Raw genomic sequence first — 57671 nt, 5'->3', positions numbered from 1 at the left:
GACCCCTTTGCGCTCCAGCGCCCCGGTGCCGGTCCGGTCGGTGGTCAGGGCGACGGACGCGGAGTTCAGCCCGTCCATCGGCTCACAGGCGACGGCCCCCGCGACCGCCGCACCGACGAGGCACAGTACGGCCGGAATGCGATGGGTCCGGCCGCGACCCCATGAACTCGATGCGTTTAATGTCCCCATAAATGGCAGCGTCCCACCATTCTCCCTCCGTGCGGTAGACCGCTTGCAGCCACACCGGACATGTTGTACGGGGTTACGCCCAGCGGCCGGTGCGCCCCAGCAGCAGCGCCGCCGCCGCCGTGCCCGCCGTCGAGGTGCGCAGGACGCTCCGGCCGAGCCGGCAGGTCCGGGCGCCCGCCTCGGCGAAGGCGGCCAGTTCCTCGGGTGAGACACCGCCCTCGGGGCCCACGACCAGCACGATCTCGCCCCCTGCGGGCAGTCCGACGGTGGCCAGCGGCTCGCTGTCGTATCCCCGGTCCTCGTGCAGGACGGCTGCGAAGTCGGCTGTGGCCAGAAATGCGGCAACCTGTTTGGTCGTCAGTGCGTCCGTCACCTCAGGGAACCGCACCCGGCGCGACTGCTTGCCCGCCTCGCGGGCCGTGTTCCGCCACTTCGCCAGGGCTTTGAGGCCGCGTTCGCCCTTCCACTGGGTGATGCAGCGCGAGGCCTGCCACGGCACGATCGCGTCGACGCCGGTCTCCGTCATCGTCTCGACGGCGACCTCGCCGCGGTCGCCCTTGGGGAGCGCCTGGACCACGGTGATACGGGGCGTGGGCCGGGGCTCCTCGTGGACCGTGCAGAGGTCCGTCAGGACGAGCCGGTCCTTGCCCTCGGCGGCCCGCACGACCCCTTCCGTCCACCGGCCGTGACCGTCCGTCAGGACGACGTCCTCACCGGCCTGCAGCCGCTTGACCGAAACGGCGTGCCGCCCCTCGGGACCGTCCAGGACGAACTCGGGCCCGGCGGGGACCTGTTCGACGACGAAGACCGGTGCGGTCACTGCGTGCTCCTTGTGCTCAGTGCCGCGCGTGCGGCGTCCAGTTCTTCGGCGAGCAGCTCGACCAGCCGGCCGGCCGGCAGCTCGCGTGCCATGCGGTGGCCCTGGCCCGCCCACAGGGCCATGCCCTGTGCGTCCCCGGCCTTGGCCGCGGCCTTGCGCAGCCCGCTGGTGACATGGTGCACCTGCGGGTACGCGGCGGGGGCGTACGGTCCGTGCTCGCGCACGAAACGGTTGACGAGGCCGCGGGCTGGACGCCCGGAGAACGCCCGGGTCATGGCCGTCCGTACGAACAGCGGGTTGGTCAGCGCCTGCTTGTGCAGCAGATGGGCGCCGGACTCGGGGCAGATCAGGAATGCCGTGCCGAGCTGCGCCGCCTCCGCGCCCGCCGCGATGACCGCCGCGATCTGCGAGCCGCGCATGATGCCGCCGGACGCGATGAGCGGCAGCTGGACGGTCTCACGGACCTGGGCCACCAGGGTGAGCAGCCCGATGCCGATGCCGTCGTTCTGCGGGTCGTCGCGGTGGGTGGACCGATGGCCGCCCGCCTCGACACCCTGGACACAGATCGCGTCGGCGCCCGCCCACTGGGCGGCTTGCGCCTCCTCGGGCGAGGTGACCGTCACGACGGTGTACGTGCCGGCTCGGGCGAGCGCGTCGAGGGCGTCGCGGGTGGGGCAGCCGAATGTGAAGGAGACCACCGGAACGGGGTCCTCCAGGAGGATCGCGAGCTTGGCCTCGTAGCCGTCGTCACCACTGGAGTCCGGGTCACCGAGCGGGGTCTCGTACCAGGCGGCCTCACCGGCGAGCTGGTGCCGGTACACCTCGACCGCGCTCGGGTCGGCAAGGTTCGGCTGCGGCATGAAGAGGTTGACGCCGAACGGCTGACCGGTCATTCCGCGCAGCTGTTTGATCTCGTTGTACATGCCGTCCGCCGTTTTGTACCCGGCGGCCAGGAAGCCGAGCCCCCCGGCTTCGGCGACAGCCGACACGAGCTGCGGACAGGACACACCGCCCGCCATCGGGGCCTGCACGACCGGATACCGACAGAGATCGGTCAACGCGGATGACATGACCGCATCGTGTCACGTCCGGTGCACCCTGCCGAATCAGCCACGGCATGGCCGGAGCGGTATACGCGGTACGCAGCAACGCCCGCCGACCCGAGGACGGGCGGGCGCTGCGACACAAGGGAACAGAGGGGTCGGGCGGCCCTCAGCGGCCGTTGAACGCATCCTTCAGGCGGGAGAAGAGTCCCTGCTGCCCTGGCTGGAACTGACCGGTGGGCCGCTCCTCGCCGCGCAGCTTCGCCAGCTCCCGCAGCAGTCGTTCCTGCTCCGGGTCCAGCTTCGACGGGGTCGTCACCTCGACGTGCACGATCAGGTCACCGCGCCCGCCGCCCCGCAGATGCGTGATGCCGCGGCCGTGCAGCGGAACCGACTGGCCCGACTGGGTGCCCGGCCGGATGTCGACCTCCTCCAGGCCGTCGAGCGTCTCCAGCGGCACCTTGGTGCCGAGCGCGCCCGCCGTCATGGGGATGGTGACCGTGCAGTGCAGATCGTCGCCGCGGCGCTGGAACACCGGGTGCGGCAGCTCATGGATCTCGACGTACAGGTCGCCGGCCGGGCCGCCGCCGGGGCCGACCTCGCCCTCGCCCGCGAGCTGGATGCGGGTGCCGTTGTCGACACCGGCGGGAATCTTCACGGTGAGCGTGCGCCGTGAACGGATGCGGCCGTCGCCGGCGCACTCCGGGCACGGGGTCGGCACGACCGTGCCGAAACCCTGGCACTGCGGGCAGGGCCGCGAGGTCATGACCTGGCCGAGGAACGACCGGGTGACCTGGGAGACCTCACCGCGGCCGCGGCACATGTCACAGGTCTGGGCGGAGGTGCCGGGCGCGGCACCCTCACCGTTGCAGGTCGTACAGACGACGGCCGTGTCGACCTGGATGTCCTTGGTGGTGCCGAACGCCGCCTCGGCGAGATCGATCTCCAGCCGGATCATCGCGTCCTGGCCGCGCCGGGTGCGCGACCGCGGTCCGCGCTGCGACGCCGTGCCGAAGAACGCGTCCATGATGTCGGAGAAGTTGCCGAAGCCACCCTGCCCGAATCCACCCGCGCCACCGCCGCCGGAGGCGGACAGCGGGTCGCCGCCGAGGTCGTAGACCTGCTTCTTCTGCGGGTCCGACAACACCTCGTAGGCGGCGTTGATCTCCTTGAACCGCTCCTGGGTCTTCGGATCGGGGTTGACATCCGGATGCAGCTCGCGTGCGAGCCGCCGGAAGGCCTTCTTGATCTCGTCCTGAGACGCGTCGCGGCGCACGCCGAGAACGGCGTAGTAGTCCGTGGCCACTTACGACTCCGCCAGGATCTGTCCGACGTAACGTGCCACTGCGCGTACCGCTCCCATCGTTCCGGGGTAGTCCATGCGGGTCGGTCCGACCACGCCGAGTTTGGCGACTGCCTCGTCGCCCGAACCGTAGCCGACCGCGACGACGGACGTGGAGTTGAGCCCCTCGTGGGCGTTCTCGTGCCCGATACGTACGGTCATGCCCGAGTCCTTGGCCTCGCCGAGCAGCTTCAGCAGCACGACATGCTCCTCGAGTGCCTCCAGCACCGGCCGGATCATCACAGGGAAGTCGTGCCCGAAGCGGGTGAGGTTGGAGGTGCCGCCGATCATCAGCCGCTCCTCCGTCTCCTCGACAAGGGTTTCGAGCAGGGTGGAGAGCACGGTGGACACGGTTCCCCGGTCCTCGCTCTCAAAGGATTCCGGCAGGTCCTGCACCAGCTGCGGGACGTCCGAGAACCGGCGTCCCACGACCCGGCTGTTGAGCCGGGCCCGCAGATCGGCGAGAGAGGTCTCACCGAACGGCGCGGGACAGTCGATCATGCGCTGTTCGACCCGGCCGGTGTCCGTGATCAGCACGAGCATCAGCCGGGCGGGCGCCAGCGACAGCAGTTCCACATGCCGCACCGTGGACCGGGTCAGCGAGGGGTACTGCACGACGGCGACCTGCCGGGTCAGCTGCGCGAGCAGCCGTACGGTGCGGCCCACGACGTCGTCGAGGTCGACCGCGCCGTCGAGGAAGTTCTGGATGGCCCTGCGCTCCGGCGACGACAGGGGCTTGACCCCTGCGAGCTTGTCGACGAAGAGCCGGTAGCCCTTGTCCGTCGGGATGCGACCCGCGCTGGTGTGGGGCTGGGCGATGAAGCCCTCGTCCTCCAGCACAGCCATGTCGTTGCGGACGGTGGCCGGGGAGACCCCCAGCTTGTGCCGCTCGGTGAGCGCCTTGGAGCCGACGGGCTCCTCGGTGCCGACATAGTCCTGGACGATGGCGCGCAGCACTTCGAGTCTGCGTTCGCTGAGCATGGCGCACACCTCCAGCTGTGTTTCCTCGGTGGTTCTGGTCGATCTCCGGTGATTCCTGGCACTCGATGCGTACGAGTGCCAGCAATCCCCCGCCAGTGTACGGCGGTCGGGTGGGGCCCGAGCAAGGGCGACCGGCCACGCTACCGCGAGACCGCGCAGGTCGTTGCCTATAGCGTGTCCGCATGAACGCGTCTTGGGAAGAGTTCGGCTGGGAGCGACTGGGCAACGGTGTGGGCCGCCGGAGGCTCCCCGGATGGGATGCCACGGTCGCACTGGTGCTCGGAGCCGAGGGCACGTTGCTCTTCGATACGGGATCCACGCTGCGTGAGGGTGTGGAGATACGGACCCAGGCGCAGGCCCTGACCGGCCGGAGGGTGACGCATATCGCACTCAGCCACCCTCATTTCGACCATGTGCTCGGCACCGCGGCATTCGCCGGGGCGGAGGTGTACGGCGCGGCCGGTACGGCCGCTCTCCTGGCCGGCGGCGCGGACGAGCTGCACGCCGACGCGGTACGCCAGGGGGTGCCCGAGGAGGACGCGACACAGGCGGTGGACGTCCTGGTGGCGCCGCACCACCAGGTGTGCGACGAATGGACGCTCGACCTGGGTGGTGGCCGCCAGGTGCTGCTGGCGAACGTGGGCCCCGCCCACAGCGGCCACGACCTCGTCGCCCTCGTGCCCGGCTCCCCGGCCGTGGTCCTCTGCGGCGACCTGGTCGAGGAATCGGGCGAACCTCAGGCGGGCCCGGACGCGATCCCGGCGCGCTGGCCGGCCGCGCTGGACCGGCTGCTGGCGCTGGGCGGCGAGGACGCGGTGTACGTACCGGGGCACGGGGCCGTCGTGGACGCGGCGTTCGTGCGGGCACAACGTGACCGGCTGTCCGCCGCCTTCGGCGTGTCGTGACCGTTCCCGTCCTATCGTCGTCCGATGCGCAGCTACCACCCGGACCTGACCCCGCCCTGGAAGAAGTCCGCTCCCGTCCCTGAGGTCCCCGCCGAGCTCGATCTGGTCGTGGAGGAGGTCTCCACCGGCTTCTGCGGTGCGGTGATCCGCTGCGAGAAGACGGCGCAGGGCCCGACGGTGACCCTGGAGGACCGTTTCGGCAAGCACCGGGTGTTCCCGATGGAACCGCGCGGCTTCCTCCTGGAGGGCCGCGTCATCACCCTCGTTCGCCCGTCGGCGACCGGCCCGGCCCGGCCCGCCCGCACGGCCTCCGGTTCCGTGGCGGTCCCTGGGGCGCGGGCCCGGGTGGCGCGGGCGGGCCGGATCTACGTGGAGGGCCGGCACGACGCGGAGCTGGTCGAACGTGTCTGGGGCGACGACCTGCGCATCGAGGGCGTGGTGGTGGAGTACCTGGAGGGCATCGACGACCTCCCGTCCATCGTCCGCGCGTTCGCCCCCGGCCCGGATGCGCGACTGGGCGTCCTGGTCGACCACCTGGTCCCCGGCTCCAAGGAGTCGAGGATCGCGGCCGAGGTCACCGACGCGAACGTGCTGGTGGTGGGCCACCCGTACATCGACGTCTGGGAGGCGGTGAAGCCGGCTTCGGTGGGCATCGGCTCCTGGCCGGTGGTGCCCCGCGGCCTGGACTGGAAGACGGGCGTGTGCCGGTCATTGGGATGGCCGGAGAACACGGGCGCGGCATGGCAGCGCATCCTGTCGACGGTCCGCTCGTACAAGGACCTGGAGCCCGCCCTGCTGGGCCCGGTGGAACACCTGATCGACTTCGTGACGGCGTCGGCGGCATAGAGCCTGTCGGGTGACCTTCGATCGGACAGCGGACGCGGTCTGGTGCGTGCGATTCCAAGGCGGCGGGATGTCCTCGGATGGGGTCTCCCCTGCTCGAACGAAGCTGAGAGCTTGGGGAAGGAGCTACTGGGATATTTCGGCAACGCGGGAAGCGTGCGTGCCAGGGCGTGGCCGCCCGATCAGAGGTCACCCGACAGGCTCATAGGCCGTCGTCGAGCCCGTGCGGCGACTGAGGACCGGGGGGCCGGGGCCGATCCCCCGGTCACGGGAAGGAGCGGGCCAGGGAGAAGTCCCGCCGCAGGCGCACCCGCTTCCTCAGTCCACCAGGTCCCTGACCACCGCATCCGCGAGCAACCGCCCCCGCAGAGTCAGCACCGCCCGCCCCTGCGCATAAGGCGCCGCCTCCAGCAGTCCGTCCGCCGCCGCGCGCCCCGCCGCAGCCAGCCCGGCGGGCGCCAGCAGCGACAGCGGACACCCGTCGACCAGCCGCAGCTCCAGCAGAATCCGCTCGACCCGCCGGTCCTCCGCCGTCAGGATCTCCCGCCCCGCGCCCGGCGACCGCCCCTCCGCGAGCGCCTGCGCGTACGCGCCGGGATGCTTCACGTTCCACCAGCGCACCCCGCCCACATGACTGTGCGCCCCCGGCCCGGCCCCCCACCAGTCGGCGCCCCGCCAGTACAGCTCGTTGTGCAGGCACCGTCCGTCCACCGTCCGGGCCCAGTTCGACACCTCGTACCAGGAGAAGCCCGCCGCGGCCATGGCCTCGTCGGCGATCAGATACCGGTCGGCGTGGACGTCGTCGTCCGTCATCGGAACCTCGCCGCGCCGGATCCGCCGCGCCAGCTGCGTGCCCTCCTCGACGATCAGCGCGTACGCGGACACATGGTCCGGCCCCGCTCCGATCGCCGCGTCCAGCGAGGCCCGCCAGTCGTCGTCGGACTCCCCTGGGGTGCCGTAGATCAGGTCGAGATTGACGTGGTCGAAGCCCGCCTCCCGGGCCTCGGCGACACACGCCTCGGGCCGCCCCGGCGTATGCGTGCGGTCGAGGATCTTCAGCACGTGCTGCCGGGCGCTCTGCATCCCGAACGAGATCCGGTTGAAGCCGCCTTCCCGCAGTTCCGCCAGATACGCCGGGTCGACCGACTCCGGATTGGCCTCGGTGGTGATCTCCGCGTCGTCGGCGAGCCCGAACTCGTCACGGATCGCCGCCAGCATCCGTACGAGATCCCCGGCGGCCAGCAGCGTGGGCGTACCGCCGCCGACGAACACCGTACGGACCGGCCGCGGGTCGTCGCCGAGCACCCTGCGGGCCTGGCGGACCTCGCCGATCAGATGGGCGGCGTAGTTGTCACGGGAGGCCAGCGCACCGCCCGACCCCCGCAGCTCGGTCGCCGTGTACGTGTTGAAGTCGCAGTACCCGCAGCGCGTGGCGCAGTACGGCACGTGCAGGTAGAAACCGAGCGGCCGGTCGGCGGCGCCTTCCAGGGCATGGCGGGGCAGCGCCCCGTCGTCGGGCACGGGCTCACCATCGGGCAGTACGGAAGGCATACCGTCCATTGTCACTCGCCGCCGGCCGTGCCCCGCCCACGCTCACTGGGCCTGCAGGACCACCAGCGCCAGATCGTCGTCCGGCGGGCGCTCGGCGAACTCGTGCACGGCGCGTTTGATCCGGTCCGCGATCCCTTCCGCGGTCAGCCCGGCGCACCCGGCCAGCGCCCGGGCGAGACCGTCCCCGTCGTCGAACATCGCCGGCCCGGAGCGCCGCTCCGTGACCCCGTCCGTGACGCAGAGCAGACTGTCCCCCGGCGCCAGGTCGAAGCTCTGGCTCTCGTACGCGACGTCCTCCACGATCCCGAGCAGTACCTGCGACTCGGCGGCGGCCCGCACGGTGCCGTCGGGCCGCAGCAGCAGCGGCAGCGGATGGCCCGCGCTGGCGAGGGTGCAGCGCACTCCGCCACCGGGCAGCGGCACCATCTCCCCGTACAGCAGGGAGAGGAACCGGGGCTGCCCGCCGTCCGGCAGCTGCGGACCGTGCTCGCGCAGATGCTGGCCGCCCTGCGCCAAGTGCTGCCCGCCCGCAGCCGCGACCATGAGCGCGGCGGCCTCGGCGGTCTCCATCGCGTCGTCGAGGAGCAGCCGGTTGAGCCGGTCCAGCACCTCGCCGACGCGGAACCCCTCCCGGGCCAGCAGCCGCAGCCAGGGTCGGGCGAGACCGGTCACGACGGCTGCCTCGGGTCCGCTGCCCTGCACATCGCCGAGGATGAAGCACCAGCGGTCGCCGGGGCACGCGAAAATGTCGTAGAAGTCACCTCCGACGACACCGTCGTCGCTGGGCTCGTACACCAGTGAGCTGGTGACGCCGGGTATCTCCGCGACCTTGCTGGGGAGCAGACCGCGCTGCAGGACGCGGCTGATGGTGGCCTGCCGGGTGTACGCGCGAGCGGCGCCGACGGCGAGGCCGACGCGGCGTACGAAATCCTCGACCAGGGCGGTCACCCCGTCGGGAACACGCGCGATGCCCTCCCGCCCGAGGAGAACGGCGCCGAGCGTACGGCCGCCCGCGGCGATCCGGTAGGCCGTCGCCGCCCCCTCGCGGCTGCCCGCACCCCCACCGGGGACCTCGCGGATCCCCTTGTCGGCCTCATCCTCGTCCGCCCCGGGCCATGGCATGGAGACGGGTCCGGTGCCCACGCGCTCCGGCAGCCGGATCGGCTCGCGCTCCAACGCCGCACGCAGCTGTCCCGTCTCGGCTTCGTCGCGGTGCCAGACGCTGGCGAGCCGGGGGACTGCCGCGGGTCCGCCGTTCTCCGGCTCCAGCCAAATGGCGCACCAGTCGGCGAGCCGGGGCACCAGGAGCTGTCCGGCGAGCGCCGCCACGATGTCCTCGTCGAGCTGGCCGGTGAGCAGATCGGAGGCTTCGGCGAGGAAGGAGAGGGCGCCGCGGCCCACCCAGTCCGCGTTGTCGCGCAGGGCGCGCCGGGCGGTGGGGGCGAGCAGTTCGGCGGTGCGGAGCCCGCTGCGGAGATCGGGCTCGGCGGTCGTGCCGGGCGGCGCGGTCCAGTCGTCGACGGGCAGCCGGGCCCAGACGGTCTTGACGCCGGTGCGGTACGTGATGCCCCAGCGCTCGGCGAGAGCGGCGACGACCTGGAGCCCCCGACCGCACTCGGCCGGGCCGTCCTGCTCCGCCGCGGGTAACGAGCCGGGGCGTTCGCTGCGCAGCGGACGGGCGGGGTGGTGGTCGGCGACCTCCAGGACCAGTGCGGCGGACTCCTCGTCGGTTGCCTCCTCCAGCCGGAAGAGCAGTTCGACGGTGGTCCCGGCGTGCACGACGGCGTTGGTGACGAGCTCGCTGACCACGATCACCGCGTCGTCGCCCAGCCGGTCGCTGAAGCCGACGGCCGCGGGCAGCCCGAGTCCGGTCCACTCGGCCAGTGCGGCCCGGACGAACCGGCGGGCGGCGGCCGGCGCGAGCGGGTTGCCTGGCAGGCTCGTCCGGGCGACCGGGTGCGGGTCCACCTGTCCGACGTGTGTACCGGGACGCTGAACGGTGTCCCGCTGCACGGGAATGGGCCCCATGGCGCAGCTCCTGACCTGTTCTCGCACGGCCTGTTCTCGCCGTGTGCCGCTGACGACACCGACAGAGTGACAGACCGACCCGTCCCCTAAGCACGGAGTTACCGAAGTGGGCGGAGAAGACGCAGGAACGGCGACGCGAAACGACGGTGCGGACGGGGCAGCTCACCCCGTCCGCACCGCGCGCGCTTCGCGACGCCTCGCCCTACGCCTCGCGGGCCCCCGCGTACATCTCGTCAATGAGGCTCTTGTACGCGCGCTCGACGACCGGCCGCTTGAGCTTGAGGCTCGGCGTCAGCTCGCCGTGCTCGACGTCGAGGTCGCGCGGCAGCAGCCGGAACTGCTTGATGGTCTGCCAGCGCTGCAGCCGCCCGTTGAGCCGCTTCACATAGCCGTCGATGAGCTCCACGGTCTGCGGGGACGCGACCACGTCGGCGTACGACGTGCCCGCCAGGCCGTTCTCGGCGGCCCAGCCGAGGATGGTCGGCTCGTCGAGGGCGATCAGGGCGGTGCAGAAGTTACGGTCCGCGCCGTGCACCAGGATGTTGGAGACGAACGGGCACACCGCCTTGAACTGTCCCTCGACCTCCGCCGGGGCGACGTATTTGCCGCCCGACGTCTTGATCAGGTCCTTCTTGCGGTCGGTGATCCGCAGGTAGCCGTCCACCGAGAGCTCGCCGATGTCACCGCTGTGCAGCCAGCCGTCGGCCTCCAGCACCTCGGCGGTCTTCTCCGGCTGGCGGTGGTAGCCCTGCATGATGCCGGGGCCGCGCAGCATGATCTCGCCGTCGTCCGCGATCCGTACCTCGGTGCCGGGGAGCGGCTTGCCGACCGTACCCGTGCGGTAGGCCTCGCCCGGGTTGACGAAGGAGGCGGCGCTGGACTCGGTGAGCCCGTAGCCCTCCAGGATGTGAATGCCGGCGCCGGCGAAGAAGTAGCCGATCTCGGGGGCGAGCGCCGCGGAGCCGGAGACACAGGCGCGGAGCCGGCCGCCGAAGGCCTCGCGGATCTTGGCGAAGACGAGCGCGTCGGCGACCTTGTGCTTGGCGCCGAGTGCGAACGGTACGGAGGCCGTGCCGGTGCGCCGGAAATTGTCCTGGGACACCTTCGCGTACTCGCGTGCGACCCCGGCCGCCCACTGGAAGATCTTGTACTTGGCGCCGCCGCCCGCCCGCGCCTTGGACGCGACCCCGTTGTAGACCTTCTCGAAGATCCGGGGCACGGAGGCCATGTACGTCGGCTGGACGACCGGCAGGTTCTCGATGATCTTGTCGATCCGTCCGTCGACGGCGGTCACGTGGCCGACCTCGATCTGGCCGGAGGTGAGGACCTTGCCGAAGACGTGCGCGAGCGGCAGCCAGAGGTACTGGACGTCGTCCTCGGTGATCAGGCCGGTCGCCACGGTGGCCTTGGCCATGTACGACCAGTTGTCGTGCGGCAGGCGCACACCCTTGGGGCGGCCGGTGGTGCCCGAGGTGTAGATCAGGGTGGCCAGCTGGCCGGCGGTGATCGCGCCCGCCCGCTCCTGAACCACGGACGGGTTCTTCGTCAGGAGTTCGGCGCCGCGGGCCTCCAGGTCGGCCAGCGAGAGCACCCAGCCCTCGGGGTCGGCCGCGTCGGGCTCGACGCCCTGCGGGTCGATGACGACGACATGGGCGAGCTCCGGCAGCTCGGCGCGGCGCTCACGGGCCTTGGCCAGCTGGCCGGCGTCCTCCGCGATCAGCACCCGGCTCTCGGAGTCGGCGAGGATGAACGCCGACTCCTCGGCGTTCGTCGACGGGTAGATCGTGGTCGTCGCGGCGCCCGCGCACATCACACCGAGGTCGGCGAAGATCCACTCGACGCGGGTGGACGAGGACAGCGCGATCCGCTGCTCGGGCTCCACACCCAGACCGATGAGCCCGGCGGCGATCGCGTACACGCGTTCCGCGGCCTGTGCCCAGCTCACCGACTTCCACTCATCGGGGCCCTGGCCGGTGGCCGACGGGACCGGGAAGCGGTAGGCCTCCCCGTCCGGAGTGGCCGCAACGCGGTCGATGAAGAGGGTCGCCACGGAGGGCGGTCGGTTATCGATCAGGGTCTGTGTGTCGCTCACGACATCCTCCGGGCCTGCGGCAGTGCTTCACGACCGATTGGTGGTTGCTGCGTGCTGCTGCTTGTTCCTGCTTAGGTACGTCCGTCTGCGTGCTTGTCCTGCGTGCTTGTCCGCGCGGGTGATTCCGCTTGCTTAACTGGCGAGTAACTACGAAGTCGTGATCAGGGTAGAGCGCCCACGTCCGCCGCGTAAGAGGCAGTCGGACGCCGCTTCGTAACGAACGGGCCCCTGTACCGCAGCGTGCTGCGGTACAGGGGCCCGTTGGGCTACCACCCAGTAGCGGGTACGGAAGCCGGACGCCGCCCGGAAGCGGGAATCCGCCGAGAACTACTTCTTGCCCTTGCCCTCGCCGCCCGACTCGTCCGTCGACAGCACGGCGATGAAGGCCTCCTGAGGCACCTCCACATTGCCGACCATCTTCATGCGCTTCTTGCCTTCCTTCTGCTTCTCCAGCAGCTTCCGCTTACGGGAGATGTCGCCGCCGTAGCACTTGGCGAGGACGTCCTTGCGGATGGCGCGGACGGTCTCACGGGCGATGACCCGGGAGCCGATGGCCGCCTGGATCGGCACCTCGAAGTTCTGCCGCGGGATGAGCTCGCGCAGCTTGGCGACGAGCCGCACGCCGTACGCGTACGCCTTGTCCTTGTGCGTGACCGCGGAGAACGCGTCGACCTTGTCGCCGTGCAGCAGGATGTCGACCTTGACGAGCTGGGCGGACTGCTCGCCGGTGGGCTCGTAGTCGAGCGAGGCGTACCCGCGGGTCTTGGACTTCAGCTGGTCGAAGAAGTCGAAGACGATCTCCGCGAGTGGCAGGGTGTAACGGATCTCGACCCGGTCCTCGGAGAGGTAGTCCATGCCGAGCAGGGTGCCGCGCCGGTTCTGGCAGAGCTCCATGATCGCGCCGATGAACTCGCTGGGGGCGAGGACGGTGGCACGCACGACCGGCTCGTGCACCTTGTCGATCTTGCCCTCGGGGAACTCGCTCGGGTTGGTGACGATGTGCTCGCTGCCGTCCTCCATGTCCACGCGGTAGACCACGTTGGGGGCGGTGGCGATGAGCTCCAGACCGAACTCGCGCTCCAGGCGTTCGCGGATCACGTCGAGGTGCAGCAGGCCGAGGAAGCCGACACGGAAGCCGAAGCCGAGGGCCGCGGAGGTCTCCGGCTCGTACACCAGGGCGGCGTCGTTGAGCTGGAGCTTGTCGAGGGCCTCGCGCAGGTCGGGGTAGTCCGAGCCGTCCAGCGGGTACAGACCCGAGAACACCATCGGCTTGGGGTCCTTGTAGCCGCCCAGCGCCTCGGTCGCACCCTTGTTCAGGGAGGTGATCGTGTCACCGACCTTGGACTGCCGGACGTCCTTCACACCGGTGATGATGTAGCCCACTTCGCCCACACCGAGACCGTCGGCCGGGGTCATCTCCGGGGAGGAGACACCGATCTCCAGCAGCTCGTGGGTGGCGCCGGTGGACATCATCCTGATGCGCTCGCGCTTGTTGAGCTGGCCGTCGACGACACGGACGTACGTGACGACGCCGCGATACGAGTCGTAGACCGAGTCGAAGATCATCGCGCGGGCCGGGGCGTCGGCCTTGCCGACAGGCGCCGGAACGTCCCTGACCACCCGGTTCAGCAGGGCGTCCACACCGACACCGGTCTTCGCGGAGACCTTGAGGACGTCCTCGGGCTGGCAGCCGATGAGGTTGGCCAGCTCCTCGGAGAACTTCTCCGGCTGCGCGGCCGGCAGGTCGATCTTGTTGAGCACCGGAACGATGGTGAGGTCGTTCTCCATCGCCAGGTAGAGGTTGGCCAGCGTCTGGGCCTCGATGCCCTGCGCGGCGTCGACCAGCAGGACCGTGCCCTCGCAGGCGGCGAGCGAGCGGGAGACCTCGTACGTGAAGTCCACGTGGCCCGGCGTGTCGATCATGTTGAGGACATGGGTGCTGCCCTGGCCCTCGCCCGTGGTGGGCGCCCAGGGCAGACGTACCGCCTGGGACTTGATGGTGATGCCGCGCTCGCGCTCGATGTCCATCCGGTCGAGGTACTGAGCGCGCATCTGCCGCTGGTCGACCACACCCGTCAGCTGAAGCATCCGGTCGGCAAGGGTCGACTTGCCGTGGTCGATGTGCGCGATGATGCAGAAGTTGCGGATCAGCGCCGGGTCGGTACGGCTCGGCTCGGGCACGTGGATAGGAGTCGCGGGCACGCAGGGTCCTGATTCTTGAGACGCCGAACGCCGTGTCTCGGGTCGATGTCGGGTCGGTCGGATCGATACGTAGCCTCTATCGTCCCACGCCCGCGGGGCATGGACCGGTTTGGGCCGGTCGGAGCACGGCTGGTAACGTTGACAGCTGTGCTTCGTGGCCCTTTCGGGCGGCGGGGCGCACATCGAAGATCCAACGAACCTGAAAAGGCTCTTTCGTGGCGAACATCAAGTCCCAGATCAAGCGGAACAAGACGAACGAGAAGGCGCGCCTGCGTAACAAGGCCGTCAAGTCCTCGCTCAAGACCGCGATCCGCAAGGCCCGTGAGGCTGCCGCTGCGGGCGACGTCGAGAAGGCCACCACGGCCGTTCGCGACGCTTCGCGCGCACTCGACAAGGCTGTCTCGAAGGGCGTCATCCACAAGAACGCCGCCGCCAACAAGAAGTCGGCGCTGGCCTCCAAGGTTGCCGCCCTCCAGGGCTGAGCTTTCTGATGTAACCGCCGGAACGGACCAGCGGGCCCTCTCTCCCGCCCCTGCCCGGCCCCCGCGCCGCACACCGAACCTGCGTTCGCCACGCGGGTGCGGCGCACCACGCATGAATCCGAGGCCCCGGCCATCGCCCTCCCCAGAGCGACAGCCGGGGCCTTCGGTATGCCCACACATGCCGACCCAGCGAGCCGCGCCTTCCAGCGTTCGCAGGAGGCGTACGACGTCGTGGGGTTCAAGCGCACCGTAGAACCCGGAGTCGAGGACATCGGTGTCAGTACGGAGAACACGTTCAGCTCCGGCTTCTGCTACGACGGGGGTCTGCTGGGGCTGGAGGACAAGACCGTCGACGGCGCCTACCGGATGAGCCACAGCTGGGCGCTGGACCACGTGCCCGCGAGCCGGGCCGTCGCCGGCCTCCGCCGACTGCACCAGCACCTCAAGGACAACGGCTGGGAGGTCACGTCCTGCCGTGAGGGTGCGAAGGGCAAGATGTGGGACCTGTTCGTCCAGCGGAACGACGGGGCCGAGGGGATGTCCTTCACCTGGTCCCGGACCGGGAGTACGTCACCGGCGGCGCCACCGTGCCCTGCGCCTACGACCCCGAGTGGGAGAACGGCGACGTCGGCCCCTCCGGGGACCACCAGAGGCCACCCGCCCTCGGGTCCGCACAGCGGGACTGGTGCCGTGACCGGCAATGTTTGCCCGGAAGGAGCGTCGTCCGGTGCGTGCGGTCGCAAGGCGGCCGGAAGTCCTTGGATGGGGTCTCCCCTGCTCGAACGGAGTTGAGAGCTTGGGGAAGGAGCTACCAGGGCTTTTGGCCAACGCGGCGAGCGCGCATGCTGGGCGGCGCGACGGGGCAAAGCTTGCCGGGAGGGGCACTAGCGCCGCCCGGCCCGCGCCGCCCGCGCAACAGCGACCACGGCCTTCTCCAGGGCGTACTCGGGGTCGTCCCCACCGCCCTTGACGCCCGCATCCGCATCCGCGACCGCCCGCAGAGCCGCCGCCACCCCGTCCGGCGTCCACCCCCGCATCTGCTGCCGCACCCGGTCGATCTTCCACGGCGGCATGCCCAGTTCGCGTGCAAGATCCGCGGGCCTGCCCCCGCGCGCCGAGGACAGCTTGCCGATCGCCCGTACGCCCTGCGCCAGGGCACTGGTGATCAGCACCGGCGCCACGCCGGTCGACAGCGACCAGCGCAATGCCTCCAGCGCCTCCGCCGCCCGCCCCTCCACCGCCCGGTCGGCAACCGTGAAGCTGGACGCCTCCGCACGACCGGTGTAGTAGCGGCCGACGACTGCCTCGTCGATCGTGCCCTCGACATCCGCGACCAGCTGGGACACCGCGCTCGCCAGCTCCCGCAGGTCGCTGCCGATGGAGTCGACGAGAGCCTGGCACGCCTCGGGGCTCGCGGAGCGCCCCAGCGCCCGGAACTCCGACCGTACGAACGAGAGCCGCTCGGCAGGCTTCGTCGTCTTCGGACAGGCGACCTCCCGCGCGCCCGCCTTGCGCGCCGCGTCCAGCAGCCCCTTGCCCTTCGCGCCGCCCGCGTGCAGCAGTACGAGCGTGATCTCCTCGGCCGGTGTGTCGAGGTACGCCTTGACGTCCTTGATCGTGTCGGCGGAGAGATCCTGCGCATTGCGCACGATCACCACCTTGCGCTCGGCGAAGAGCGACGGGCTCGTGAGCTCGGCAAGGGTGCCCGGCTGGAGCTGGTCGGAGGTGAGGTCGCGGACATCCGTGTCGGCGTCGGACGCGCGGGCCGCCGCCACCACCTGCTGCACCGCACGGTCGAGGAGGAGGTCCTCCTGGCCCACGGCGAGCGTGAGGGGGGCGAGCGGATCGTCGGTGGAATTCCTTCTGGTGGCCATCGCCGTCCAGCATCCCACGCCCCACTGACAGCCCGGCTTCGACGCCTGTCACCGTCCCGTCGCCGTACCGGAGAATGGGCAGGTGACCGATGTGAGACATGTGCTGGTGCTGCCCGACCGCGATACCGCGGAGGAGGTGGCCGGAGAGCTCGCCGACCGTTTCGGGGTCGCCGAGGAACCTCAACTCGTACGCGACGCACTGGCCGGCGAGGACGACGCGGAGGACGCCCAGTGGCTGGTGGTCGTGGAGGACGCGGACGGCCGGCTCGACGCGTCGGCACTCGACGCGCTGGCAGCCGAGTTCGAGGGCTGGCTGGAGGCACCCTAGGGTTGTCCGACCCGGATCCACCGGACACCACCCAGCCGCCGCGTCCCGGCGACAGCGGCGGCTGGACGCGGCCCTTGGGACTCAGCCCTTGGGGACGATCTGGATGTCCATGTCGATGGCGATGCTGGAGCCGACGGCGGCAATACCGCGGGCCAGCATGGTCTGCCAAGTGAGAGTGAAGTCCTCACGGTGCAGCTCGGTGGTGGCCCGGCACGCAGCCCTGGTCTCCCCCTCAAGACCGTTGCCGAGGCCGAGGTACTGAGTGTCCAGCGTCACCGTACGGCTGACGCCGTGCAGGGTGAGCGCGCCGCTCACGCCCCAGCGGCTACCGCCCCGGTGAACGAAGCGGTCGCTGTAGAACTCCATCGTCGGGTAACGCCCGACGTCGAGGAAGTCGCTGGACCGCAGATGGTCGTCGCGCATCTGCACGTTGGTGTCGATCGACGAGGCGTCGATGATCACGTGCATGGCGGAGGCCTCCATGCGATCGGCGATCCGTATCGCACCTGCGAATGTGTTGAATCGGCCATGGATGCGGGCCAGCCCGATGTGGCGGGCCGTGAAGCCGATCTGCGAGTGGTTCGGCTCGATCTCCCACTCACCGGGGTCGGGCAACTGTGGGGGCGCGGCCACCTGGAGCATGACGTCCCCGAGTCCCGCGTGGCCACTCTGGGAGACCGTGGCCGAACCGTGGAACGGGGTGAAGCCCTCGGCCGTGACAGCGAGCCGGTAGTCACCCGCCGGGACGGTGGCCAGGACGTTCCCGAAGGGGTCCGTCTCACCGCCGACGACCTTGCGGCCCGCACTGTCCGTGACGACGAACTCCGCCTGCTGAACAACCTCGTTGACCGGATCGAGGACACGGCAGCTCAGGACTCCCGCGGTGCGCGGTACCGCGAGTCCCGCGAGCGGGTTGCCCTGCGCCGCACCCGTTGCCTTCTTGCTTCCCAGCCAACGGCCGAACATCTTCACGTACCCCCGGGGGAGATTCACCTTGGGGCCGGACGGCTGTACGTCGTTGTCGGAGCAGCGGCCCGCCGACGAGCATGCATTCGATCACTCTTGGGGTGTTCGTGGCAAACGGAGGGACTGGCAGGGGCTTGGGCTGAGGTGTTACCGAAGGTCCGGATTGAACCTTCCGCTTGTGCGCATCAGCCGTTGCGTCCGGAAATCTCAACCTGGTGGACCGTGGGCAGCCGATGGAGACGCAGCCCGAAGTGTTCGCGGTAGGCCTCGAAGACCTCGGCGTCCGTGGCGAGCGGCACCTCGCGGCGTTCGCCCGCCGCGCCGGCCACCCACCACCTTGCCGAGAAGAGCCTGTTCGTCGAGCACGATGTCTTCGCCCAGATGGATCGACAGGTTCTCGAAGGGCACGGCGGTGAGGTGTCGCAGCTGCAGCTCGCGCAGCGCGGCGGCGTCGGGACGTGCGGGACGGCGGGCGCCGATGCGGTCAAGGTACGCGTCGACGGTCTGCGGCGATTTGCGGGTCCATGGCCGAAGTCTGTCCCGGAGCCCCGCGGTATGCCATGAGCCGGTGGCCCCAGGTCCGCCGACCCAGGTGCGGCGCTGCGCGCTCTCGCCGACGTGCGGAGTATGACGAATCCGGAGCTGGCGCGCAGCCGGGAGCAGCGCGAGCGTGATGTGCTCGACCACTTCGAGAAGGACGAGGACGCCTGGGTGGCCACCGTTTCGGCAGACGGCGTGCCGACGCTGGTACCACTGTGGTTCGTGTGGGACAACGGGACTCTGCTGATGGCCACGCGGCGCACCAACCCGACCGCGCGCACTGTGACGCCGACCGGGCAGGCCAGGATCAGTCTGGAACGTGGTCGGCCGGGACGCCGTCTGCCGGGCGGTGGTCATGAGCGCCCGACCGCCCGCAGCCGCGACCCCGCACCCGTCACCGCGATCGCGCCGTCCAGGTCCGTGCGCAGCACCACCGCTCCCCCGGTCCTCAGCGCCTCGACGGTCCGGGCCGCCGGGTGCCCGTACGGGTTGTCCCTGCCCACACTCACCAGGGCAAGCCGGGGACGCGCGCTGCGCAGCAACGCGGGGTCCTGGTGGGCGGATCCATGATGGGCGACCTTGAGAACGTCCACCCGCGCAAGCGCCGGGTACTGACGCAACAGCCTTTGCTGTGCCGGGGGTTCGAGGTCTCCGAGGAGCAACAGGCTCAGCCCGCCGGTCCGGACGAACAGCGTGACACTGGCATCGTTCGGTTCCTCCGGTACGGGGCCTGCCGACGCGCCTCCCGCCGGCCACAGGACTCGCCAGTCGAGTGTGCCGATGCGACGGCGCTCCCCTACGACCGCCCTCACCAGGGGGACCCGCGCCTGGGCGGCTGTTCTGCGTACGAACGCCGCCTGGTCCGGCGGTTCGTCCAGACTCGTCGTCTGGATCTCGCCGACCGCTCTGCCCCGCAACACGCCGGGCAGACCCCGGACATGATCGGCGTGAAAGTGCGTGAGCAGCAGGAGCGGAATCCGAGTGATGCCCAGGTCACGCAGACAACGGTCGGCCGGTCGCGGATCGGGCCCGGTGTCGATGACCACGCCGTCGCCGTCCCCCGCCGCAAGCACCATGGCGTCGCCCTGCCCCACATCGCACATCACGAACGCCCAGTCCGGCGGCGGCCATCCCGTCAGCACCCGGGTGAGCGGCACCGGGCGCAGCACCGCGAGCACCAGCAGCAGCGCGGCAGCCGAACAGACCCAAGGGCGGCGCGCGATACGGCGGGCGGACAGCGCCACCAGGGCCGTGAGGACGGTCAGCAGGAGCGCTCCGCGCCAGCCGTCGGGCCAGTCGATCTCCGCCCCGGGAAGAGCCGCTCCGGTGCGGGCCACAGAGGCGATCCACCCGGCCGGCCAGCCCGCGACCCGGGCGAGCAGCTCGGCCACGGGCATGGCCACCGGCGCCACGGCGAGGGCGGCGAACCCGAGGACGGTGGCGGGCGCCACCGCGAACTCGGCCAGCAGGTTGCACGGAATCGCCACCAGGCTGACCCGCGAGGCGAGCACCACGACGACGGGCGCGCACACGGCCTGCGCCGCGGCGGCCGCACCCAGCGCCTCCGCGAGCCGGGGCGGCACCCGCCTCCGTTGCAACGCGGCACTCCATCGCGGGGCGACCGTGAGCAGGGCGCCGGTCGCCAGGACGGAGAGGACGAAGCCATAGCTGCGCGCCAGCCACGGGTCGTACAGCACGAGCAGCAGAACGGCGGCGGCCAGAGCGGGAATCAGCGAGCGGCGGCGGCCCGTACCGATCGCGAGCAGTGTGATCAGTCCGCACACCGCGGCGCGCAGCACGCTCGGCTCCGGTCGGCACACGAGGACGAACCCGAGCGTGAGCCCGCCACCGAGCAGCGCGGTCATCCGCAGCGGGATGCCCAACCGGGCCGCCAGACCGCGGCGTTCGACCCGGAGTGCGGCGCCGGGCGGCCCGATGAGCAATACGAGCAGGATCGCCAGGTTGGCACCGGAGACGGCCATCAGGTGCGTGAGGTCGGCTGCTTGGAATGCCTCGTGCAGTTCGGGGGTGACCCGGGAGGTGTCGCCGACGACCAGTCCCGGGAGCAGCGCCCGCGCATCGGGATCCAGCCCGTCCGTCGCGCGTCGCAGACCCGCGCGCAGTTCGCCCGCCGTGCGCTGGAGAAGGGTCGGCGGCCCGGTGACGCGAGGCGGACCCTTGCCCTCGGGACGCAGGACAGCGGCGTTGCGTTGCCCGCTGTGCAGCGGTGGCGCGAGCCGGCCGCTCACGTGCAGCTTCGTGGACGGCAGCAGCCGCTCCCATCGCGCCGTCGAACCGGAGGCGGACACGATCACCAGCACCGGGGTACGAAGACGGGTGGTGGCACCGTCCGGTGCCGTGAGCCCGGTGATCTCGGCGTCCAGGAGGAGAGCGACCGGGGAGCTGTGGTCACCTTGGACCCGGGGGCGGGTCCGGCGTGCGTCGGACGTGACCGTCACTTCCGCCTCGACCCTCGCGAAACGGTCGGCCAGACCGGGAACGGGCCCCTGCCGCGCGTCCGCGCCGCGCAGTCCCGCCGCCGTCGCTCCGGCCGCCGCACAGAGCAGGACCGCGGCCGCCGCAGTGGCATGGAGCCTGCGCCGGTTCCGTACAGCGCTGCCCTCACCGCCCTCGCACTCCCGGTGGTCGGCGGCCCGAGCATGCGCTGCGCGGGTCGCCGAGGCCCTGGAGACGCCGAGGAGCACCAGGGCGGCAACGAGACAGAGCGCCGTCCCCACGACCGTCCAGCGCCACGGCGCAGATACGGCGAGCGCCGCGGCGGCCCAGGCCGCGAGGGCCGGCGGGACCAGCCGCAGATCGACTGGGCCCTCCTGTCGTGGGTCGGAGGCACCGAGCCGTCGGCCCGACGCCGCATGGACGTCCGGTGGGACGTGCGGACGGGTCATGGCCGTACCAATGGTTGGAGATCGGCGAACCGGCGGTCGCCGATTCCGTTGACTTCACGGAGTTCGTCGACGGAACGGAAGCCGCCGTGCTGCGTGCGGTAGTCGAGGATGTGCTGGGCAAGGACCGGACCGACGCCGGGCAGGGTGTCCAGCTGTTCCACGGTCGCGCTGTTGAGGCTGACCGGCCCGGTCGCCGGGCCACCACGGCCGCCTGTGCCGGCGCCGCCCGTGGCACCGGAGACGAGTGGGCCGGGTGGCGCGCCGACCACGACCTGTTCCCCGTCCAGCAGCACCCGGGCCCGGTTGAGCCCGGTGATGTCCACGCCGGGCCGGGCCCCGCCCGCCGCCAGTAGCGCGTCGGCCACCCGCGCTCCGGACGGCAAGGGGTAGATACCCGGCCGCCGCACCTTGCCGCTGACGTCGACGACGATCCGACCGTCAGGTCCTGGGGTGGCCGGTGGTCCGGGTGACGGTTCGGGGGTACGGACGGGATCCGTCATCGGGTCCGATGCCGGGGCGTGCGCACGCTCGTCGACCGGATCGGGCGCGCGTACGGACTGGGGCCGTACGGACCAGAAGTGGACCCCGGCGAAGACCGCGGCAGCGACCAGGACGACGGTGAGCGCGGCAAGGGTTCTCGGCTCCAGACCGCACCTGAGCCGCAGCCACATCGGAAGCCGCTCCCGCACCGCGGGCACCATCCGCTCCCACCGCCCCGGCGCGGCCGAAACCGGCTCCGGAACCGGCTCCACCACCCGCGCCGGCTCGTCGGACGGCGCGGCGCTCCCCGGACGGGGAACTGCCGGAGCCGAGGCGGGGGCCGTGTCCAGGGTCGGGGCCGGCCGCGTCACCGGCCGGGCCGCATGTGCTCCGTTCGCCCCCGCCATGAGTGCGTCCGCACGCCGCCGCGAAGCGGCAGCGACCACGGCCGCGCGTCCACGCGAAAGCCGTCGCCGCCCGGGGCCAGGCCCCGGATCAACACCTCGGCCCGCACCGGGCCTGCGTCGGGCCCGCACGTCCGAGGACGCAGCGCGGCCGGGTCCACTTCCGCTGCTTGCACGATGTGATTGGGGAGCCATGCCTCACGACGCTAGGCACATGTGCCCGAACCCGCTGAGCAGGCCCACATCCGGTGGACAACCCACCAGTTGTGGATATCCCACTCACCCCCAGGAGTGAGATCAGCGCGGCGAAACCACTGCTCCCAGCAGACCCGGACCGGTGTGCGCACCGATCACGGCACCCACCTCGCTGACATGCAGATCGGCCAGTCCCGGGACCCGCACGCGCAGCCTCTCCGCCAGTCGCTCGGCGCGCTCGGGCGCTGCCAAGTGGTGCACGGCGATGTCCACCCGGCCGGTGCCCGCCCGCTCGACGACGATCTCCTCCAGTCGTGCGATCGCCTTCGAGGCCGTCCGCACCTTCTCCAGCAGCTCGATCCGGCCGCCGTCCAGCTGCAGCAGCGGCTTCACCGCGAGTGCGGACCCCAGCAGGGCCTGGGCAGCGCCGATGCGTCCACCGCGGCGGAGATAGTCCAGCGTATCGACGTAGAAGTACGCGGAGGTGCCCGCGGCCCGCTTCTCGGCGGCCGCGACCGCCTCGTCCAGGCTGCCGCCCCCCTCCGCCGTCTCCGCCGCCGCCAGGGCGCAGAACCCCAGGGCCATGGCCACCATCCCGGTGTCCACCACCCGCACGGGCACCGGAGCGTCCTTCGCGGCGAGCAGAGCGGCGTCGTACGTACCCGAGAGCTCGGCCGAGAGGTGCAGCGAGACGATGCCGGCTGCGCCCGCCTCGGCCGCCGCCCGGTACGCCGCGGCGAAGACCTCCGGGCTGGGCCGGGATGTCGTCACGGGTCGTCGCTTCTGGAGCGCCAGCGCGAGGGAGCGGGCCGAGATCTCGGTGCCCTCCTCCAGCGCCTGATCGCCGAGGACGACGGTCAGGGGCACTGCGGTGATGCCATGCCGCTCCATCGTCTGGGGCGGCAGGTGGGCCGTGGAATCGGTGACGATCGCGACATGGCGGGACATGAGCGGGAGGTTACCTGCCGGGGCGGTGGCTCGGCAGTCCGCCCCCGGCCGAGTGATCACATCCGATCGCTTCGGGGCGCATCCTGCCACCACCAGTCACTTCGGTTCGAGCCGGACCCGATGGCCACACGCATGTGCGCGCCCGGACCCGACGACCCACACGCGTGCGTCCCGCGCCCGAACCGCTCGCCCGCAGTCGCCCGTGCGCACGACCGGAGTCCCACAGTCGCGTCCGACCCGCCGCCTCAGTTCGTCGTCTCGGGCCGCGCGTCCTTCTGCCACGGATAGCCCGTCTGCCCCCGAGGGTCCCGAGCCGTGAGCGCCCCCGGCCCCTCCTCGCCGACCGGCGCCCTCCAGGCCGGCCCGTCCCCACCCGGGCCTGCCCCCGCACCGGCGCCACCCCGCCGGTCCGCCCCCGCCGAAGGCTCCGCAGGCTCCTCCACCGTCCAGTGCCGCAGGGCCCCCGCCTCCACGTCGATCTGCGCGTTCAGCGCCGCCAGATCGTCGTCGGCGAACTGCCGTGCCCGGTCGCGTGCGGCCCACCGCAGCGACTCCGCGGAGTGCGTGATCCGCTCCGTGCGCTGCTTCAGCCCGGGCAGCAGCGAGGCGACCGTCACGCGGTCGGGCTCGCGCTCGAGCCTCTTCAGCTCCTCGTCGAGCTCCCGCCCGTGCACGCTCAGCCGCTGGAACAGCCCCAGTGACTCCGACAGCGACGCATCCTCGGCCACCCCTGTCTGCAGCGCCTCCTGCGTGGCCCTCATCGACGTACGCAGCGCGAGCCGGAGCCGCGCCAGCTCCCCTGCCACGCCCGCCTGGCCATAGCTCTTCGCCCGCAGCGTGGTGTCCTCGACGGTGCGGCGCGCCTGCGTGATGCTGCGGTCCACGCCGCGCTTCGCCGCGCCGATGACCTTGACGCTCACGTAGACGCCCAGAGCCATGAACGCGACAAAGAGCAGCCCCAGGATCAGGATCACGGCTTCCATGACGCCCCTTGGATGTCGATTCGGCTGCCGAATACCGGCCCCTCAACCGTAAACGGAACGGGCAGGCCGCGGGTTCCATCGGAACCCCCAACCTGCCCGTAGGGGAAAGCCCTCACACCGCCGTACGACAACCGGCGGTCAGCCGCAGACCGGGACGGTCACGCGGGGACGATGTTGACCAGCTTCGGCGCCCGCACGATCACCTTGCGGATCCCGGCCCCGTCCAGCGCCGCGACCACCGCGGGGTCGGCCAGAGCCAGCGCCTCCAGATCCTCGTCCGAGATCGACGGGGAGATCTCCAGCCGCGCCTTGACCTTGCCCTTGACCTGCACCACGCAGGTCACGGTCTCGTCCACGACGTACGCCGGATCGGCGACCGGGAAATCCTGGTGCACGACCGACTCGGTGTGGCCCAGCCGACGCCACAGCTCCTCGGCGATGTGCGGCGCCAGTGGCGCGATCAGCAGCACCAGCCGCTCGGCGACGGACCGCGGCAGCGGGCCGCCCGCCTTGGTCAGGTGGTTGTTCAGCTCGGTGACCTTGGCAATGGCGGTGTTGAAGCGCATCCCGGCCATGTCCTGGCCGACGCCGTCGATGGCCTTGTGCAGCGCGCGCAGCATGTCCTCGCCGGGCTCGGTGTCCACGACGGTGACCTCACCGGTCTCCTCGTCGACGATGTTGCGCCACAGCCGCTGCAGCAGCCGGTACTGGCCGACGACGGCGCGCGTGTCCCACGGACGCGACACGTCCAGCGGACCCATCGCCATCTCGTACAGGCGCAGCGTGTCCGCCCCGTACTCGGCGCAGATCTCGTCGGGCGTGACGGCGTTCTTCAGGGACTTGCCCATCTTGCCCAGGACGCGGCCGACCTTCTCGCCCTGGTAGTAGAACGCGCCGTCGCGCTCCTCGACCTCGGCCGCCGGGACGGCGATGCCGCGGCTGTCCCGGTAGACGAAGGCCTGGATCATGCCCTGGTTGTACAGCTTGTGGAACGGCTCCGCCGACGAGATGTGCCCCAGGTCGTGCAGGACCTTGGACCAGAAGCGGGCGTACAGCAGGTGCAGTACGGCGTGCTCGGCGCCGCCCACGTACAGGTCGACGCCACCGGTCGGCTGACCCTCGCGCGGCCCCATCCAGTACTGCTCGATCGCCGGGTCGACCAGCTTCCGGTCGTTGCTCGGGTCCAGGTAGCGCAGCTCGTACCAGCAGGAACCGGCCCAGTTGGGCATGGTGTTGGTCTCGCGGCGGTACTTCCTCGGGCCGTTGCCGTCGCCCAGGTCCAGCGTGACGTTGACCCAGTCCGCGTTCCGGGACAGCGGGGTCTCGGGCTGGGTGTCGGCGTCCTCCGGGTCGAAGGTGCGCGGCGAGTAGTCGTCGACCTCCGGCAGCTCCAGCGGCAGCATCGACTCGGGCAGCGGGTGGGCGACGCCGTCCTCGTCGTAGACGATCGGGAAGGGCTCGCCCCAGTAGCGCTGACGGCTGAACAGCCAGTCGCGCAGCCGGAAGTTGACGGTCCCCTCGCCCAGGCCCTTCGCCTTCAGCCACTCGGTGATCTTCGCCTTGGCGTCGACGACACCCAGGCCGTCCAGCGAGATCTCGTCGCCTGCGGAGTTGACCAGCTTCGCCTCGTACGAGGCGAACGCGTCGTCCCACGTGGAGGTGTCCGTACCGCGGCCGTCCGACGGCTCGACGACACAGCGCATCGGCAGCTCGAAGGCGCGCGCGAAAGCGAAGTCGCGCGCGTCGTGCGCCGGTACGGCCATGATCGCGCCGGTGCCGTAGCCCATCAGGACGTAGTCGGCGATGAAGACGGGCACCTTCTCACCGCTGACCGGGTTGGTCGCGTACGCACCGGTGAAGACACCGGTCTTGTCCTTGGCCTCGGCCTGCCGCTCCACGTCGGACTTGGCGGCGGCCTGCTTGCGGTACGCGGTGACGGCTTCTGCCGGGGTCGCGTGTCCGCCGGTCCACACCGGGTGGGTGCCCTCGGGCCAGGCGGCCGGAATGATCCGCTCCACCAGCTCGTGCTCGGGCGCCAGGACCATGTACGTGGCGCCGAACAGGGTGTCCTGGCGGGTGGTGAAGACGGTGATGTCACCGGCGCCGTCGACGGGGAAGTCGACGCGCGCGCCTTCGGAACGCCCGATCCAGTTGCGCTGCTGCAGCTTGATCGCCTCGGGCCAGTCCAGCCCGTCCAGGTCGTTCAGCAGCCGGTCGGCGTAGGCGGTGATGCGCATGTTCCACTGGCGCAGCTTGGCCTTGAAGACGGGGAAGTTTCCGCGCTCGGAACGGCCGTCGGCCGTCACCTCTTCATTGGCCAGTACGGTGCCCAGCCCCGGCGACCAGTTGACGGGAGCGTCCGAGGCGTACGCCAGGCGGTACTCGCCCAGGACATCGGCGCGCTCGGCGGCGCCCAGCGCGCTCCAGTCGCGGCCGTCCGGGGTCGGTCGCTCACCGTTCTCGAACTGCGCGACCAGGTCGGCGATCGGCCGGGCCCGGTCCGTCTCGGTGTCGTACCAGGAGTTGAAGATCTGCAGGAAGATCCACTGGGTCCACTTGTAGTACTCCGCTTCGATCGTCGCGAACGAGCGGCGCTTGTCGTGACCCAGGCCCAGCCGGCGCAGCTGAGACTTCATGTTGACCATGTTGGCCTCGGTGGAGGCGCGCGGATGCGTACCGGTCTGTACGGCGTACTGCTCCGCCGGCAGGCCGAAGGCGTCGAAGCCCAGGGTGTGCAGCACGTTGTGCCCGGTCATGCGCTGGTGGCGGGCGAACACGTCGGTGGCGATGTAGCCCAGCGGGTGACCTACGTGCAGACCCGCACCCGAGGGGTACGGGAACATGTCCATGATGAACTTCTTCGGCTTGGCGGCCAGCTCCGGATCGCCCGCCAGATCGCCCGTCGGGTTCGGCGCCTCGTACGTGCCGTGGGCATCCCAGAAGTCCTGCCAGCGTGCCTCGATGTCGGCGGCCATCGCCGCCGTATAGCGGTGCGGCGCAGTCACGTCGACTGCGGAATTCGTCTCGCTCATGATCCTCAAAGCTCCATCGATCGTCATCTGCCAGCGCTTACGGAAACGAAAAAGCCCCTCGCACAGGAGGGGACGCCGCGCCGATTCCAACCAGGCATTCACACCGGTCGGGACTGATCAGCGCGGCTCGCTAAGCAGAAGGCGTACGGCACGCATGGCGTCAGGGTACCGCACGGGCCCGGAGCGCAGCCGGGCGATTCCGCTCCGTGGACGACGGCGGACTGCCGGAGCACCCGCGAGGCGGCGCCGGAGCACGCACCGGGCCACGGCGGAACGTCCGGGAAGCGTGGGCTACTCCGCGTAACGCCCCCTATCGGGACAGCCGCTCGAACCCCGTACTGGCCGGTATGGAGCGACTTGGCATACGGCAACGGGACCGCTTTGCCGAACCATTCGGAGTCGGAGTCGGGAGTCGCCGGCGCCCCGACGCTGCTGTCGAACGCGGAGACGTACGCCCAGCTCGCCGTCGCAGCCCGGATCGGTGCCCGCCGCTACGGGCACACCGGCCTGCCCGACGAGCCCGGCGCGATGCTGCTCACCCTCTCCGGCTCCCGCCGAGAGAGCGGGCCAGTGCGGTCCTTGCAAGCTGGGTCCGCCGGCCGCTGCGGGCGGACTCTCCGACGTACTGAACGGGGGCGGTCCCGCGGCCCTGGAGGCACTGCGCGAGGTGACCCAGGCGGCCAAGGGCCGAGGTCCCTGCAAGCATCCGGACGGCTCGGCCCGCTTCCCGGCCTCGAACCTGTCCGCGTTCACGGACGATCCGGCCGCCCATGTCCTGGACCTGCCGGCCGTAATTGACCTGCACAGACAGGAAGCGGGCCATCCGATTCGGATGACCCGCTTCCCGTTACTTCCCTGTGGAGCTAAGGAGAATTGAACTCCTGACCTCCTGCATGCCATGCAGGCGCTCTACCAACTGAGCTATAGCCCCGTACTGTGCTCCGCCCGGTCTCCCTGGCGACATCGAGAACATTACACGGTCACCCCGGCCCACCACCAAATCGATTCCCACGGGAACCGATTTGCGCCATTCGGGAAGATTGTGCAACCGGATGTTCAGGCGGTCGCAAAGGAGTAGAAGCGCTTCAGGGTGCAGTGCTCCTCCAACAGCCGTCCGTAGATCGGCTCCCCCTCCAGCTCCCGGTACGTCTCGATCGGGTCGCCTTTTATGATCAGCGCCCGCGCACACTCCTCGCACCAGTACTGGTACTCGGCATTGATCGGATCCATGTCCCGGACAATGGGCGTCCCGCTGTCGCACCAGTCGCACTTCCGCCTGTGTGCACCCATGGGTCAGCTCCGGCCGTGGCCGCGGGCCGTGCACATGCGGGAGGTTCCGCCGTTCTCTTCGGGGACTCCGGGAACGTCAGGAACTCCGGGAACAAGGGGCAGGTCCGCGACCTCGTGGCGGCTCGCAGGCATCGCGCGCTCCCTCCCGTTCGGTCCGTCGCCCCCTCCGGCGGTCCGATTCTGCCATGACCCCGCAAGGGGGTCAGCCCTGCTGAGAATCGCCCCGCTGCCGACGCCCTACGAGACCGACCGACACGCCCACGATCGCGGCCGCCGACAGCACGAGGGCGCACACCCACAGCGCATGGCCGGACCCGTACGCCCCTGGCGTATCAAGGCGGTTGAGGTACAGCGTGCCGAACGTCGCGACACCGATGGGCTGACCCAGCTGGGTGACGGTCACCAGCACACCAAGCGCGTCGGCGGCGTCCTCGGGCCGTACGTTGGCCAGTGCACGGGTGAGGAGAGGTGCGCGGGTGAGGAGAGGACTGAATCCCAGCGACATGCCCGCCCCCATGACGACCAAAGCCGCATACAGCATGAATCCGCCGTCCCCGCCATCGCGCATCACCAGCCCGACCCTTTACTGGGTACGGAACGTGGAGTTGCCTCGGCTGTTCGCCCTGGTCCTGGCCGCCCAGTTCATGGCCCTGCTCGACACCTTCATCGTCAATGTTGCCGTCCCGACGATCCATACCGAACTCGGCGCCTCCGGTGCCGGATTGCAGCTCGTCGTAGTCGGCTGCACCATGACGTACTCCGTTCTGCTGATCACCGGCGTCAGGCTCGGGGGTCTGCTCGGCCACGGCCGTGCCCATCTGGCCGGACTCACGGTCTTCACCACCGCCTCGCTCGCCTGCGGACCGGCCGCGGACAGCGGACAGCGGATCGCCTTCCGGCTGATCCAGGGGTGGGCGCGGTCCTCGGGCAGGAGTTGGACTGGCCGGCCTGGTCCTGGGTCCGGCCCGGTGGCCCGCGGAGCTCCAAAGGGTCCTGGTTCCGGGCGGGTTCGTCCTGGTGGCCGTTGTCTCGGTGGGGGTACGGAACGTGCTGCGGGGGCTGTTCACGGTGGCGACGCTGCGCGGGGCCTACGGGCGCCATACCGGCGAGCCGGCCTGGGAGTCATTGGTGGAGCGACTCTCCGCGGCCAGCCCGTACCTCGCCGAGCTCTGGCGGAGCGGGGATGTCGCCCCGCCGGGTCCGCGGGTGAAGACGTTCCGTCACCGGGCAGCCGAGCGCGAGATACGGATGACGTCGGTGTCACTGTCCATCAACGGGCCTCCGGAGTGCCGGATCGTGGCGTACAAACCCGCCGACGAGGAGCGCGCGGAGCAGGTCGCGGCGCTGCGCCACCGCCGCCAAGGGTGAGTGGCCGCACGCGTGCAGGAACACAGCCGGATCCAGGAACACCTGGGGGAACGCAAAGATCCCGCCCCCTGCCGGGAACGGGATCCTGATTGTGGAGCTAAGGAGAATTGAACTCCTGACCTCCTGCATGCCATGCAGGCGCTCTACCAACTGAGCTATAGCCCCGCTGCTCGCTGTGTTTCCCTGCGTTTCCGCGCTGCGAACAAGAAGAACTTTAGCCTGTGACCAGCCAGAAAGTGAAATCCGGCCGCCGCCGTCCGGAGTGGCCCTCCGGGCACCGCCGTGGGGCAGGGCTAGGTGCGGGCTAGGTGTCGTCACCGAGCACAAGTTCGGGCAGGGTGCCCGCGTTGTGCTCCAGCAGGCGCCAGCCCCGCGCGCCCTCGCCCAGCACCGACCAGCAGCAGTTGGAGAGGCCGCCCAGCCCTTCCCAATGGCGCGCTTCCAGGCCGAGCAGCCGCCCGATGGTGGTGCGGATGGTGCCGCCGTGGCTGACCACGACGAGCGTGCCGCCGTCGGGCAGCTTGTCGGCGTGATCGAGCACGACAGGGGCGGCTCGGTCGGCGACCTCGGTCTCCAGTTCGCCTCCGCCACGCCGCACGGGCTCACCCCGCTTCCACGCGGCGTACTGCTCGCCGTACCGCTCGACGATCTCTTCGTGGGTGAGGCCCTGCCAGGCACCCGCGTAGGTCTCGCGCAGTCCCGCTTCATGGGTGACGTCGAGCCCGGTGATCGCGGCGAGCTCGGCGCCCGTGGCCGCCGCCCGCCGCAGATCGGAGGCGACGATGGCGTCCGGCTTCAGCGAGGCGAGCAGCCGGGCGGCCCGGTGGGCCTGCCCGACGCCGTTCTCGGTGAGCTCGATGTCCGTGGAGCCCTGGAATCGCCGCTCCAGGTTCCACGCCGTCTGGCCGTGCCGCCAGAGGACGATCCTGCGGCCCCTGCCGCTGCTGCTGCCGTTCAGCTCTGGTCACCTTCCATGCCGCCGGTGAGCTGGGCGTGCTCCTCGGCCCTCCCCCGGGTCTTGACGGCGTCCTCGGGCAGCGCGATCTCGGGGCAGTCCTTCCACAGGCGCTCCAGCGCGTAGAAGACGCGCTCCTCGCTGTGCTGGACGTGGATCACGATGTCGACGTAGTCGAGGAGGATCCAGCGGGCGTCGCGGTCGCCCTCGCGGCGCACCGGCTTGACCCCGAGCTCCTTCTGAAGCCGCTCCTCGATCTCGTCGACGATCGACTTGACCTGGCGGTCGTTGGGGGCCGAGGCCAGCAGGAAGGCGTCCGTGATCGACAGCACGTCGCTGACGTCGTACGCAATGATGTCGTGCGCGAGCCGGTCGGCGGCCGCCTGAGCGGCGGCGTTGATGAGCTCGATGGAGCGGTCCGTGGCGGTCACAAGCAGGCTTTCGTCGGCGGTCAGATCAACCTCTAGGGTCTCACGGACCGCCGACAGCCCACGCAGCGATCTTCCGCGATCGCTCCTGGAGATCGTCCAGGAGGTGGCGCTCGACTATTTGATCTTGTAGTCCTGGCCGAGAACGACGGACACATCCGCGTTCGCGGCAGGCTTGCCCCGCTTCACGGCGCTCACCGGCAGACCCAGGGTCTGGGCGACCTGGGTCGCCTTCTCCTTGTCGGCCGCATCGCGGTAGAGGACCTCGGACGACACCTCGGTGCCGGTGTTCCCACCGCCGACGAAGGCGTAGCCACCGTTGACCAGCTCGACCCGGGCGGACTCCGTACCGCCCGTGTTCCCGGTGCCGTTCTTGACACCGACCCGCACGGCCGCGTCCCGGTCCGGTGTCTTCACCGTGCCGCCGAGAATGTCCTTGACGACGCTCTCGGTGGCCGCGTCGGTCAGGGTTCCGTCGGCCTGCACCGGCAGCAGCGCCGTCTTGTAGTCGCCGATCTTGGCGTGTTCGGCGAGCTTCGCCAGGGACGCGCCGAGGTCCTTCTCCAGCAGCGACGGGTCGAGGATCTGCGCCAGCGTCTGCACAGTGACGGTGGCGGCCTTCGGATCGTCCGAGATCTTCCGCAGCACGCCGCGCACGACCTGCCCGAACCGCATGAGCTGCTTCGCCTCGGCCTCACCGGAGCCCTGGTAGGTGGCGTACGCGACGGCCATCTGCCCGCTCAGGGTCTGCGCCTCGCCCTTCTTCACGAGGGGGGACGCACCCTTCTTGGTGTCGGGTACATCGGTGTCGGTGTCGACCTCGATGTCGCCGACCAGGTCGACGAGGTTCTCCAGGTACGGGGTGTCCAGCCGCCACGTACCGGAGATCTTGGTGCCGAGCAGCGTGTCGATGGACTCGCGGGTGCCGGTCGAACCGTCGTCGTCGACGGACTTGCCGAGAGTGGTCGTGTTGCCCTCGTCGTCGGAGACGGCGAGCGAGTTGGGGAGCAGAACCGTGGTCCCCTGCTTGGTGGTGACGTTGTCGACGAGCAGCGCCGTGGAGGTGCCGCCCTTCTTGGTGTTGTGCAGATGGATCACGATGACGTCGCGCTTCTGCGGACCCGTCGTCGCGGTGTTCTTCTTCTCCGAGCCACCGAGGCCCGGGAGTTTGCCCGCGGACCAGAGGTAGCCGACACCGCCGACGACGACGAGGGCCACCGCGACGACGAGCGCGACCATCCGGTTGCGGCCGCGTCGCCGCGCCTCCTCGCGTCGCTCGCTGCGGCTCTCGGTGAACTTCAGCCAGTCGATGACGTCTTCGGAGTCCTCGTCGGGCTCCTCGATGAAGGAGAACTGCCCGGTGCCGCGGTCAGGATCCGCGCGGCGCTGCTCCGGAACGGCCGGCTCGGGATCCGCGTCGAACCCGGGCCGCGGTTCGGGCTGCTGAGGGACCGATACGGGTGCGGGGGCCGGCGCGGGGGCCTGTTGCGGGATGTTCCACTGTGCCGTGGTGTCGACCCCGGCCGACTGCTGGCCGGTGTCGTAGCCGTATCCGTCGTAGCCGTAGCCCTGCTGCTGGGAGGCGTACGGGTCGTAACTCTGCGGCTGCTGCTGCGACTGCTGCGACTGCTGTCCACCGTACGGGTCGTATCCGTACCCCTGCTGCCCCTGCTGCGCGTACGGGTCGTACGGCTGCGGCTGCTGCTGTTCCTGCTGCTGCCCGGGCTGCTGATACACCGGCTGCCCGTACTCGTCGTAGCCCACGATGTGCGGCTGCTGGTAGTACGGGTCGTACGGGTTCTGTCTGTCGTTCACCGGTCCCCCTCTCCGTGGCTCATTCGCCGCGGTACAGCTGGCGCTTGTCGATGTATCGGACCACGCCGTCCGGCACCAGGTACCAGACGGGATCCCCGTGCGCGACCCGTTCACGGCAGTCCGTGGACGAGATCGCGAGCGCGGGGACCTCCACGAGGGAGACGCCGCCCTCCGGCAGGCCGGCGTCCGTGAGCACATGCCCCGGCCGCGTCACACCGATGAAGTGGGACAGCGAGAACAGCTCCTCGGCGTCCCGCCAGGTGAGGATCTGGGAGAGCGCGTCGGCGCCGGTGATGAAGAAGAGGTCCGCGTCGCCATGGACGGCGCGCAGGTCCCGCAGCGTATCGATCGTGTACGTCGGCCCGCCGCGGTCGATGTCGCTGCGGCTGACCGAGAACTGCGGGTTGGACGCCGTCGCGATGACCGTCATGAGATAGCGGTCCTCGGCCGGGGACACCGTCTTGTGGCTCTTCTGCCACGGCTGCCCGGTCGGCACGAAGATCACCTCGTCGAGGTGGAACCGGGCGGCCACTTCGCTGGCCGCCACCAGGTGTCCATGATGAATCGGGTCAAACGTCCCGCCCATCACGCCGAGTCGGCGTTTTGCGGCACCGGTAGGCACCTGCTGCTCTCCCATGCGTGCAGAGCCTACTGGCACAGCTGTACGCCTCGGCCTCAGCGGTCGCGGTTGAAGCGGGTGGTGATCCACAGCAGGAGCAGCAGCACGACGAACGCACCGCCACCGGTCAGGTACGGGTTGAGGCTTTCGTGGTTACCACCGTTCTCGCCGCCCTCGGAGGCGAGAGTGACCAGCTGGTGCGCGGTGCTTGTGAGGCTCATCTTCTGCAGGACCTATCGATCGGAAGTCGGAAGGGAAGACGTCGCGGACATCGTATGCGGGTGCCCCGGGCACGCTCACGCCGACTCAGTCGTTGTTGTCGTCGTTGCGGTATCCGCGGAGCAGGAACCACGCGAGCAGCGCCGCACCGATGAGCGAGGCGAGCAGCACGATCCGGATGGTGTTGCCCGGGCCCTGGTCCTCGGACGCGGCGGCGAGCAGAGCAACGGTGTGCGGCATGTTGGGCGTCTCCTCAGGTATCCACAGCCCCCCGCACACCGTAGCCCCAGCACCTAGGCTGGGATTTGTCAGGGGGCGAGCGACGTCTCGTACGAACAGGGGGCCCAACCATGACCGACAGCAGCCACACGAGTCACGAGAACGTGCCGAGCAGGCAGCGCAGGCGCTTCGCCGGCATCTCGTCCCGGGCGTACGAACACCCGGCGGACCGCTCGGCCCTGGTGGCCCTGCGCAAGCTGAGCGGGTTCGACACCGTGTTCAAGGCTCTCAGCGGCCTGCTTCCCGAGCGCAGTCTGCGGCTGCTCTTCCTCTCCGACTCCGTCCGGGTGAGCGACGCCCAGTTCGTCCATCTCAACGACATGCTGCGCGACGCCTGTTACATCCTGGACCTGGAGAAGGTCCCGCCGATGTACGTCACCCAGGACCCGAAGCCCAATGCCATGTGTATCGGTCTCGACGAGCCGATCATCGTGGTGACGACGGGGCTGGTGGAGCTGCTCGACGAGGAGGAGATGCGGGCGGTCGTCGGCCACGAGGTGGGACACGCCCTCTCCGGCCACGCCGTGTACCGCACGATTCTGCTCTTCCTCACCAATCTTGCGCTGAAGGTCGCCTGGATCCCGCTCGGCAGTGTCGCGATCATGGCGATCGTGACGGCGCTGCGCGAGTGGTTCCGCAAGTCGGAGCTGTCCGCGGACCGGGCGGGGCTGCTGGTCGGCCAGGATCTGCAGGCGTCGATGCGCGGCCTGATGAAGATCGCCGGTGGCAACCATCTGCACGAGATGAACGTGGACGCCTTCCTCGCCCAGGCGGACGAGTACGAGAAGGGCGGTGACCTGCGCGATTCCGTGCTCAAGATCCTCAATGTGCTGCCCCGCTCCCACCCGTTCACCACGGTGCGCGCGGCTGAGCTGAAGAAGTGGTCCGAGTCCCGCGACTACCAGCGGATCATGGACGGTCACTATCCGCGGCGTGACGAGGACAAGGACGCCTCGGTGACGGACTCGTTCCGGGAATCCGCCTCGCACTACGCCGATTCGGTGCGTACCAGCAAGGATCCGCTGATGAAGCTCGTCGGCGACATAGCGGGCGGCGCCGGGGACCTGGGCGGCAAGCTCCGCGACAAGTTCACCGGCGGCGGCGCGGCCGGCAAGGGCGGCGCTACGGGTGGCTCCGAAGGGACCCGGCAGTCGGGGCCGGAAGACCCGGAGAGCTCACAGGGGCCCGGGACGGACGGGCGCTGAGCTGCAGCGTGCCGCAGAGCGCCACAGTGGGCCGGCCCGTCGCATACGGGTCGGTGCCCGCCGGTCCGCGGGAAACCGCCCGCTGGCCGGCGAGCAGCGGACGCAGTGCGCCGGTCGTGTCGGCCGGGCAGGCCTGCGGTCCGGCCTGGACGTAGCTGGTCCGCAGCTCCAGCCGGTGCAGCCGCAGATCCTCCCGGTCGAACCGGAAGTGCAGCTCGCGCCGAACGGTGAACAGCGAGACGCTGCCTGCCTGTTGGGGGCCGGAGACGGCCGGGCGCAGGGCGTACGTGAAGGTGTGGTCCGACACCACCTCCAGGGTGTCGGACCCCTCCTCCGAGTAGGCCAGGGTGCCCTGGACCCGGATGCCCGGGTCTGCGAGTGCCACCTTCGCCGGGTCGAACCGCACCAGCCAGCCGGTCGCGGCATGCTGCCCGTCGTCGTCCGGTCGGCTCATGCTCCGGTCGAACTGGCTCATCTGGGCCGGGTCGAGCAGGAGCTCCACCGGCCGTATCGCGCCGCCGGTGAGGACGTCGGGGTCGAGGGAGGACGCGACCAGGTAGTCCTTGACCGTGGTCAGGGCGGTGATCACTTGACTGTCCGAGAAGTTGTCCGTCCGCCGGACCATCGGAAAGTTGATGCCTGCGGCACCGATCGGGAACTCTGCGGCGGGGCTGGTGGCGAAGAGACCGGCGGCGGTGCCGCCGGGAACGGCGCCGCGGGGTGCCAGGGGTATGACGGTCGAGCGGAGCGCCTCGGCCCGTCGGCCGACGGGCGCCTGGTACGGATGCCGGAAGCCCATGTAGACAGCACCGGCGAAGGCCAGGGCTATCAGGAGCACGAGGGTCAGGACGGCCCGGGAGCCGGTGCGCAGGTGCCGGGCGGGGAGGCTGCGTACGGCGCGGGCGTGCTCGCCCATGCGTTCCTGGGCGGAGAATTCCTGGAGCCGGGCAGCACGCACGAACGACTCGTCGAAGACGACGGATCGGTACTCGTCCTCACCGCCACCGGCTGCGTTCCCGGACGCCCCTTCCGGCGGTTCTTCACGGCCTGCCATGACTTCTCCCGACTCCACGTCACCGGCCGAGGCCGACACGCTACGCTCTGCCGCGGCCGATAGGCCTCGGGCAGGGCCTGTCCGTCACGAGTTCGCCTGTGCGGACGGGTGAGAAGCCCCCTCCGGGGGAGGGGTCACACCTTCAGAGTAGGTCGATTGCCAAGAAGATAAACGCCCTGGCGGGTGAGAACTCGGGCCGGGTTCTCATGCGCCGGGGCGACTTCGCTTCAGGGCGTGCGCGGCACCGCGGAGACCGCAGGCCGGGGATAGCCGGAAGGGGCGGACGGGGTGGCATCGACACCCGGTGCGCTGTCCACGCCGGTCGAGGCGGGCGGCGGTACCTGGTCCTGCCGGTTGGCGGAGGCGCCCCGGTAGACCGCGCTGAAGGCCAGCGCGACCATGCCGATGCCCATCAGCAGCGCGAGCAGCCAGGCCACCGGCCGGTGCCAGCGTGCGGCACCCCGGTAGGGACGCAGGGCGCCGCCGTGGCGCCCGTAAGGGCCGTTGTCGTAGTCGTCGCCCAGCCCGTCGGGGTCCATCGGGTCGCCGTAGGGGCTTCCGCGGCCGTAGCCGCCGCCCGGGCCGTACCCGTCGTCGAAGAACTCGTCGTCGCCGGGGCCCCCGCCCGCGCGGGCGCGGGCCGCCTCGGCCTCGGCACGCGCCTCGGCAGCGGCCAACAGTCGCTCCACCGCGGTGGGTTCATGGAATTCGGCGGCCCGGACGAAGTCCTCGTCGAACACCACGGAGGCGAAGTCCTCGTCCGCGCCCCCGCGGTCGTCGTCGGGCTCCCAGCCGTCCGGGAACGGCCTGCCCCCCACGTCGTCCGGCACGGCTTCAGCGTAGCCCCGGCGGGTCGATTTGGGCAGGGAGAGCGCAAAATAGCCGGGGCCGGTGATCACCGAACGTGACCGTCACCGGTCACGATGTACTTCGTCGAGGTCAGCTCCGGCAGCCCCATCGGACCCCTGGCATGCAGCTTCTGCGTGGAGATCCCGATTTCCGCGCCGAACCCGAACTGCCCGCCGTCGGTGAACCGGGTGGACGCATTTACGGCGACCGTCGTGGAGTCCACCAATTGGGTGAACCGGCGGGCGGCCGCCTGCGAGGTGGTCACGATCGCCTCGGTGTGGCCCGAGGACCAGAGCCGGATGTGCGCCACCGCCGCGTCCAGCGATTCGACGACGGCTGCCGCGATGTCGTACGAGAGGTACTCCGTCTCCCAGTCCTCGGGCGTCGCCGCCACGACGGTGGCCTTGGACCCGTCGGCGTACTCCAGCACCCGCTCGTCACCGTGCACCGTCACCCCGGCGTCGGCCAGCGCGTCCAGGGCCCGGGGCAGGAACTCCGCGGCGATGTCCTTGTGGACCAGCAGCGTCTCGGCGGAGTTGCACACGCTCGGACGCTGGGCCTTGGAATTGATCAGGATGTCGACAGCCATGTCGAGGTCGGTCTGCGCGTCCACGTACACGTGGCAGTTGCCGGTTCCGGTCTCGATGACCGGCACCGTCGACTCCTCCACGACCGTACGGATCAGCGAGGCGCCGCCACGCGGGATCAGTACGTCGACGAGACCGCGGGCCCGCATCAGTTCACGTACCGATTCGCGGCTCTCGCCCGGCACCAGCTGCACCGCGTCGGCCGGCAGCCCGGAGCCTCCGACCGCGTCGCGCAGCACCCTGACGAGTGCGGTGTTGGAGGCGTACGCGGACGACGAGCCGCGCAGCAGGACGGCGTTGCCGGACTTCAGGCAGAGTGCCGCGGCGTCCACGGTCACATTGGGCCGGGCCTCGTAGATGATCCCGACGACGCCGAGCGGCACTCGGACCTGGCGCAGGTCGATGCCGTTGGGCAGGGTCGAGCCGCGCACCACTTCGCCGACCGGGTCGGGCAGAGCCGCCACGTGCCGCACATCGGCGGCGACGGCCCGGATCCGCTCGGGGGTGAGGGTGAGCCGGTCGACGATCGACTCACTGGTGCCGGCCTCGCGGGCGCGGGCGACGTCCTCCGCGTTGGCCTCGACGATCTCGCTCGTCCGCACTTCCAGCGCGTCCGCGATCGCCAGCAGCGCGTCGTCCTTGGCCGCGCGCGGCAGTGGCGCGATGTCGGCGGCGGCAGAGCGTGCCCGGTAGGCGGCCTGGGCGACCGGGGACATGTTGTCGTACGGCGAAAGCGTGGTCATGCCCGCAGAGTAGTGCGCACACTGCGGGCATCCCTCACGTATCCCGTGATGCGAGACAACCGTCCCAGGGCGGGCCGGTTCAGTACGGGTGGACGCCGACCGGTGCAGCCGGCGGCGGCCCGTATCCTTCGGCGATCCGCTGGTGGTACGTCTCCCGGTCGATGACCTCCAGGCCGACAATCTCCCAGGGCGGCAGTTTGGCGCTGGAGCGGTGCTCGCCCCACAGTCGCAGCGCGACCGCCGCCGCGTCGTGCAGATCGCGGGCCTCTTCCCAGTAGCGGATCTCCGCGTGGTCGTTGGCGTATCGGCTGGTCAGCAGGAAGGGGTGGTCGTGCGCGAGCTGCTCCAGACCGCGCCTGACCTCTTTCAGCGGAGTCTCGGTGCCCGAGACGCTGAGCGTGATGTGCCACAGCTTCGACTGGGTGTGTTCCTCCTCCACCGCCATCGGCTCGGGGCCGGTGGTTCTGTCGGTGGCCCCGTCGACGGTCCTGTCCGCGGGCCTGTTCCCGTCGAAGCCGACACCTGCTCCGACACTGGTCAGGGTGCGACCACCCGTTCCTCGGGGCGGCGTCCCCGGGCGCGCTCGTCTCACCGGCGGCCTCCTGTGAATGCGTTGCTGTGCTGTACCCCGCTGTGTCCCCGTTACAAAGTTGACCAGTCCCGGGGGGGATGTGGGGCGGTTTTCATGAAGGTCTCCGCCGGAAGTCCGGACTTTCAGCCGATTCAGGGGGCGGTCAGGGGTGCAGGAGGACCAGATCGTCCCTGTGTACGACCTCGCGCTCGTACGCCGGCCCGAGCTCGCGTGCCAGGTCACGGGTGGAGCGACCGAGCAGCTGCGGGATCTCCTTGGCGTCGAAGTTGACGAGCCCGCGGGCCACGGGACGGCCGCGAAGGTCGCGCAGTTCCACCGGGTCCCCCGCGCTGAACTCGCCCTCGACCGCGGCGATCCCGGCCGGCAGGAGCGAGCTGTGGCGCTCGACGACAGCCCGTACGGCCCCGTCGTCCAGGGTCAGCGATCCCTGCGGGGTGGAGGCGTGGGCCAGCCAGAGCAGCCGGTCCGCCGAGCGGCGTCCGGTGCGGTGGAAGTACGTACCCGTGTCGCGGCCCGCGAGGGCGTCGGCGGCGCGGCTGGTGGAGGTCAGCACGACCGGCACCCCGGCGGCCGTGGCGATCCGGGCGGCTTCGACCTTGGTGACCATGCCGCCGGTGCCGACGCCCGCCTTCCCGGCGCTGCCGATGGTGACGCCCTCCAGGTCGGCCGGGCCGGTCACTTCGGCGATGCGTGTGGTACCGGGGGTGCTCGGGTCGCCGTCGTAGAGACCGTCGACGTCGGACAGGAGGACCAGGAGGTCGGCGCGGACGAGGTGGGCGACGAGCGCGGCGAGCCGGTCGTTGTCGCCGAACCGGATCTCGTCGGTGGCGACGGTGTCGTTCTCGTTGACGACCGGGAGCGCGCCCATGTCCAGGAGCTGGTCCAGGGTGCGGTAGGCGTTGCGGTAGTGGGCGCGGCGGCTGGTGTCGTTGCTGGTGAGCAGCACCTGGCCGACACGTACGCCGTACCGTGCGAAGGAGGCGGTGTAGCGGGCGACGAGCAGCCCCTGGCCGATGCTGGCCGCGGCCTGCTGCCTGGCCAGGTCCTTGGGCCGGCGCACCAGGCCGAGCGGGGCGAGTCCGGCCGCGATGGCGCCGGAGGAGACGAGGACGATCTCCTTCTCCCCGCCGCTCCTGACCTTGGCGAGCACATCGACGAGTGCGTCGACCCGGTCGGCGTCGAGGCCCCCTGCCGCGGTGGTGAGGGACGAGGACCCGACCTTGACCACGATTCTGCGCGCCTCGGTCACGCTCTGCCTTGCCCCTGCCACCTGCACTGTTCCCGTCCTCGCCGTCGGCTGCGCCTCCTGGCCGTCAGGGTACGCGAGCGGTGTGGGACGCCGGACCGAACGGGCGTTCCCGATATTCGGACCCCGCTCTCCCTCTTTCGGTCATTGAGCCGAGGCCGGCTGCCCTGAGGACACCTCGACGGAAGCGGCCACATCCAATGATTCGCACATTCTTGCGGTACCTTTCGGCAGCCCAATCGTGGGCCACCGCCCTCGGCAACCATTCGGACGCGTCATCCATCTAACAGTCGATAGGGTGCACAGCAGGCGGTGCAGTATCGCCGTCCTCCGCAGCGCGGACCCGCACCCGCCGCCGGCTCAGAGGCCCTCTATCAGCCATGGGACAGTAGCGATGCCAATCAAAGTAAGTGTCGTCATTCCGGTATACAACCCGGGCAGGTTCATCGAACCCTGCATCGAATCGCTCCTGCGGCAGACGCTTTCGGCACAGGAGTTCGAAGTCCTCTTCGTCAACGACGGGTCAACGGACGACACCCCTGACCGCCTCAAGCAGCTGGCCGCGGAGCATCGGCATTTCCGGGTGATCACCATCCCGAATTCCGGCTGGCCGGGAAAGCCCCGCAACATCGGGGTGGCCGAGGCAAAGGGTGAATACGTCCAGTTCCTGGACCAGGACGACCATCTTGCCTCCGGCGCCCTGGAACGGTTGTACGACATGGGCAGGCGCAACGGCTCGGACATTGTCATCGGCAAGGTGGCCAGCAACTTCCGCGGCGTCCCGCACGGCGTGTTCAGGACGAACCGCGAGAAGTGCACCCTGCGCGATGCCCCGCTGTACGACAGCCTCACGCCGCACAAAATGTTTCGTACAGAATTCCTCCGTGAGAACGGCATCGCCTACCCCGAGGGAAAGCGCCGCCTGGAGGACCAGCTCTACATGATGCAGGCGTACTTCCCGGCCGAGGTCGTCTCCATCCTCGGCACGTACACCTGCTACTACTACTCGAAGCGGGACGACGGCAAGAACGCCGGATCGACGAGGATCGTGCCGTCCGGCTACTACGGGAATCTCCGCGAGGTCCTCGACGTCGTCGTGGCCCATACGGAACCGGGAGAATTCCGGGACCGGCTGCTGCGCCGCTTCTACCGCGTCGAGATGCTCAGCCGGCTCAGCGAACCGTCGGTGCTGCGCTACCAGCCGGAGTTCTACGACGAGATGTGCGACGCCATCCGGCCGCTGGGCACGGACTTCATGGGCGACGGGGTGCACGACGGGCTCGGTCCGGTCCTGCGGGCGCGGTCCACACTGCTGCGGGAGAACGACCGGCAAGGTCTCCTCCGCATCGCGCGATTCGCTTCCTCCGTCACGGCGGCGGCAAGGCTGGAGACGTTCGCCTGGCAGCCGGACGGCAGGATCGCGATCACCGTCAGCGCCCGGCTGGTCCACGGCGAGGACCGGGCCCCGGTGCGGCTGCTGCGCCGCGAGGGCCGCTACTACCTGCACCCCGAGCTCGCCGACGGGCTCCAGGCCGACGGCGGGCTGCTGGACATCACCGACGACCTCGACGGCTACTCCGCCGAACTCTCGCTCCGCAACCGCGAGACGGCCGTCGAGTGGCCCTGCCCCGCGACGTTCACCACGGAGATGGAAGACCTCGGCGACGACGTCTGCGAAGTCGTCCTGCGCGGCAGCGGCCATCTGTCCGCCGAGGCGGTCAAGGGCCGCGGACGGGTGTCGCGCGGCTTCTGGGACGTGTGGGTACCGCTGCGCGGACTGGGTCTGGTCCGCAAGGCCCGGCTCGGCGCCGACCGCGCCGAGGAGGTGGACGCCGCCTGTCTGCCCGCCTCTCTCGGGTCCCCGGCGCGCGCTGTCATCCCGTACTTCACCGATCCGCACGGCAACCTCACGCTCGATGTCGCCCGACGCAGCAAGAAGCTGGCCGCCCATCTCGCGGGCCGCCCGGTGATGCGGACGTCGGGCAGCCGTCCGGAGCTGCGGCTGGACCTCTTCACCACCGCCGCCACCGCGGTCTCCGGTGCCCAGCTGGTCCTGAGCCCGGCCGACGGGACAACCGGCGCCGTCCACACGGTACGGACCTTGCTGCACCCCACCGAGGGCCGCGCCCACCTGACGGTGCCCGGACGCGCACGGGGCGTCGCGGCGGGCAACTGGAAGCTCTCCGTCCGGCTCGACGGCGAGGGCGGTCCCGCGCTCCCTCTCTGCGACGTCACCGTCGGCGGCCGCGGCCGGATCCACCTCGACCCGGCCCTGCCCGAGGTCGAGGCCGCGATCATGACGGAGGTCGGTACGAAGCGCCGGAAGGCGGCGCTGCGGCGGGCGCTGCGCGCGGTCGGCGGCCCGCTCGTCCGCAGGCTCCCGCCCGGCGGCCGCAAGCGGGCTCGTCGCCTGGCCGCCCGATTCACCGGCTGATCCGGGATCCCGGACCGCCCCCTCACCCAGCATGGAACAAGGACGTGATCGGATGCGGCAGCTCTCTCTCGAAGGTGCTTGGGTGCATGAGCCCAAGGTCTTCCCGGACAGTCGCGGCAGCTTCCACGAGTGGTTCAAGGCCTCCGAGCTCATCGAGGCCGCCGGCCACGGTCTGCAGCTCGCCCAGGCCAACTTCTCGGTCTCCCGCCGCGGCACGCTGCGCGGTATCCACTTCGCCGATGTGCCGCCGAGCCAGGCGAAATACGTGAAGTGCGTGCGCGGCGAGGTGCTCGACGTCATCGTGGACATCCGGGTCGGCTCCCCCACGTACAAGCAGTGGGAGGCCGTACGCCTCGACGACATCGACCATCACGCGGTCTACCTCGCCGAGGGGCTCGGCCACTCGTTCATGGCGCTGTCGGACGACGCGACGGTCGTCTATCTGTGTTCCGAGGGGTACGCGCCGGGTCGTGAGCACGGCATCGACCCGCTCGACCCGGAGCTGTCGATCGAGTGGCCCGAGGGCATCACCCCGCTGCTCTCGGAGAAGGACGCCGCCGCCCCCTCGCTGGCCGAGGCGGAGAAGCAGGGCCTGCTCCCTTCGCACGAGGCGTGTCGGGCGTACTACGCACGGCTGCGCGCCCGGGGCTGAACCGGCGGCAGCGCAGCAGAAGCCCCCGTGGTCCGGGAAGGATCACGGGGGCTTCTCCGTCCGCGCAGGCTCGGGGGAGCCCGTCAGTCCGTGAGTGCCCCGATACGCCCGCGCAGCGACGTGAACGCCGAACGGGGGCGGCGCAGGTTGCGGGCCCGGATCAGCGCGGGCCAGAAGTCTGCGCCGAGCAGCGTCTCGGGCTGGACCGCGGTCTTGCGCACCAGCACCTCTTCGGGCACGTCCTGCGGATCGGGCACGACGTATTCCTCGATGATCTTGTCGTACGCGCTCTTCAGAATGTCGCTCTCCGGATCGGCACCGAATACGGCGACCACTCCCGTCGGCGCCGTATCGATCTCGACGACCACCAGGTCGGGGCGGTAGCGGCGCAGCACCTGCACCACCTTGTAGACATCGCCGGTCCAGAATTTGGTGTGCCGGTCCCGGGCCGCCTCGTCGACATTGCGCGGCAGCATGTCGTCAAGAACGATCACGCTCGACCAGCGGGAGTGCCGTTCGACGTTCATGAAGTCACGCAGCGCGTACTCGAAGAGGTGCATGCCGTCGATGAATGAGAGTTCCAGTTTCGGGTCCCCACCGAGCACATTGAGCGGGTCCCGGCGGGCGAGTGCGCGGAACGGGTTGCGGCCGTTGCGGAGGTGGAGCAGCGGGTCCTTGCGGGCGAAGAAGTCGTCGCTCGTCGCCTTGACCAGGTGGACGTCGCAGCTGATGTCCGTCACCACGCGGAAGGCCGGGTCGACGGCGACGGAGGGCACCCGCGAAAGGGCCAGGCTTCTGCCGTCGTTGACCCCGATCTCCAGATAGTTCCGGGGCCGGTAGATGCGGTGCATGTGACGCAGGAACTCATGGCGGTTCACGTGGAGCGGCCCTTCGACAGAAATCAACTGGTCCGATTCCCGGCGAATTTACCCTATGAATGTATGGCGGCGTAAGCGTTCTTCCAGTGTTAACACCTGTGGTCTCCCACAGGTGGAATGCAGGAGACCAGATGTCGATACGATCATTGGATGATCAAGGGCGTTCCGCGCGGAGCAGCGCCGGAAATGCCTCCGCCAGTGCCTCCCGCCAGTCGCGGACCGGTTCCATTCCGGCTGCCGCCCAGCGGTCGTGCCCGAGCACGCTGAACGCGGGCCGGGGCGCCGGCCGGACGAAGGCGTCACTGGTGGTGGGGCGGACACGCGCCGGGTCGGCGCCCAGCAGCCGGAAGATCTCCCGGGTGAAGCCGAACCAAGTCGTCTCGCCGCCGCTGGTGCCGTGGTAGACGCCCGCGGGGGCGGTCCCTGCCAGGGCTGCCCGTCCGAGCCGGACGAGCAAACCGGCCAGGTCGGCGGTCCAGGTGGGCTGTCCGCGCTGGTCGTCGACCACGTCGAGGGTGTCCTTGACGCCCTCCAGTTTGATCATCGTACGGACGAAATTGGGGCCGCCCGCGCCGTACAGCCAGGCGGTCCGGACGACGTAACCGGTGTCAGGAAGGTTCTCCAGGACCGCGTGCTCCCCCGCCAGTTTGGTCCGGCCGTAGGCGCTGCGCGGGCCGGTCACGGCGCCCTCCGGGTACGGCTTCTCGGCGTTCCCGGCGAAGACGTAGTCGGTGGAGACCTGGAGGAGGAACGTGTCGAACTCGCGGCAGGCGGCGGCAAGGACCTCCGGGCCCGTGCCGTTGACCCGCAGCGCCGCGTCCTCCTGGGACTCGGCGTCGTCGACGGCGGTCCAGGCGGCGCAGTTCACGACAACGGCGGGGCGGTGCCGCTCGAAGCCCGCCCGCACCGCAGCAGGGTCGGTGATGTCCATGGCGGCGCGGTCGGCCGCGACCGCGGTGATGCCCTCGCCGTCGAGCCGGGCCAGGACGTCCTGACCGAGCATCCCGGCGGCTCCGGTCACCAGCCAGGCGGCGCTCACAGGGCGGCCCGGCTCTTCAGCGGCTCCCACCAGGCACGGTTGTCGCGATACCACCGCACGGTCTCCGCGAGTCCGGTACGGAAGTCCTTGCGGGGCTCGTAGCCGAGCTCCTCGCGGATCTTCGTGCAGTCGACGGAGTAGCGGCGGTCGTGGCCCTTGCGGTCCTCGACGTAGGTGACGCTGGTGTCCCAGTCGGCGCCGCAGGCGTCCAGCAGTATGCCGGTGAGTTCCTTGTTGGAGAGCTCCGTGCCGCCGCCGATGTTGTAGACCTCGCCGGCCCGGCCCTTCGTACGGACCAGCTCGATGCCCTGCACATGGTCGTCGATGTGCAGCCAGTCGCGGACGTTGGCGCCGTCTCCGTACAGCGGGACCGTCTTGCCGTCCAGCAGGTTCGTGACGAACAGCGGGATGACCTTCTCAGGGAAATGGTGGTGCCCGTAGTTGTTGGAGCAACGGGTCACCCGCACATCGAGGCCGTGGGTGCGGTGGTACGAGAGGGCGATCAGGTCGCTGGACGCCTTGGCCGCGGAGTACGGCGAGTTGGGCGCCAGCGGGTCGGTCTCGGGCCAGGAGCCCTCGTCGATCGAACCGTAGACCTCGTCGGTGGAGATGTGCACGAAGGTCCTGATGCCCGCCAGGTGTGCGGCATGGATCAGGGTGTGGGTGCCCACCACATTCGTACGGACGAACTCGGCACCGCCGTCGATGGACCGGTCCACATGCGACTCGGCGGCGAAGTGCACCACCTCGTCGTGCTCGGCCATCAGCTCGGAGACCAGCTCCGGGTCGCAGATGTCGCCCTGCACGAAGGCGAAGCCGGGGTGGTCGCGGATCTCGTCGAGATTGGCCGGGTTGCCCGCGTAGGTGAGCTTGTCGAGCACGGTGACGGCGACATCGCCGGGCCCCTGCGGGCCGAGCACCGTACGGACGTAGTGCGAACCGATGAAGCCGGCCCCACCGGTCACCAGGATGGTGGTCGTCATGAAGAGATCTGCACCTTGCTGTGGTCGCCGAGCACGAGTCGGTGGGCGGACGGGGACCGGGGCGCGGGGGTCACTTCGACGTCATGGCCGATGAGCGACGCCTCGACGCGGCGGACACCGGCGATGGAGGCTCCCTGCAGAACGATGGAGTACTCGATCTCGCTGTCCTCGATCCGGCAGTTCTGCGCGATCGAGGTGAACGGGCCGACGTACGCGCCGCTGATCACCGATCCGGCGCCGATGATCACGGGACCGACGATCCGGCTGCCGGTGACCTTGGCGCCCGCCTCGATCCGGACCCGGCCGATGATCTCGCTGTCGTCGTCGACGTCGGCGCCCTCGACGGACGGCTCGACCGTCTCCAGCACGGTCCGGTTGACCTCCAGCATGTCGGTGACATTGCCGGTGTCCTTCCAGTAGCCGCGGATGGTGGCGGAGCGGACGTCGCGCCGCTGGTCGATCAGCCACTGGATGGCGTGCGTGATCTCCAACTCGCCACGCCAGGAAGGCTGGATCGAGCGCACCGCCTCGTGGACGGCGGGTGTGAAGAGATAGACGCCGACCAGCGCAAGATCGCTCTTGGGCCTCTTCGGCTTCTCCTCCAGGGCCACCACCCGGCCGTCGCCGTCGAGTTCGGCGACACCGAACGCGGTGGGATTGGGAACCCTGGTCAGCAGGATCTGGGCCTCGGGCCGGTCCGCGCGGAACTCCTCGACCAGGCCGGCGATCCCGCCGACGATGAAGTTGTCACCGAGGTACATCACGAAGTCGTCGTCGCCCAGGAAGTCACGGGCGATCAGCACCGCGTGCGCGAGCCCGAGCGGCTCGGCCTGTGGGATGTAGGTGACATCGAGGCCGAACCGGGAACCGTCGCCGACCGCCTCGCGGATCTCCTCGGCCGTGTCGCCCACGATGATGCCGACGTCGGTGATGCCGGCCTCCGCGATCGCTTCCAGGCCGTAGAACAGCACCGGCTTGTTCGCCACGGGGACCAGTTGTTTGGCCGAGGTGTGCGTGATGGGACGGAGGCGGGTGCCCGCCCCTCCGGACAGTACGAGAGCCTTCACGTGACCAGTCCTCATGGTGAGATGTCGGTCCTGTCGCACGGTGCGACCTTCGAGGCGATTTTACCGAGAATCCCCCTGCGATTCGGGGGAAATCCGCGGGTCGAGCGGCCGTTCAGCCCGCGCTCAGGCGCGACTTCAAGCGCCGGACGTCCCTGCGCATACGGCGCGCCACCCGCCGGGAGAGCGACGCCCGGCGAGCCGCGGCCGCGGGCCGTTCGATGCGCTTGTCGCCGTGCCAGTCGGGCACGGTGACCTCGAAAACGGAGTCGGGGAGCCCGGCCGACCGGTCACGGAAGTGCGGGTACGCGAGATAGAGCTTGTCGCCCCTGCGCGAACGGACCACGTCAGGAAGGGTCTTCGCCCGGACGAACTCCAGGTGGTCGGCGAGCAGATCGGTACGCCCCTTGGCGACGCAGGCGAGCCGCAGTCGCTCGGCCACCTTGATCAGCCGGGCCACGCCCTCGTTCCAGTACGCGTCCATGAGCGGCGCCGCGAGCTCCATCTTGTGGCGGCGCACCTCCGGTGACTCCTTGAGTACGCCGGGACCGAACTGCTGCAGCATGCCGACCGTGAAGGGCCGGATCATCAGAAAATCACGCTTCGGACCTGCGGGTTCGAGCCGGTGAATGAGCTCCATCATCGCCCGCATGGAATCGAAGCGCCATTCATAGGTGCCGCTCTTGGTGACGTGCTTTCCGTCGTCGCGGCCGACCAGGTAATAGCAGACGTAGTCGGAGATCACGGAGACCCCGGCGCCTCGCAGATAGGCCTCCAGGGTGAAGAGGGCGTCCTCGCCGGTCCGGAGATCTTCGTCGAATCGCAGCGCGAGCCGTTCCAGCAATTCCCGCCGGAAGAGCTTCTGCGCGCTCAGCGTGTATATGACCTTGGAGTTGTATACGTCGACCCGGTCCTTGGTGGCGCTCCACATCGACTGGGGCGCTCCCCGGTTGACGCCGACCACCTTTCCGAGCACGACATCGGTGCCGGCCCCGTCGGCCGTGGCGACCATCCGCTCCAGGGCCTCGTCACCGAAGTAGTCGTCGGCGTCGAGGAAGAAGACATAGCGGCCGCGCGCCATGCCGAGACCCACGTTGCGCGGGCCGCTCGGGCCGCCGGAGTTCGCCTGACGCACGACTCTCATCGGCACCGCGGAGCGGGCGGCGAATTCCTCCAGGTATTCGCCGGTGCCATCGGTCGAGCCGTCATCGACCGCGACGATTTCGATCCGGTCGGCGCCGATGGTCTGGGACTCCACGGATTCGAGACAGCGCACGAGGTACGGCATGGCCTCATACGCTCCGACGATCACCGTCACGTCAGGGATTTGCATCTCGTTCACACCCACAGAAGACAGCCGACGCCACCCGTTGGTTGTCCGACACTCGATGTGTGAATGGTGACGCTCATCACAAAGGCCCGGCAAATCCCCTCAGGGTCTTTACCGGGCCTTGGTGAACCTGTATAGGTTGCGGCGCTTTTCAGCCGTTCACGGGCTCGCCCAGGCTGATCGCCACACCGCTGTTCCGCGCCTCCGACTTGGCGGCGAGCGCCGTCACGGCCGCGTCGAACTGCACGATGGACGTGGGCTCGTCCGGGCCGAGCAGATACCGCTTCAGCTCACGCCGGGCGTCCGCCAGCGTGTCCGCGCTCTCGTCGACCACCGCGCCGAGCAGGGCATCCAGCTCGGTCGCCGCGTTGGAGAGGATCACCGCGGCACGCACCGCGGTGTTCTGCCGACGGAACTCGTCCTCGCCCAGCTCGGCGGAGTCCGTGACCGCGTACGGCTTGCCGCTCGCGATGAAGTCGGACACCACACTGGAGATGTCCGAGACCATGCCGTCCGACTCGTTGAAGCAGTCGTACAGACGCATCTGGGAGCCGGAGATGACCTTGTGCTCCCACCAGCCCAGCGAACGCCAGAACGCGGCGTTCCACTCGTCCTTCAGCTTCGCGGTCTCGGCCTCGCGCGCCGGGTCCGCGAGCGAGTCCCGGGAGAGCTCCGCCTCGTCCCGGGCCACACGGCCGCCGCTCGACTCCGCGGCCAGCTGTGCCTCGATGCGGGCCAGCTCGGACTGCGCCGCGGCCCGCTCGCCCTGCAGGGCGGCCGATTCCGTCGCCCAGCGGGGGTCGGTGGCACGCTTGACGGCGGCCTCCTCGATCATCGCGGTGATGCGCAGATGCACGGCCTTGGCCGCGCGGCTGCGGGTACCGGTGAAGGGGTGCGGCTTGTACAGCAGCCGGACCGGCGGCTCGGCCTCCAGCAGCCGCCGCACGATGTTCTCGCCGGCCAGCAGCAGCGAGGTGTTCCCCGGGTTGTCGTCCCAGCCCTCCCAGGTGGGCGCGTACAGCACGGTCGGGATCGGGTTCTTCGGCGCGCCGGTCCACGGCTTGATGGTGGCCAGCTGGGGGCGGCCCACCTCGACGATGTCCTCGTCCCGAACGCCGACGTCGGCCAGCGCGTAGCGGTCGCGGCCGGCCCGGCCCGCGGTCCACACCTCGTCGTAGACCTTGCTGTACGGGTTGACGCTGGCGAGCTTGTCACTGTCGCCGTGGCCGATGAAGACGTGCTTCATGGTCGGCACCCGCAGCAGGTGGATGTTCTTGCCGACGTTGGCGGCGTAGAGCGCGACCCGCACCGACGACAGGTTCAGATTCATCAGGTGCACGCCACCGGGTACACAGAGCACCGGCACCGAGGTCGTGCTCAGCTGCGGGACCATGATGCGCTCCCGCAGCAGGACGAGCGGCCGGCCACCGAGCTGCGCCATCGTCTCCAGCCACATGTTGACCTGGTAAGCCGATTCCTTCGAGCCGGAGAAGTACAGCATCACCGTCGGCTGGTACTCACCGAGCCAGTCGCCCACGGCCTTGAGCACCTTGGCGTCCGGCGGCGCGAGGCGGCTCGGCCGGACATGCGGAAGAAGTGCTCCCAGATAGCCGACCGCGGGGACGAGCATGAGAGCGAGTCCCACGTAGGCCAGCCCGTGCTTGCCGGTCTCGATCGCGGCCAGGACACCGACCATCGCGAAGATGTCCAGGTGCAGCATCTTCTCCGCGGGACGGTTCATCAGCAGCTGCGGCGGGGCGTCCGGAATCCGCGCGGCTTCGAGGTCGACGTTGCGGGTGACCACCGGAAGCCTGCGGCGCAGGCGGATGAGGGTGACTATCGCGCCCTGCGGCGCCTGGAGGCCGTAGAAGGCCAGCAGGCAGGCGATCGTCACGTAGAAGAGCGTCATCTCGCCGTATCCCATGCGGGAGAGCAGCAGGATCAACAGCAGCTGGCGCACCAGGAAGCGGATCGAGAGTCCGGCTCGGACGGCGGCCAGGCGGTTGATCAGGTAGCTGTCGCAGTGGTGCAGATACCGGTCGGCCAGGTACGTCACCGCTGCTGCCGCGATGAAGAACCACAGATCGGGGATTATCGCCGCGAGCATTATGCACGGGAACCCCAGAGCCATGAAGAGCGCGGCAGTCAGCTCCGAACCGCTGCCCACACGAGCCAAGCGAATGGCTTTCGAAATCACGAAGTACCGCTTCCGAAAAGGGTGCCGACTTTTTTACCTTACGAGGGAAATGTGAAGAAGACCTTCACGAATTCGGACCCCTGCGGTTCGCGCGGAGCGACAGCAGGGGTCCGAATAGTCGATTGTCAAGCAGTATTACACATCCGCCTGTCGATCCAGGACAGCGGCAAGCGCCTGTTCGAAGCCGGATGCCTCGGATGCACCACGGGTCGGGTCCTGCTGACGTACGTCGATCACGTGGCCGGTCATCTCGGAGAGCAGGACGTCGAGCGAGGTGCGGGCGACCGCCTCGGAGGAGAGCAGCGTACCCGCGGGCTCGTCGCCGAACGCCTTGGTGCGCATCGGCGTCGCCGTGCGCTCGGGGTTCACGCAGTTCACCCGCACTCCGTCGCCGGCCCACTCGTCCGAGAGCGCCTGGGTCAGGTTGACCATGGCGGCCTTGGTCGACGAATAGAGGCTGTACTCCGCGCGTCCGCGGGTGTAGCTGCTGGAGGTGTAGAGCAGCAGTTGGCCCTTGGTCTCCACGAGGTACTTGTACGAGGCGCGAGCGATCTGGACGGGCGCCAGGTAGTTGACGTTCAGCGCTTCCTGGATGGTCGTGTTGTCCGTCTCGGCCAGCTTGCCGATGCGCAGCACACCCGCGGTGTTGATCACGTAGTCGATGCGGCCGGTTTCCGCGTACGCCTTGGAGAGAGCGTCGTCGATGTGCTCCGGGTTCTCCACGTGCGTACCGGTGGTGGAGCGGCCCAGGGCGTAGACGTTGGCGCCGAAGGACTCGGCGAGGGTCGCGATGTCCGCGCCGATCCCGTACGAGCCGCCGAAGACGACCAGGGTCTTGCCGGTGAGCAGGTCGCGGTAGGCGGCTTCGTCGGCCGGCTGCGGGACGGCCGTGGAGGCCAACTGGAAGAGCTTGTCCGCGATGAAGACGTCGACCGGCTGGGTCACCTTCATGTTGTACTCGTCGCCCGCCACGACGTAGATCGGCACGTCGGGGAGGTACTTCAGCACGACCGAGCAGTCGTCGGTGGCCTGGAAGTTCGGGTCGCCCGCGGCGACCTCGTAGGCGCGCCGGATCGTGGAGAGCTTGAAGGCCTGTGGCGTCTGACCGCGGCGCAGCCGTGACCGGTCGGGCACGTCGGTGATGAACTCGCCGTCGCCGCCGTGGGTGCGGGTCACGATGATCGTGTCCGCGGACGGGATGGCGACATCGACGGCCTGGTAGCGGTCCAAGGCGTCCACACAGTCCTGGATGACGCGCTGCGACAGCAGGGGGCGCACGGCGTCGTGGAAGAGGACGTTGCGGTCCTCGCCCTCGGCCAGGCCCTCACCGAGGGCCGCGATGGCGCGCTCGGTGGTCTCGTTGCGCGTGGTGCCGCCCTCGATCACCTGGGTGACCTTGGTCAGACCGGCCTTGGCGATGATCTTCTCGACGTCGGACACATAGCCCGGCGCCATCAGAACGATGATGTCGTCGATGGAGTCGGCCTGCTGGAAGATCGACAACGTGTGCTCGATGACAGCCTTGCCTGCGATCTTCAGCAGCTGCTTCGGGATCGACAGCCCCACGCGCTGGCCGGTACCGCCGGCGAGCACGACTGCTGTGGTTCGGGCTTTGGCTATGTGCTGAGCAGACACAGACGACCTACCTTGCGAGGGCTGGGAGACACAGCGATGGTTGCACTCTCCGTTACCGTCTCGCAAGGTGGACGTCGGCTCCCGCATGCCCTGCGGACACCTGCCGTTGCCTTGCGATCAGGGCGAATCCCGGAATCGGCGCTTCCCCGCCGGGTGACCGACACCACACGGTTTCGCGGTATGAACCACCCGTATGCGGGATTCCTGACCACGGGCCGCGACGGACGGCGACGCCGGGTGCGGCGTCACCGCAGGGGCGGGCCGTCGGCACAGATCCGCCACCACGACCCGCCACGCCCTGCGTGACCCGTCCGGAACGGGTGAACCCGTCGAACCTTCTGGAGTCGGACTCTTCTAGAACGGGTTGAACTCGTCGAACTCGCGCTGCACCTCGTCACGTTCCACCTCGCGGTCGCGACGGCGCTGGGCCGCCGGGCGGGGGGCTTCGAGACGGTGGTCCTCGCCGCGCCGGCCGAGCATCTCGGCGCCCGCCGCCATGGTCGGCTCCCAGTCGAAGACGACCGCGTTGTCCTCGGCGCCGATGGCCACGCCGTCGCCCGCCCGGGCACCGGCCTTCATCAGCTCGTCCTCGACCCCGAGGCGGTTGAGCCGGTCGGCGAGATAGCCGACGGCCTCGTCGTTGTTGAAGTCGGTCTGACGGACCCAGCGCTCCGGCTTCTCGCCGCGCACCCGGTAGATGCCGTCCTCCTCCAGCGTGACGGTGAAGCCCGCGTCGTCCACGGCCTTCGGGCGGATGACGATGCGGGTCGCCTCCTCCACCGGCTTGGCGGCGCGTGCCTCGGCGATCACACCCGCGAGCGCGAAGGAGAGCTCCCTCAGGCCGATATGTGCGACGGCGGACACCTCGAAGACGCGGTAGCCGCGCTCCTCGAGCTCCGGGCGGATCATGTCGGCGAGGTCCTGGCCGTCCGGGATGTCGATCTTGTTGAGGACGACGATGCGGGGCCGGTCGTCCAGTCCGCCGTACTGCCTCAGCTCCTCCTCGATGATGTCGAGGTCGGAGACCGGGTCGCGGTCGGACTCCAGCGTCGCGGTGTCCAGTACGTGCACGAGGACGGAGCAGCGCTCGACGTGCCGCAGGAACTCCAGGCCGAGGCCCTTGCCCTGGCTGGCGCCCGGGATCAGCCCGGGGACGTCGGCGATGGTGTAGACGGTGCCGCCCGCGGTGACCACGCCCAGGTTCGGGACGAGCGTGGTGAACGGGTAGTCGGCGATCTTCGGCTTGGCCGCGGACAGGACGGAGATGAGCGAGGACTTGCCCGCGCTCGGGTATCCCACCAGTGCCACGTCGGCGACGGTCTTGAGCTCCAGGACGATGTCCCGGGACTCGCCCGGCTCGCCGAGCAGCGCGAAGCCGGGGGCCTTGCGGCGGGCGGAGGCGAGTGCGGCGTTGCCGAGGCCGCCACGGCCGCCCTGTCCGGCCACGAACGTGGTGCCCTGGCCGACCAGGTCGGCGAGCACATTGCCGTCCTTGTCGAGGACGACCGTGCCGTCGGGAACGGGCAGGATCAGGTCCTGGCCGTCCTTGCCGGAACGGTTGTCGCCCGCGCCGGGCTGCCCGTTGGTGGCCTTGCGGTGGGGACTGTGGTGGTAGTCGAGAAGCGTGGTGACGTCCTGGTCGACGACCAGGGTCACATCGCCGCCACGGCCGCCGTTGCCGCCGTCAGGACCGCCGAGCGGCTTGAACTTCTCACGGTGAACGGAGGCACAGCCGTGGCCTCCGTTACCCGCGGCGGCATGCAGCTCGACGCGGTCCACGAAGGTGGTCATGGTGGAAACCTCCAGTTACGTACATGCAGAAATGACTCAAAGCTCATGGTGTCCCGCTGGGGACAGAAGCTGTCTCTCACAGGAGAAACACGCGAAAGGCGGACCCGCTTCCCGTACGGGAAGTGAGGTCCGCCTCCGCAGAAACCGCTCGACGAGCGCCGAAAATCAGCCGGCGATCGGAACGATGTTCACGACCTTGCGGCCACGGTGCGTGCCGAACTCGACCGCACCGGCGGCGAGTGCGAACAGCGTGTCGTCGCCACCACGGCCGACGCCCGTGCCCGGGTGGAAGTGGGTGCCGCGCTGGCGGACCAGGATCTCACCGGCGTTGACGGCCTGACCGCCGAAGCGCTTCACGCCGAGCCGCTGAGCATTGGAATCGCGCCCGTTCCGGGTGGACGATGCGCCCTTCTTGTGTGCCATGTCTCCTCAGTCCCTTACTTCGCAGCCGCGGGGATACCGGTGACCTTGATCGCCGTGTACTGCTGACGGTGACCCTGGCGACGGCGGTAGCCGGTCTTGTTCTTGTAGCGAAGGATGTCGATCTTCGCGCCCTTGTGGTGGTCCACGACCTCGGCCTGGACCTTGATCCCGGCAAGCACCCACGGGTCGCTGGTCACGGCGTCGCCGTCGACCACGAGCAGGGTCGAGAGCTCGACCGTGTCGCCAACCTGGGCAGTGGAAATCTTGTCAACCTCAACGATGTCACCGACAGCAACCTTGTGCTGGCGGCCACCGCTGCGCACGATGGCGTACACGCGGATCTCTCTCTCACTCGGAACGGGTCCCCTGATGCCAGCCGCTCGCGCAGGCGAAACCTGCGACGATCCGGAAGGATGAGCGGCCTCTCGTGACGGACGGGTCCGTCACGAGGGATGTGCTCAGGGGTGGGCGCGCATGGAAACACGCCGAGGTGCAAGGCTACGGGGCCGCACACGGGCGGGTCAAACCGGGCCCCTCGGACCTGTCGAACGCCTTCCGCCGGGCCGTCGCGAGGCTCCGCGGACCGGCCCGGGGAGCCTCGCACCGGCCGGAAGGCCGGGTCGACGCCATGCTAGTTTGTCAGTTTTGATCACTATCCGTATTCCTGAGGCCGTAGATGCTGCGATCCGCCCTGCTCGGCCGCACCTGGCTGTTGCCCCTCCTGGTCTGTGCCGTCTATGCGCTGGCGCAGCTGACCGCCGGTTCCTCCTGGACCCTTTTTCCGGACTCGTACCGTTACGCACGCGCCGCGGAGCAGCAGCTCGGCGCCACGCGCGAAGAGGCGCACCACACCGCGCTCACCGCGTTCTGCACGAGTCGCGCCGATGCGGCCGCGGAGTCCAGGTCCCTGGATCCGCTGGCCGGTTCCGCCGACGTGACCGCCGCCAAGGCATCGAGCTCCGCCGCCTGCCTGACCCGGTGGTCCGACGCCACCGATATCACCACGGCGGACGACCGCTACCAGGCGATCTTCTCTACCCGTCCCGGGTATCCGCTGCTCGCCGCCCCCTTCATCGGCGCTCTCGGCGTGCTGGACGGGATGCGCGTCCTGGGCCTCGTACTGGCCCTGGCCGGTTCCCTGATGGTCTGCGGACTGCTGCGGAGCGCCGGTCTCGGCCGCGTACCGGCCGTCGTCGGGCAGGTCGCATTTCTTGTCTCGCCACTCGGCTGGTGGAGCCTGCAGGCGCTGAGCGAGGGTCTGGTCACGATCTGTGCGCTCGGGACGGTGTGGGGTGGTGTCCTGATGGCGCGTGGCAGGCGGCCGTCCGGCGCGGCGCTGTTCACCGGCGCCCTTGCCGTGTGCGCGGTGACGCGCTACTCGACGGCTCTGCTGCTGGCCGCCCTGATCGCGGTCGCGGCGCTCGCCTCCTGGCTCCTCCGCCGCTCCCGGCACGATCTCCTCCTCGCCGGTGCGGCCACCGGATGCGCAGCCGCCGTGGCGCTGGCCATGAAGCTGCTCGGCCTGCCGTCCTCCGAGGTCACACTGCAGGACACCTTCACGCACCATTTCCGCTCGCCGGACGTGCCCGACCCGTGGGCCCGGCTGACCGACCTCAATCTGCAGTACTGGAGCCACTGGTTCGAAGAGCAGGCCGCGATGCCGTTCTTCCTGGTGGCCGTGGTGGTCTCGCTCTGGGTACTGATCCGTCGCGGCGGCGTCCTCGGCCCGCTCGCGTGCGCGGTGGCGCTGACCGGCGTCGCCCAGGTCGCGGCTCATCCGCTGGCCCAGGAGGCGGATCGGCTCGGAGTGCTCATGTGGGTTCCGGTGACGCTGGGAATTACCCTGATCGCAGAGAGCGCTCAGGTCTTTCGCCGGTCCCCGATTGGCCGTACGGTCCGAGTTCCTTACTCAACCGTGGAGCCACAACGTGTCGACACCACAGATCCCCGATGAATTCCTGGCCAAGGTTGCCCGCAGGGCGACCGCGCGCATGGCCCGCACGGACCGGCCGTTCCTGGCCGAGCGCGTCCTGGGCGTCACCGCCCACCGCGTCCGTGACCGCAGGCTCAAGGCGGACCTGCTCGGCGCGGCGGCCGAGGCGCAGCTGTCCCGGGGTCTGGTCCCACGCCATCTCGTCCAGGCGTACGGAGCCAAGCTGGCCTGTGCGGACGCGCACCTGAAGGCGGGCCGGAAGAAGGAGGCCGCCGCGGCTCTCACCCGGGCCCTGCTGCTGGCTTTTCACCGGGTTCCACACGTCGACCGGCTCCACTCGCCCCTGTCGGACGATCCGGCCGGATTCACCGCCCGGCTGCGCACCAGCACCACCGCCCGCGCGGTGACGGCACCCCGCGGCCGGAAGACACCCCCCGCTGTACCCCCGACCGGCCGACCGCTGCGGCTGCTCGTGGTAAACCAGGCCAACGCCAACTTCCTGGGCCTGCTCACCCAGCGTTACGCGGACCATCCCGGTGTCGAGCTCCGCACGCTGGACCTGGCGGCCGATCCGGTACTCGCGCCGCTGGCCAAGGGCCTGCGGCGGATGATCGAGCTGCCGCTCGGGACCCAGGCCGCGTACGCAGCCGAGGTCGAAGCGGCGCTGCGCCCCCATCTGGACTGGGCGGACACCGTCTTCGTCGAGTGGTGCTCCACGGCCGCCGCGTTCATGACCTTGGTCGATCCGGGGAGCACCCGGATCGTCGTCCGGCTTCACAAGTACGAGTCGTTCACGTACTGGCCGCACATCATGGACTTCTCCCGGGTCGACGATGTCGTGTTCATCGCGGAACACATGCGGGAGTTGACCACCGCCGCCGTTCCCCGGCTGCTCGCTACCGACGCGCCGCGCCTCCACTTCCTGCACA

The 57671-nt window shown here is 69.9% G+C and carries 51 protein-coding genes, 2 tRNA genes and 3 pseudogenes (2 of these 56 cut by a window edge); 13 read left to right on the top strand and 43 right to left on the bottom strand.

Annotated elements, in window-relative coordinates:
* The 5 genes from AB0I23_RS22380 to hrcA form a co-directional block, all read right to left on the bottom strand.
* A protein-coding gene (locus tag AB0I23_RS22380; protein WP_359111620.1) for a hypothetical protein crosses the window boundary here: on the bottom strand, positions 1-189 show its 5' end (the start). It extends 381 nt beyond the left edge of the window; 189 of the gene's 570 nt are visible here — the first part of the coding sequence; its start codon is at positions 187-189; the stop codon falls past the left edge of the window.
* A 73-nt stretch (positions 190-262) separates the two neighbouring features.
* Positions 263-1009 carry a 16S rRNA (uracil(1498)-N(3))-methyltransferase gene (locus tag AB0I23_RS22375; protein WP_359111618.1) on the bottom strand — a complete coding sequence of 249 codons (747 nt, stop codon included), beginning with the start codon at positions 1007-1009 and terminating at the stop codon, positions 263-265.
* Complete coding sequence (locus AB0I23_RS22370; protein WP_359111616.1) at positions 1006-2079, bottom strand: nitronate monooxygenase; 1074 nt, start codon at positions 2077-2079, stop codon at positions 1006-1008. The genes AB0I23_RS22375 and AB0I23_RS22370 overlap by 4 nt, the downstream gene beginning before the upstream one ends.
* Before the next feature lie 142 nt (positions 2080-2221).
* On the bottom strand, positions 2222-3358 hold the full coding sequence (dnaJ, locus tag AB0I23_RS22365) for a molecular chaperone DnaJ (protein WP_037697657.1): 1137 nt from the start codon (positions 3356-3358) through the stop codon (positions 2222-2224).
* A complete protein-coding gene (gene hrcA, locus AB0I23_RS22360) occupies positions 3359-4375 on the bottom strand; it encodes a heat-inducible transcriptional repressor HrcA (protein ID WP_037697660.1) in 1017 nt (338 codons plus the stop codon).
* A gap of 182 nt (positions 4376-4557) precedes the next feature.
* Between hrcA and AB0I23_RS22355 the strand changes: the two genes are divergently transcribed.
* Together AB0I23_RS22355 and AB0I23_RS22350 are read left to right on the top strand one after the other, a co-directional pair.
* On the top strand, positions 4558-5280 hold the full coding sequence (locus AB0I23_RS22355; protein WP_359111614.1) for an MBL fold metallo-hydrolase: 723 nt from the start codon (positions 4558-4560) through the stop codon (positions 5278-5280).
* Positions 5281-5304: 24 nt separating this feature from the next.
* Entirely contained in the window at positions 5305-6126 is an 822-nt protein-coding gene (locus tag AB0I23_RS22350) for a DUF3097 domain-containing protein (protein ID WP_359111612.1), read from the top strand.
* A 315-nt stretch (positions 6127-6441) separates the two neighbouring features.
* Here the strand turns inward: AB0I23_RS22350 and hemW are convergent, their stop codons facing one another.
* From hemW to lepA, 4 genes are all read right to left on the bottom strand, one after another.
* Positions 6442-7683 carry a radical SAM family heme chaperone HemW gene (hemW, locus tag AB0I23_RS22345; protein WP_359111610.1) on the bottom strand — a complete coding sequence of 414 codons (1242 nt, stop codon included), beginning with the start codon at positions 7681-7683 and terminating at the stop codon, positions 6442-6444.
* A 33-nt stretch (positions 7684-7716) separates the two neighbouring features.
* Positions 7717-9702 carry an ATP-binding SpoIIE family protein phosphatase gene (locus tag AB0I23_RS22340; RefSeq protein ID WP_359111609.1) on the bottom strand — a complete coding sequence of 662 codons (1986 nt, stop codon included), beginning with the start codon at positions 9700-9702 and terminating at the stop codon, positions 7717-7719.
* Between the two features lie 202 nt (positions 9703-9904).
* Positions 9905-11794, bottom strand: a complete 1890-nt coding sequence (locus AB0I23_RS22335; protein ID WP_359111607.1) for an AMP-dependent synthetase/ligase — start codon at positions 11792-11794, stop codon at positions 9905-9907.
* Between the two features lie 327 nt (positions 11795-12121).
* Positions 12122-13996, bottom strand: coding sequence for a translation elongation factor 4 (lepA, locus tag AB0I23_RS22330; RefSeq protein WP_359111605.1), 1875 nt, complete (start codon positions 13994-13996; stop codon positions 12122-12124).
* 215 nt (positions 13997-14211) lie between these two features.
* On the opposite strand from lepA, the gene rpsT reads away from it, so the two are divergent.
* A complete protein-coding gene (rpsT, locus tag AB0I23_RS22325) occupies positions 14212-14478 on the top strand; it encodes a 30S ribosomal protein S20 (RefSeq protein ID WP_030921110.1) in 267 nt (88 codons plus the stop codon).
* A gap of 168 nt (positions 14479-14646) precedes the next feature.
* Entirely contained in the window at positions 14647-15270 is a 624-nt protein-coding gene (locus AB0I23_RS22320) for a hypothetical protein (protein ID WP_359111603.1), read from the top strand.
* A 92-nt stretch (positions 15271-15362) separates the two neighbouring features.
* Here the strand turns inward: AB0I23_RS22320 and holA are convergent, their stop codons facing one another.
* On the bottom strand, positions 15363-16352 hold the full coding sequence (holA, locus tag AB0I23_RS22315) for a DNA polymerase III subunit delta (protein WP_359111601.1): 990 nt from the start codon (positions 16350-16352) through the stop codon (positions 15363-15365).
* Between the two features lie 82 nt (positions 16353-16434).
* Here holA and AB0I23_RS22310 point away from each other — a divergent pair, with 82 nt between their 5' ends.
* Positions 16435-16680, top strand: a complete 246-nt coding sequence (locus tag AB0I23_RS22310; RefSeq protein WP_359111600.1) for a hypothetical protein — start codon at positions 16435-16437, stop codon at positions 16678-16680.
* A gap of 81 nt (positions 16681-16761) precedes the next feature.
* On the opposite strand, the gene AB0I23_RS22305 is transcribed toward AB0I23_RS22310, so the two are convergent.
* Complete coding sequence (locus AB0I23_RS22305) at positions 16762-17646, bottom strand: YceI family protein (RefSeq protein WP_359111629.1); 885 nt, start codon at positions 17644-17646, stop codon at positions 16762-16764.
* A 312-nt stretch (positions 17647-17958) separates the two neighbouring features.
* Positions 17959-18172, bottom strand: a pseudogene (locus AB0I23_RS22300) (arylamine N-acetyltransferase); the annotation flags it as partial.
* A gap of 101 nt (positions 18173-18273) precedes the next feature.
* On the opposite strand from AB0I23_RS22300, the pseudogene AB0I23_RS22295 reads away from it, so the two are divergent.
* Positions 18274-18513, top strand: a pseudogene (locus tag AB0I23_RS22295) (pyridoxamine 5'-phosphate oxidase family protein); the annotation flags it as partial.
* A gap of 26 nt (positions 18514-18539) precedes the next feature.
* On the opposite strand, the gene AB0I23_RS22290 reads toward AB0I23_RS22295, so the two are convergent.
* The 5 genes from AB0I23_RS22290 to leuS form a co-directional block, all read right to left on the bottom strand.
* Positions 18540-21092 (bottom strand): ComEC/Rec2 family competence protein, encoded by a 2553-nt coding sequence (locus AB0I23_RS22290; protein WP_359111598.1) that lies wholly within the window; start codon positions 21090-21092, stop codon positions 18540-18542.
* The gene (locus AB0I23_RS41750) at positions 21089-21781 is read right to left on the bottom strand and encodes a helix-hairpin-helix domain-containing protein (protein WP_436846980.1); all 693 of its coding nucleotides are present in this window, start codon (positions 21779-21781) and stop codon (positions 21089-21091) included. Before AB0I23_RS41750 ends, AB0I23_RS22290 begins: the two co-directional genes overlap by 4 nt.
* Positions 21782-22273: 492 nt before the next feature.
* The gene (locus tag AB0I23_RS22280; protein ID WP_359111594.1) at positions 22274-23119 is read right to left on the bottom strand and encodes a DegV family protein; all 846 of its coding nucleotides are present in this window, start codon (positions 23117-23119) and stop codon (positions 22274-22276) included.
* Between the two features lie 245 nt (positions 23120-23364).
* Positions 23365-24102, bottom strand: coding sequence for a hypothetical protein (locus AB0I23_RS22275; RefSeq protein ID WP_359111592.1), 738 nt, complete (start codon positions 24100-24102; stop codon positions 23365-23367).
* Between the two features lie 158 nt (positions 24103-24260).
* A complete protein-coding gene (gene leuS, locus AB0I23_RS22270) occupies positions 24261-27134 on the bottom strand; it encodes a leucine--tRNA ligase (RefSeq protein WP_359111590.1) in 2874 nt (957 codons plus the stop codon).
* 225 nt (positions 27135-27359) lie between these two features.
* On the opposite strand from leuS, the pseudogene AB0I23_RS22265 reads away from it, so the two are divergent.
* A pseudogene (locus AB0I23_RS22265) lies at positions 27360-27912 on the top strand (NADH-ubiquinone oxidoreductase-F iron-sulfur binding region domain-containing protein); the annotation flags it as partial.
* Between the two features lie 80 nt (positions 27913-27992).
* Here the strand turns inward: AB0I23_RS22265 and AB0I23_RS22260 are convergent.
* From AB0I23_RS22260 to AB0I23_RS41745, 4 genes are all read right to left on the bottom strand, one after another.
* Positions 27993-28065, bottom strand: a tRNA-Ala gene (locus tag AB0I23_RS22260).
* Positions 28066-28190: 125 nt separating this feature from the next.
* On the bottom strand, positions 28191-28424 hold the full coding sequence (locus AB0I23_RS22255) for a hypothetical protein (protein WP_359111589.1): 234 nt from the start codon (positions 28422-28424) through the stop codon (positions 28191-28193).
* A 202-nt stretch (positions 28425-28626) separates the two neighbouring features.
* Positions 28627-28992: a hypothetical protein gene (locus AB0I23_RS22250; RefSeq protein WP_436846979.1), complete on the bottom strand. Its 366-nt coding sequence runs from the start codon at positions 28990-28992 to the stop codon at positions 28627-28629.
* A 15-nt stretch (positions 28993-29007) separates the two neighbouring features.
* Positions 29008-29199: a hypothetical protein gene (locus AB0I23_RS41745; RefSeq protein ID WP_436846978.1), complete on the bottom strand. Its 192-nt coding sequence runs from the start codon at positions 29197-29199 to the stop codon at positions 29008-29010.
* Positions 29200-29441: 242 nt separating this feature from the next.
* On the opposite strand from AB0I23_RS41745, the gene AB0I23_RS22240 reads away from it, so the two are divergent.
* A complete protein-coding gene (locus tag AB0I23_RS22240; RefSeq protein ID WP_436846977.1) occupies positions 29442-29792 on the top strand; it encodes an MmyB family transcriptional regulator in 351 nt (116 codons plus the stop codon).
* Between the two features lie 92 nt (positions 29793-29884).
* Here AB0I23_RS22240 and AB0I23_RS22235 read toward each other — a convergent pair.
* From AB0I23_RS22235 to AB0I23_RS22205, 7 genes are all read right to left on the bottom strand, one after another.
* A tRNA-Ala gene (locus AB0I23_RS22235) sits at positions 29885-29957 on the bottom strand.
* A 139-nt stretch (positions 29958-30096) separates the two neighbouring features.
* Positions 30097-30750, bottom strand: a complete 654-nt coding sequence (locus tag AB0I23_RS22230) for a histidine phosphatase family protein (RefSeq protein ID WP_359111627.1) — start codon at positions 30748-30750, stop codon at positions 30097-30099.
* Positions 30747-31178 carry a ribosome silencing factor gene (gene rsfS / locus AB0I23_RS22225; RefSeq protein WP_359111587.1) on the bottom strand — a complete coding sequence of 144 codons (432 nt, stop codon included), beginning with the start codon at positions 31176-31178 and terminating at the stop codon, positions 30747-30749. The genes AB0I23_RS22230 and rsfS overlap by 4 nt, the downstream gene beginning before the upstream one ends.
* Positions 31179-31292: 114 nt before the next feature.
* Positions 31293-32990: an LCP family protein gene (locus AB0I23_RS22220; RefSeq protein WP_359111585.1), complete on the bottom strand. Its 1698-nt coding sequence runs from the start codon at positions 32988-32990 to the stop codon at positions 31293-31295.
* Positions 32991-33009: 19 nt separating this feature from the next.
* Positions 33010-33627, bottom strand: a complete 618-nt coding sequence (gene nadD / locus AB0I23_RS22215; protein ID WP_359111584.1) for a nicotinate-nucleotide adenylyltransferase — start codon at positions 33625-33627, stop codon at positions 33010-33012.
* 38 nt (positions 33628-33665) lie between these two features.
* Positions 33666-33830, bottom strand: coding sequence for a hypothetical protein (locus AB0I23_RS22210; protein WP_037697690.1), 165 nt, complete (start codon positions 33828-33830; stop codon positions 33666-33668).
* 85 nt (positions 33831-33915) lie between these two features.
* Positions 33916-34068: a hypothetical protein gene (locus AB0I23_RS22205; RefSeq protein ID WP_037697692.1), complete on the bottom strand. Its 153-nt coding sequence runs from the start codon at positions 34066-34068 to the stop codon at positions 33916-33918.
* A 110-nt stretch (positions 34069-34178) separates the two neighbouring features.
* Between AB0I23_RS22205 and AB0I23_RS22200 the strand changes: the two genes are divergently transcribed.
* On the top strand, positions 34179-35312 hold the full coding sequence (locus tag AB0I23_RS22200) for a M48 family metallopeptidase (protein ID WP_359111582.1): 1134 nt from the start codon (positions 34179-34181) through the stop codon (positions 35310-35312).
* Here AB0I23_RS22200 and AB0I23_RS22195 read toward each other — a convergent pair.
* From AB0I23_RS22195 to proB, 5 genes are all read right to left on the bottom strand, one after another.
* Positions 35230-36366 (bottom strand): hypothetical protein, encoded by a 1137-nt coding sequence (locus tag AB0I23_RS22195; RefSeq protein ID WP_359111580.1) that lies wholly within the window; start codon positions 36364-36366, stop codon positions 35230-35232. The genes AB0I23_RS22200 and AB0I23_RS22195 overlap by 83 nt on opposite strands.
* Positions 36367-36593: 227 nt before the next feature.
* Positions 36594-37196: a hypothetical protein gene (locus tag AB0I23_RS22190; RefSeq protein ID WP_359111578.1), complete on the bottom strand. Its 603-nt coding sequence runs from the start codon at positions 37194-37196 to the stop codon at positions 36594-36596.
* Positions 37197-37261: 65 nt separating this feature from the next.
* On the bottom strand, positions 37262-38545 hold the full coding sequence (locus AB0I23_RS22185; protein WP_359111577.1) for a glutamate-5-semialdehyde dehydrogenase: 1284 nt from the start codon (positions 38543-38545) through the stop codon (positions 37262-37264).
* A gap of 79 nt (positions 38546-38624) precedes the next feature.
* Positions 38625-39137 (bottom strand): hypothetical protein, encoded by a 513-nt coding sequence (locus tag AB0I23_RS22180; RefSeq protein ID WP_359111575.1) that lies wholly within the window; start codon positions 39135-39137, stop codon positions 38625-38627.
* A gap of 142 nt (positions 39138-39279) precedes the next feature.
* Positions 39280-40386 carry a glutamate 5-kinase gene (proB, locus tag AB0I23_RS22175; protein ID WP_359111574.1) on the bottom strand — a complete coding sequence of 369 codons (1107 nt, stop codon included), beginning with the start codon at positions 40384-40386 and terminating at the stop codon, positions 39280-39282.
* A 391-nt stretch (positions 40387-40777) separates the two neighbouring features.
* On the opposite strand from proB, the gene AB0I23_RS22170 reads away from it, so the two are divergent.
* Both AB0I23_RS22170 and rfbC read left to right on the top strand, forming a co-directional pair.
* Positions 40778-42817: a glycosyltransferase family 2 protein gene (locus AB0I23_RS22170; RefSeq protein WP_359111573.1), complete on the top strand. Its 2040-nt coding sequence runs from the start codon at positions 40778-40780 to the stop codon at positions 42815-42817.
* A 52-nt stretch (positions 42818-42869) separates the two neighbouring features.
* Positions 42870-43469 (top strand): dTDP-4-dehydrorhamnose 3,5-epimerase, encoded by a 600-nt coding sequence (gene rfbC / locus AB0I23_RS22165; protein ID WP_359111571.1) that lies wholly within the window; start codon positions 42870-42872, stop codon positions 43467-43469.
* An 83-nt stretch (positions 43470-43552) separates the two neighbouring features.
* Here rfbC and AB0I23_RS22160 read toward each other — a convergent pair whose 3' ends face one another.
* The 10 genes from AB0I23_RS22160 to rplU all read right to left on the bottom strand — a co-directional run bounded on the left by AB0I23_RS22160 (position 43553) and on the right by rplU (position 55144).
* Complete coding sequence (locus AB0I23_RS22160; RefSeq protein ID WP_359111569.1) at positions 43553-44347, bottom strand: class I SAM-dependent methyltransferase; 795 nt, start codon at positions 44345-44347, stop codon at positions 43553-43555.
* Positions 44348-44501: 154 nt separating this feature from the next.
* Positions 44502-45386: a dTDP-4-dehydrorhamnose reductase gene (gene rfbD, locus AB0I23_RS22155; protein ID WP_359111568.1), complete on the bottom strand. Its 885-nt coding sequence runs from the start codon at positions 45384-45386 to the stop codon at positions 44502-44504.
* Positions 45383-46369 (bottom strand): dTDP-glucose 4,6-dehydratase, encoded by a 987-nt coding sequence (gene rfbB, locus AB0I23_RS22150; protein ID WP_359111567.1) that lies wholly within the window; start codon positions 46367-46369, stop codon positions 45383-45385. Before rfbB ends, rfbD begins: the two co-directional genes overlap by 4 nt.
* Positions 46366-47436, bottom strand: a complete 1071-nt coding sequence (locus AB0I23_RS22145; RefSeq protein ID WP_359111565.1) for a glucose-1-phosphate thymidylyltransferase — start codon at positions 47434-47436, stop codon at positions 46366-46368. The genes rfbB and AB0I23_RS22145 overlap by 4 nt, the downstream gene beginning before the upstream one ends.
* Before the next feature lie 112 nt (positions 47437-47548).
* Positions 47549-48766 (bottom strand): glycosyltransferase family 2 protein, encoded by a 1218-nt coding sequence (locus tag AB0I23_RS22140; RefSeq protein ID WP_359111626.1) that lies wholly within the window; start codon positions 48764-48766, stop codon positions 47549-47551.
* 148 nt (positions 48767-48914) lie between these two features.
* The gene (locus tag AB0I23_RS22135) at positions 48915-50960 is read right to left on the bottom strand and encodes a hypothetical protein (protein WP_359111564.1); all 2046 of its coding nucleotides are present in this window, start codon (positions 50958-50960) and stop codon (positions 48915-48917) included.
* 135 nt (positions 50961-51095) lie between these two features.
* On the bottom strand, positions 51096-52595 hold the full coding sequence (locus AB0I23_RS22130; RefSeq protein WP_359111562.1) for a bifunctional cytidylyltransferase/SDR family oxidoreductase: 1500 nt from the start codon (positions 52593-52595) through the stop codon (positions 51096-51098).
* A 354-nt stretch (positions 52596-52949) separates the two neighbouring features.
* Complete coding sequence (gene obgE, locus AB0I23_RS22125) at positions 52950-54386, bottom strand: GTPase ObgE (RefSeq protein WP_359111561.1); 1437 nt, start codon at positions 54384-54386, stop codon at positions 52950-52952.
* A gap of 165 nt (positions 54387-54551) precedes the next feature.
* Positions 54552-54809, bottom strand: a complete 258-nt coding sequence (gene rpmA / locus AB0I23_RS22120; RefSeq protein WP_018103204.1) for a 50S ribosomal protein L27 — start codon at positions 54807-54809, stop codon at positions 54552-54554.
* A 14-nt stretch (positions 54810-54823) separates the two neighbouring features.
* On the bottom strand, positions 54824-55144 hold the full coding sequence (gene rplU, locus AB0I23_RS22115) for a 50S ribosomal protein L21 (protein WP_030921216.1): 321 nt from the start codon (positions 55142-55144) through the stop codon (positions 54824-54826).
* Between the two features lie 341 nt (positions 55145-55485).
* Here rplU and AB0I23_RS22110 point away from each other — a divergent pair, with 341 nt between their 5' ends.
* The gene (locus AB0I23_RS22110) at positions 55486-56763 is read left to right on the top strand and encodes a hypothetical protein (protein WP_359111559.1); all 1278 of its coding nucleotides are present in this window, start codon (positions 55486-55488) and stop codon (positions 56761-56763) included.
* Positions 56738-57671 carry the 5' portion of a glycosyltransferase gene (locus AB0I23_RS22105; RefSeq protein ID WP_359111557.1) on the top strand. The gene runs 668 nt beyond the window's last position, so 934 of the gene's 1602 nt are visible here — the first part of the coding sequence; it begins with the start codon at positions 56738-56740; the stop codon falls past the right edge of the window. The genes AB0I23_RS22110 and AB0I23_RS22105 overlap by 26 nt, the downstream gene beginning before the upstream one ends.

It is taken from the genome of Streptomyces atratus, assembly GCF_040655115.1.
GTDB lineage: Bacteria > Actinomycetota > Actinomycetes > Streptomycetales > Streptomycetaceae > Streptomyces > Streptomyces atratus_D.
The sequence above is the reverse complement of the archived record's forward strand: the minus strand, read 5'-3'. Positions and strand labels throughout refer to the sequence as shown.

Excerpts from the sequence above, each read along its gene's own strand:
- AB0I23_RS22370 (WP_359111616.1), bottom strand. The coding sequence starts at position 2,079 with ATGTCATCCGCGTTGACCGATCTCTGTCGGTATCCGGTCGTGCAGGCC.
- hrcA (WP_037697660.1), bottom strand. The coding sequence starts at position 4,375 with ATGCTCAGCGAACGCAGACTCGAAGTGCTGCGCGCCATCGTCCAGGAC.
- AB0I23_RS22355 (WP_359111614.1), top strand. The coding sequence starts at position 4,558 with ATGAACGCGTCTTGGGAAGAGTTCGGCTGGGAGCGACTGGGCAACGGT.
- AB0I23_RS22350 (WP_359111612.1), top strand. The coding sequence starts at position 5,305 with ATGCGCAGCTACCACCCGGACCTGACCCCGCCCTGGAAGAAGTCCGCT.
- hemW (WP_359111610.1), bottom strand. The coding sequence starts at position 7,683 with ATGGACGGTATGCCTTCCGTACTGCCCGATGGTGAGCCCGTGCCCGAC.
- AB0I23_RS22340 (WP_359111609.1), bottom strand. The coding sequence starts at position 9,702 with ATGGGGCCCATTCCCGTGCAGCGGGACACCGTTCAGCGTCCCGGTACA.
- AB0I23_RS22320 (WP_359111603.1), top strand. The coding sequence starts at position 14,647 with ATGCCCACACATGCCGACCCAGCGAGCCGCGCCTTCCAGCGTTCGCAG.
- holA (WP_359111601.1), bottom strand. The coding sequence starts at position 16,352 with ATGGCCACCAGAAGGAATTCCACCGACGATCCGCTCGCCCCCCTCACG.
- AB0I23_RS22305 (WP_359111629.1), bottom strand. The coding sequence starts at position 17,646 with ATGTTCGGCCGTTGGCTGGGAAGCAAGAAGGCAACGGGTGCGGCGCAG.
- AB0I23_RS22290 (WP_359111598.1), bottom strand. The coding sequence starts at position 21,092 with ATGACCCGTCCGCACGTCCCACCGGACGTCCATGCGGCGTCGGGCCGA.
- AB0I23_RS22280 (WP_359111594.1), bottom strand. The coding sequence starts at position 23,119 with ATGTCCCGCCATGTCGCGATCGTCACCGATTCCACGGCCCACCTGCCG.
- AB0I23_RS22275 (WP_359111592.1), bottom strand. The coding sequence starts at position 24,102 with ATGGAAGCCGTGATCCTGATCCTGGGGCTGCTCTTTGTCGCGTTCATG.
- leuS (WP_359111590.1), bottom strand. The coding sequence starts at position 27,134 with ATGAGCGAGACGAATTCCGCAGTCGACGTGACTGCGCCGCACCGCTAT.
- AB0I23_RS22255 (WP_359111589.1), bottom strand. The coding sequence starts at position 28,424 with ATGGGTGCACACAGGCGGAAGTGCGACTGGTGCGACAGCGGGACGCCC.
- AB0I23_RS22250 (WP_436846979.1), bottom strand. The coding sequence starts at position 28,992 with ATGCGCGATGGCGGGGACGGCGGATTCATGCTGTATGCGGCTTTGGTC.
- nadD (WP_359111584.1), bottom strand. The coding sequence starts at position 33,627 with ATGGGAGAGCAGCAGGTGCCTACCGGTGCCGCAAAACGCCGACTCGGC.
- AB0I23_RS22210 (WP_037697690.1), bottom strand. The coding sequence starts at position 33,830 with ATGAGCCTCACAAGCACCGCGCACCAGCTGGTCACTCTCGCCTCCGAG.
- AB0I23_RS22205 (WP_037697692.1), bottom strand. The coding sequence starts at position 34,068 with ATGCCGCACACCGTTGCTCTGCTCGCCGCCGCGTCCGAGGACCAGGGC.
- AB0I23_RS22200 (WP_359111582.1), top strand. The coding sequence starts at position 34,179 with ATGACCGACAGCAGCCACACGAGTCACGAGAACGTGCCGAGCAGGCAG.
- AB0I23_RS22195 (WP_359111580.1), bottom strand. The coding sequence starts at position 36,366 with ATGGCAGGCCGTGAAGAACCGCCGGAAGGGGCGTCCGGGAACGCAGCC.
- AB0I23_RS22185 (WP_359111577.1), bottom strand. The coding sequence starts at position 38,545 with ATGACCACGCTTTCGCCGTACGACAACATGTCCCCGGTCGCCCAGGCC.
- AB0I23_RS22170 (WP_359111573.1), top strand. The coding sequence starts at position 40,778 with ATGCCAATCAAAGTAAGTGTCGTCATTCCGGTATACAACCCGGGCAGG.
- rfbC (WP_359111571.1), top strand. The coding sequence starts at position 42,870 with ATGCGGCAGCTCTCTCTCGAAGGTGCTTGGGTGCATGAGCCCAAGGTC.
- rfbB (WP_359111567.1), bottom strand. The coding sequence starts at position 46,369 with ATGACGACCACCATCCTGGTGACCGGTGGGGCCGGCTTCATCGGTTCG.
- AB0I23_RS22140 (WP_359111626.1), bottom strand. The coding sequence starts at position 48,766 with ATGCAAATCCCTGACGTGACGGTGATCGTCGGAGCGTATGAGGCCATG.
- obgE (WP_359111561.1), bottom strand. The coding sequence starts at position 54,386 with ATGACCACCTTCGTGGACCGCGTCGAGCTGCATGCCGCCGCGGGTAAC.
- rpmA (WP_018103204.1), bottom strand. The coding sequence starts at position 54,809 with ATGGCACACAAGAAGGGCGCATCGTCCACCCGGAACGGGCGCGATTCC.
- AB0I23_RS22110 (WP_359111559.1), top strand. The coding sequence starts at position 55,486 with ATGCTGCGATCCGCCCTGCTCGGCCGCACCTGGCTGTTGCCCCTCCTG.